This window comes from Streptomyces sp. NPDC001514 (assembly GCF_053597075.1).
The window spans coordinates 56,743-112,440 of record NZ_JBSFHO010000028.1 but is presented as its reverse complement, the minus strand read 5'-3'; the positions used below and the strand labels follow the sequence as shown (position 1 = coordinate 112,440).

Sequence of the window (55,698 nt, the reverse complement as noted above, 5' to 3'; positions counted from 1 at the left end):
CACTGCCTCCAGCACTGCAAGCCGTTCGACGAACACACCGCCTTTCCCACCGAACTCGCCGCTGCGGCTTGACGCGTTGGCATCGTGAGGTGTCTAAAGCCGTGGAGCCGACCGCCCCAGCCACAGCGGGCTACCGTCTCGCGCATCTGGCGTTGCTCGCTCAGCCGCGCGGCCGGCGTAGCCGGGCCCGGAGCGGGGCGAAGACAGGAGCGTCGGGCCCGGCGGCGAGCCGGCAGCTGCGCGCGCTCACCTGGGACCACGTCTTCCTGAAGGGCAAGCCGAACGCCGATCCGCCGCAGCCTCCGCACATCGCGGTGTGGCGCTCGGTCCGTCGTGGCGGGGACACGAAGACCCGGAAGCCCCGGCGAACGCTCGCTCTGCCGGCACGTTGCGTCGAAGTCCTCTGGCAGCAATTCGAAGACCAGGGCTGGGAGCGGCTCGCCGCTGGCGACAGCTGGGAGGAACACGGGCTCGTTTTCTCCTCGGCCGTTGGTAAGCCGCTCGACGCCACCAACGTTCGGCGCGCCTTCCGCCAGGCGCTCAAAGACGCCGAAGGAATCAGCGCTGACGAGTGGACGCCTCGGGAGCTCCGCCACAGCTTCGTGTCCCTGCTCTCCGACCGCGGCGTCCCCTTGGAGGAGATCTCCCGCCTCGTCGGCCACTCCGGCACGGCCGTGACCGAGGAGGTGTACCGGAAGCAGATCCGACCCGTGATCCAGACCGGCGCCGTGGTCATGGACGGCATCTTCAAGCGCGATCCGGAGCGCTAGTCACGCAGATAGACACGCAGCAATGCCAGAGGGCCCTCACCGATTCGGTAAGGGCCCTCTGACCTGCTACTTAGCTGTCGGGGTGGCGGGATTTGAACCCACGACCTCTTCGTCCCGAATAATGTGCGGAAAGATCGCTGGCCAGGGGCGCTTGGCTCCTGTGCAGGTCAGGGCATTGGTACGAGTTGGTTCCGATGAGTGGCGATCGGTGCAACTTCCTTGATCCACTCCCCGCTCACTCCCCAGGGCTGACCCGTCAGGACGACGCAGGCTGAGACGCATAGAACGGCCTCCGCGTGCGAACCGTGAGGCCATTCGACATCGTGCCCGGCGAAGCGCTGGTGGAGGATATGAGCCTCCAACTCGTGACCAGCTGCCCCGCGCTTTCCAAGTAGATGTCGTAGCTCACCGCGCGATCGTAGACACTCCTGTCGCTGGCCACAGTCGACCTGATCTCTCACGACGAGGGCTCACCAGTCCCGCCACCGGTCCGTGAGCTCGTGCCGACCGAGCCCCCGCCTGGCGGTCAGGGCCGCGACGTCGACTCCCTGCTCGGTGAGCGCCTCATCGACGTAGGCGCACAACTGCTCGCGTTCATCGGTTTCGAAGGCGCATTCGTCATGAGCCTCGTTCACGGCGTTCAGGGCCAAGACGACGCACTCCACAGCGGCGAAGATCCGTGCGTCGTCTCCTTCGGCGAGCGAGGGCAACTCGGCCTCGAACACGTCGAGGACGGCATCGGTCTCCAGCAAGAGCCTTTCGGGGAACAGCTCGACCATGCACGCGCAGTCGGGATCCAGGGTGCCGGCGGCAAGCTCCGCGGCCTCCTTGGCTATGCCTCTGCGCCAGTTCGTCGTCGGTCTCTCAGCCATGGAGCGGACCGTACAGCGCAGGTCAGACAGCAAGAACCCGCTTTCACGAGGGAACCTCGGCTTGGGAAGCTTGGGTTCCCTTTCGACGAGTGCGCCGCTGACCTGCAGTGGAACCGGATTAACGCCCGATCTGCTGCCAGCTCGTTGCCCGGCGTTCCCCGTGGTTCCCCGCACGATCTGGCACGCTCCTGGCACGGTCGTGGTCAATCTGGCTGCCTGGACAGGCGCTTAGAAGATGCGGGCACGCCGTGGTGAGCCGGTCCGATCGTCCTATGCCGTCACCTTGCCGGGCCGCCGTGTCGCCGAGTGCCGCTGGCGTCCGCCGTCGTTGCCGTCATCACTGCCGTCGGCGGCGCCGCCGTGTGACCACCGCATTAGGAGTTCGATCCCGCCCCTGGGCGGCGCGGTTCAGGTCGTGCGCGGGTGTCATCGCCGGGTGCTGACCGCCGCAGCTGTTCGTGGTCGTTGATGTCAGCGTTGGATGTCAGCGGAACAACTGCGGCACTGGGCAGACCTCCCATGGCGCGTCCGGCCGGTCCGCCCAGCGCCACCAGACGTGTCGGTCGGCGCACTTTCACAGCGACCGACAGGTCCGCAGGCCGTTGTCCTCCCGCACGGAGACCATGAGGCCACCGGACCGCATGGGCCGGTTGCACTCAGGGCAGACCGGAACGTCGTCGCTCATACGACGCGCCTTAGCGACGCGACTGCTTCATCCCGAATTGGGCCCTGGAGGATTTCTCCAGGGATGGGATTCGGAATGGATTTGAGCGTGCAGCAAGGACGCAAAGAGGAGTCAAGGCAAGGATAGGTAGTCCGCGGGAAGAAAAGCCGTCGTCCGCATCAGGACAAGAGCGCCAACTCCACATCACGTTTCCATACCGACGCACCCGGCAGCTCGCGGTCAAGTCCGACACCGACGACCGTCGGCCCTTTGCCGGAAATTGCCCCACATGCGCACGCGGGCAGCGCGACCATCGCGCGAACTCCGCTGCCGTCCCGGGCGCTTATGTGACCCATACCTGTGCAGGTCAAGCGACTGACAGGCAAGATGACGTAACGATTTCGAGGGCTCCGCCCGGAGTGACCGCATCGCTGGAGATCTTCACCGCTTCCCTACATTTACAATCACGCAGCCCATGGCGTATCAGGCGTCATGGCGTGATCACAGGAGTCGTGTTGAGATTCAGACAACGGGGAAGGGTGCGAGTCGCGGGCATATCGCCAAGACGCACCGCGCTCGCCGTCGCCGCCGTACTGGTCGCCGAGGCGGCGTTGGTGTCGCTGGGGAGCGGGCAGGCCTTCGCCGCCGCGGACTCCGCCACCACGCGGGCGACGGCCTCGGGCAAGTCCGCCAAGTCGGCGGCCTCTTCGGCCGATTCGACGGCCGCCGCGTTGCTGATGGCCCGGTTGCAGGGCCGCAGGATCGAGGTGTTGGCGAAACGTTCCGCCAGCTCGACGACGTACGCGCTGCCCAACGGACAGTTGCAGACATCCACGTACGCGGCGCCGATCCGGCAGAAGGTCGACGGCGTCTGGCGCAACATCGACACCGCTCTGGCCGACGAGGGCAGTGCGCTGGAGCCGGAGGTGGCCGCCGCCGACATCGCGGTCTCCGACGGCGGAGACACCGCGCTCGCCTCGGTCACCAAGGGCGCGAAGTCGTTCGGGATGGGCTGGGAGTCGAAGCTTCCGACGCCTTCGGTGAAGGACGACACCGCCTCCTACGATCTCGGTGACGGCGAGACCCTGACGGTCACCGCGCTGTCGCAGGGGTTCAGCCAGAACGTTGTCCTGGACAAGGCGCCCGAGGGTCCGCTGGAGTACCGGATACCCATGCGGCTCAAGGGACTTGAGCTGTCGGTGGCCGAATCCGGTCACCTGCTGCTGAAGGACGGCGCAGGGAAGCTGGTCGCCGAGGCGCCCGCGCCGATGATGTGGGACTCCTCCAAGGACCGTAAGTCCGGCGAGTCGAAGCACCAGGCCCCCGTCGCCACGAAGGTGGAGACGGCCGAGGACGGGTCGCAGACCCTGGTCCTCACCCCGGACGCGAGCTACTTCACCGACAACAAGCTGACCTACCCGGTCACCGTCGACCCCACCAGCACGCTCGCCGCCTCCGCGGACACCTGGGTCGCCACCAACTACCCCGACTCCCAGGTCTCCTCGGAGGAGCTGAAGTCGGGTACGTACGACGCGGGGACCACCAAGGCCCGCGCCTACCTGAAGTTCGACGTGTCGGCGTTCACGGGCAAGCACATCACCGACACCAACCTCGCCCTGTACTCGTACTACTCCTCGACCTGTGCCACCGCCGGCGCGGGCACGCAGGTGCGGCGAATCACCGGGGCGTGGACCACCTCGGACATCACCTGGGGCGACCAGCCCGCCACCACCACGACCGGCGCGGTCACCAGCACGGCGGCCAAGGGCTACAACGACTCCTGCCCGGCCGGCACCGTCAACTTCGACATCGACGCCATCGTGCAGGCCTGGGCCGACGGCTCCACCAACTACGGTGTCCGTATCGCGGGTGCCTCGGAGACCGACTCCACCACCTGGCGCCGCTACCGCTCCGCCAACTACGTCTCCGGCGACGGCTCCACCGAGCCGCACCTGACCGTGACGTACAACTCCTACCCGGCGGTGCCCAGTTCGACGGCGATCGCGCCCTCGCAGGTCAACGCCTACAGCGGCAAGCGCTACGTCACCTCGCTCACCCCGACCCTGTCGTCGAAGGTGACCGACCCGGACGGGGCCAACGTCCAGGCGCAGTACGAGATCACCGCCGACCCGGCGTACGCGGACACCACGTACTCCCTCACGGCGTACGGCAAGACCGTGGCCTCCGGCTCCACCTCGACCCTGGCCATCCCCTCCGCCTCCGCCTTCCCCTCCGGCAGCCATCTTCGCTACCGGGCGCGGGCGTACGACGGTACGGACTTCGGGTCGTGGTCGGGCTACACGACGTTCGTGCTGAACACGGCCAAGCCGGTCGCACCGACCGTCACCTGTGACACGTACACCCAGGACGGCTGGACCGCCAAGGCCTCCGCCGCCGTGAACTGCACCCTCGACACCTCCTCCACGGACGGTGCCGGCTACCAGTGGGGCCTGGACGACGCGTCCCTGCCGAACACGAAGCTGGACACCACCAACGGCAACGGCGGCGACGCGCAGACCATCAGCATCGACCCGGCGGGCGGCTGGCACACGCTGTACGCGCGCACCATCGACTCCGGCGGCAACCTCTCCACCGCCAGCACCGCCTACAGCTTCGGCGTCGGCGCCGACGGCGCGGCGATCCTCTCCCCGCAGGACGGCGACACCACCGCCCGCCGGGTCACCCTGGCGGCCAAGGGCCTCACCACCTACACCGGCGTGACCTGGCAGTACCGGCGCGGCGAGAGCGACATCTGGCACACCGTGCCCGTCGGTGACGTGACCGCCTCCGGCTCCGCCGTCTCCGCCTGGCCCGTCGCCGTCAGCGGCGGCACCGCGACCAAGCTGGTGTGGAACACCGTCTCCACCCTCGCCGAGGACGGCGTGATCCAGCTGCGGGCCGCGTTCACCAACGGCACCACCACCGGCTACTCGCAGACCGCCGAGGTCACCCTCGACCGGGACGCGGGCACCGCCCTCACCAATCAGATCGGCCCGGGCCAGGTCAACGAACTCACCGGTGACTTCACCCTGTCGGCCACCGACGCCTCCGCGTTCGCCGCGAGCGTGGACCGTACGTTCTCCTCGCGTACCAACAGCACCGACACCGAGGGCCAGGCGCAGATCTTCGGCCCCGGCTGGACGTCGGCCGTCTCCGCCGAGTCGAGCGACTACACGCAGATCCGCGAGACCTCCGGCTCCTCTGTCGAGGTACTGGCCGGTGACGGCAGCGCGATCGCGTTCACCGAGACGAGCAGCGGCGGCTGGCAGCCGGAGATCGGTGCCGAGTCCCTGACGCTGACCTACTCGACCACCACGAACATGTTCACGCTGACCGACACCGACGCCAACACGGTCGTGTTCGCGAAGGCGGACCCGGCCTCGACGACGTGGACGGTGTTCTCGTCGGCCTCGGCGGTCGACGACTCGACGGTCACGGTCTTCTCGACGACGGTGGACGTGGGCGGCAAGAAGCTGGCCCGTCCGAGGTACGTGGTCTCGCCGACGAGCGCGGCGACTGCGACGACCTGCCAGACGACGCCGTCCACGAAGGGCTGCCGGGTACTGGAGTACGTCTACGCGCCGGCCACCACGGCCACTTCCAGCACACTGGGCGACTATCTGAACCAGGTCTCGGCCGTCAAGCTGTGGGCCACCACCCCCGGTGCCTCCGCCTCGACCTCCGAGACGCTCGCCTCGTACGCCTACAACGCCTCCGGCCAGCTGCGCCAGGTGTGGGACCCGCGCATCAGCCCCTCGCTGAAGACGGAGTACACCTACGGCACCGACGGCCGCGTAGCCACGTACACCAAGCCGGGCGAGCTGCCCTGGACCTTCACCTACGGCACGGCCGGCTCGGCCCTGACCTCGGGGTCCGGCATGCTCCTCAAGGTTTCGCGTGCCGCGCTCGCCGCGGGCTCCGCGAGCACCACGTCCGGCACGGCGGCCACCACCGTCGTCTACGACGTCCCGGTCTCCGGCACCGCCGCCCCGTACCAGATGGACACCGCGACGGTCGCCACCTGGGGACAGGACGAGGCGCCCACCGACGCCACCGCGTTCTTCCCCGCCGACAGCGTTCCGGCCTCCAGCACCGGCGGCGACCTGACAGCCGACGCCTATGCCCGGGCCACGATCAGCTACATCAACGCGAACGGAGCGGAGACCAACACCGTGAGCCCGGGTGGTGCGATCACCACCACCGAGTACGACCTGCTCGGCAACGAGTCCTCCGACCTGACCGCCGGCAACCGGGAACTCGCCCTGGGCACCTCCGCCAACGCGGCGACAGAACTGGCCGCCCTGGGCCTGACCGATCTGTCCACCGCCGAGCGCGCCCAGCAGCTGGCCACCGTGCTGGAGTACTCCGCCGACGGCACCCGTGTGACGGACGAGTACGGTCCGCTGCACCAGATCACCCTGGCCGCGGAACTCACCGGCACCACCCCCGAGTCCACCCTGGCCGCCGGCACGGTGATCCCGGCCCGCGCCCACACCTCCTACGCCTACGACGAGGGAGCCCCGGCAAACGCGGCGGTCTCCGACCTGGTCACCTCCTCCACCACGGGCGCGGCCATAGCCGGCTACGCCACCGACGCGGAGGCCAAGACCACGACCACCACCTACGACTGGTCCACGGGCTCCGAACTGGCCACCACCGGCGGCGGCGAGTCCGCGGGCCAGGTGACCAGCTACGACAGCGCGGGCCGTGTGGCCACCACCCGCACCCCGAAATCGTCCGGCTCGGACGCGGGCACGCTGGTGTACACCTACTACGACGCGCACGCCACCGGCGCCTGCGCCTCGACCGAGTGGGACGGCCTGCTCTGCAGGACCGCCCCGGCCGCGGCCATCTCGGGTGGCGGGACCAACCCCGCCGAGGCCGTCACCACCGTCTACACCTACGGTCGGTGGGGCCAGGTCGTCACCAAGGCCGAGACCGCCAACGGCGTGACCCGTACGACCACCACCGCGCCCGACGCGGCGGGCCGTCCGACCGGCACGACCGTCACCGGCGGCACCGGAACAGGCACTCCGGCCACCAGCATCACCTACGACGGGGCCACCGGCCAGGTCGCCAGCACCACCGCCAACGGCAAGACGTCCACCTCGACGTACGACGCCCTGGGCCGGACACTCACCTACAGCGACGGGTCGGGCAGCACCAGCTCCTTCACCTACGACATCCTCGACCGCCCGGTGAGGGCGTCCGACTCGGTGCCGTCCACCACCACCTACACCTACGACGCCACCACCGGCCAGGCCCGGTCCATCACCGACTCGGTCGCCGGGACGTTCACGGCCGGTGCCCACGACGCCGACGGCGCTCTCACCGGTGAGACCCTCCCCGGTGGCTACACCCTGGCCACGACCTACGACACGACGGGCAACCAGACGTCGGTGACCTACGCGGACTCCTCAGGCACCACCGTGCTCTCCGACTCCGCGACCTACACCATCCACGGCAAGCAGACCGGTCACACCCAGACCGACGGCGGAACCCTGTCCACCGCCTACGGCTACGACGCCTCCGGGCGCCTGGCCCTGGCCACCGACGACGACGGCACGACGACGACCTCGCGTGCCTACGCCTTCGACACGGATGACAACCGCACCTCGCTGACCACCACGGTCACGGCCGCGGGCTCCACCCCCACCACCTCCAGCACGGCGTACGCGCACGACACCGCGGGTCGCCTCATCGCCGGGGGCTACACCTACGACGCCTTCGGGCGCACCACCCAGGTGGCGGGCAAGACCCTGGCCTACTACACCAACGACCTGGTGGCCAGTGAGACCGTGGGCTCCACCCGTACCACCTGGGGCCTGGACGGTTCCGGCCGCCTGGCGTCCTCGGCCACCGCGACCACCAGCGACAGCGGCGCGACCTGGTCGACCACGAGCACCACGGTGAACCACTACAACTGTGGCTGCGACACTCCGTCCTGGACGGTCACCACCGCGGGTTCCGCCTCCACTGTCAGCCGGAATGTCCCCGACCTCTCCGGCGGCCTGGCCGCCACCACCGATGCCACCGGCGGCGCGGTCCTCCAACTGGCCAATCTGCACGGTGACATTTCCGTCCGGCTGGACCTGGCGACGTCCGCCGCCACGGTCCAGCGCTACGACGAGTACGGCAACCCGCTGGACGCCACGGCCGCCGCGGCGAAGTACGGGTCCCTGGGCGCCTACCAGAAAGCCACCGACGGCCTGGCCGGATACACCCTCATGGGCGTCCGCGTCTACGATCCGACCACCGGCCGCTTCCTCCAGAGCGACCCGGTCTACGGCGGCAACACCAGCGCCTACATCTACCCCGCCGACCCGATCGGTCAGTCGGACACCAGCGGTGAGCTGAACTACCGCACTCAGACGAAGAAGACGAAGAACTACACCATCGGCATCAGCAGGAACTGCACCGGGAAGTCCAAGTGCAGCCTGACCTGGTACGTGAAGCTGAAGAGCATCTGGAAGAAGTACGGCGCTCTGAAGTTCGTGTACACCATCGTCCTTCCGCTGTACTACGCCAAGAGGAATCAGAGCTACGGCCACCTGGAGCCGGGCACCTACGTCTTCCACGGCTCCTGGGGTGTCCCGAACGGGAGAGGAAGACCGGAGTCGGACCGGGGGAAGTACAGGGCCATGGGCATGACCTTCTGGTTCGACTGGACGGACAACGTTGAATTCAGCGGGAAGTTCACCGTCATGAACATTTGCGTCAGGAACCCGACCCTGAACGTCTACGGCCTCTTCACCTGAGACCCTTCGGGTTGATCATCGCCGGGGGAGAAGTGGGCAGCCTCTTCTCCCCCGGCTTTCATTGCCATCGGAAGGCAGCGATGATGTCGAATTTCTCGGACTGGCAGGACCGGATGCTGAGAGCGGTCTGGCGGCACGGGGAGCAGCTCCCCGAGGAGGTGCTGACGTGGATGGCCGAGCTGTACGGCGAGCGTGGAGAAATTCCGGAATCGGAGTTCTGTGAATCCTGGACCGCGCGAACCTTCTCCATGGCGAGATCGGCCTTCGAGACGGTCACCAGGTCGGCGGAGCAGGACACCGGGAAAGCGGCCACCGGCGACGACTTCTGCTACATCGACTACGTGCGCGACCCGGACCTGGGACCGGTCGGCGTGGTCCACATCAAGTCGGCGGAGGTCTCCACACCCGATTCGGCAGAGGTTCTGGGTGCTGTGGCGGAAGGAGTGCAGGAATTCGTCATGAGCCACCATCGCGTGACCTGGCCCGTCTGCGGCGAGCACGACCGCGGTCTGCATGTGGGTTACTTCCATGAGACCGCGGTCTGGAAATGCGCGGGCGGGACCACGGATGGTCACGTGGTGAGAGCGATTGATCCCGCCGTTCAGCCGTAGATCACTGCGGGCCCTTTCGCTGGGTTAGCCACCATTTCACCATGATTTCCCGCTGTTCTCCGCGTGATCCGGTGCGGTTGTGGTGCGCCCGACCAACTGGTCAGGGATGACCTCCGGTTAGTACTCCAGTTGTAGATCGTGATCTTGCCGGTGGGGCGGGGCTACGGCCGTGGGCACGGTGGCTTTGTTCACCATTTTGACGGCATTGTGGTGCTTGCCAGGACAGCATGGGGATGCTCCTCGGTACAGGGGCTGGTCACGCGTCCCGTCGAGCGCAGGTTCTAATACCGGTCCAGGCGGTGCGCGTACGGAGTCGGCAGAGACTGCGTGCCGCCTCCGGGGAACCAAGCCGTACAAAGATCCCGGTACCGTTCGGGGATCGACATCCCGTGCACGTATGCGTCATCGGTCGACCAGTAGCCAAGAAGCAACCGGATGAGCGCCTTGTCATCGGGGAGCAGGTCGCCGCGTCGCAGCGCGTCGAACGCCTCGTCGTAGACCCTGTCCGGTTGCTGCACGGCAGCCCGGCGCCGCAGCTCGGGCTCGAGCTTCCGCACCAGAGACGACCGGTTCAAGACGGCGGCCATCATCCCGCCGCTCAGCGGAAATCTCTGCTGGTAGGTGCAGCCCATATGGCGAGCCACTTGGCCGGTGAGGCTGTCGGCCGGTTCCCGCACTGTGAATTCGCTCAGACGCCGTTGCCAGCAGAGTCGGGCGATGGCCCCGAGCAGCAGGCGTGCCGCGGTGGCATTCTCGGCCACCAGTTCGTCCACGGTCAGCGAACCCAGGGGGTCGCCGAAGGCTCGGCCCTCCAGCACGGCATAGCCGACGGCAGCACTGTCGGTCTGCAGCACCAGGGTCTGCGACCCAGGCTTCCACGTGGCCTGGGGGACGAGCCGGTTCCAGCCTGCGTGTCGTGCATGGGTCCAGGGCCGCTGAGCGTGCGCGGTGTTGTACAGACGGAATCCTCGGTCCCCTGTGCGTGCGCTCGATGCCTTGCTGAGAGCGCGCCAGGGGTGACGGTCGGGGAGTGGATTTCCTTGATCCACTCCCCGTTCACTCCCCAGAGGTCCCGAGGAACGAGTCAGGGCCGGTTTCCCGTGAAGGAAGACCGGCCCTGACCTGGTGTTTCAGCTGTCGGGGTGGCGGGATTTGAACCCACGACCTCTTCGTCCCGAACGAAGCGCGCTGCCAAGCTGCGCTACACCCCGATGTCATCCGCTCTCGCGGCGACGTCGTTTACTTTAGCCCACGCGCGCCCGGAGACGAAATCCGGTTTTCGGCGGCTCGCAGGCCCCGCCGCCGCAGGTCTCGCCGCTGCTGGGCCGCCACCCACCGCCAGTGGCGGCCGGCGCCCCGCGACCAGGGGCAGTCGGCCCCGCCACCGGGGGGCCGGTCTCAGTCCCGTGCCGTCAGCGTGAGCAGCGTCGCCTCCGGGGGGCAGGCGAAGCGCACCGGGGTGTAGCGGTTGGTGCCGCAGCCTGCCGAGACGTGGAGGTACGAGACGCGGCCGGCGGCCTCGTGGGTGGAGAGGCCCTTGACGCGGTCCGTGTCGAGGTCGCAGTTGGTGACCAGGGCGCCGTAGAAGGGGATGCACAGCTGGCCGCCGTGGGTGTGGCCCGCCAGGACGAGGGGGTAGCCCTCGGCCGTGAAGGCGTCCAGGGAGCGGATGTAGGGGGCGTGGACGACGGCCAGGGAGAAGTCGGCATCGCGGTCCGGGCCGCCCGCGATCGAGTCGTAGCGGTCGCGCTTGATGTGGGGGTCGTCCAGACCGGTGAAGGCCAGGTCGAGGTCGTCGAGCTTGAGCCGGCCGCGGGCGTTGCTGAGGCCCACCCAGCCCGCCGCGTCGAAGGCGTCGCGGAGTTCCTCCCACGGGTTGTGGACGACGCCGACCGCCGGGGCGTTGCCGTTGAGGCCGTGGCGGCCCTGGGCCTTTTCCAGTAGATAGCGGGCGGGGTTGCGCAGCTTCGGGCCGTAGTAGTCGTTGGAGCCGAAGACGTAGACACCGGGGAAGTCGAGGAGGGGGCCGAGCGCGTCGAGGACCTCGGGCACGCCCTCCGTGTCCGACAGGTTGTCGCCGGTGTTGACGACGAAGTCGGGACGCAGGCCAGCCAGCGACTGCAGCCAGGCGCGCTTCTTGCGCTGGCCGCAGACCATGTGGATGTCGGAGACCTGGAGCACGCGGAGCGGGCGCATGCCGCGCGGCAGGACGGGGACCGTTACCCGCCGGAGCCGGAACGAGCGGGCTTCGAATCCGGCGGCGTAGGCGAGGCCGACGGCGCCTACGGCTGCGATGCCGACACCGATTTTGAGGGGGGCTCCGTAGCGTGCGCGCATGCGCCCATCGTTGCAGACGGGCCCGCGAGGTCATACGGCCCGTCCCCGTCCCGTTCCTCCCGGACCCCGCGGAAGGGCAGCAGCAGAAGCAGCCCCAGCGAGATCCACACGTACGCGTTGCTGCCGAGGAAACCGGGCGCGCCCCCGTCGTTCCACCGCCACAGCCAGACGATGCTGCTGCACAGCAGGGCATAGCTCGTCCCGGCCCAGAACAGCAGCCGCTTGCGCCGCTGCCCGCCCGCTGCCGAGCGCAGTCCCGAGTCGGCGAGGACGGCGAGGGCGGGGATGAGCCAGACCAGGTGGTGCACCCAGGTGACGGGGCTCACCAGGCATGCGGTGATGCCGGTCAGGGCGAAGCCGGCCAGTTCGTCACCGGCGGCGACGGCGCGCCGTGCCCGCCAGGCCCAGACGCAGAGCAGCAGCAGGACGCCGATGGCCCACACCGCGCGGCTCGGCTCGGCGGCGGGCTCGGTGAGCCGGGCCAGCATGCCCTGCCAGGACTGGTTGGAGACGTAGGCGAGCGAGCCGACGCGGTCCGTGTTCCACATCGCCTCGGTCCAGTACGTACGCGACGCCTCCTGGTCGGCCCAGGCGGCGATCACGGTCGCACCGCCCGCGACCGCCGTGGCGACCGCGGCCGCCCGCCGCCGCCGGGTGACCAGCAGATAGACGATGAAGATCGCCGGAGTGAGCTTGATCGCGGCGGCGAGGCCGATTCCGAGGCCCGCGATCCGGTCCAGGCGTCTGGCCCGGGCGGTGTCCGACGTCAGCAGCCAGGCGTCGGCGAGGACCAGCGCCAGCAGCAGCAGATTGACCTGGCCGAAGCTCGCCGTGTCCCGTACCGGTTCCAGCCAGGCGAAGAGGCAGGCCAGCACGGCGTACGCGAACCAGCGGGTCCAGCCCTCCCGGCGGATCGTCGCATCGGTGCAGATATAGAGGATGGCCGCTGCCGCCACGATGTTCAGCAGCTGGCTGATCGCTATGGCGCTGTACCAGCCGACCACCGCCATCGGCATCATGACGAGCGCGGCGAAGGGCGGGTACGTGAAGCCGTAGTGGGTGCCCGGCTTGAGGTAGTCGTAGATCCGGCCGCCGTCCATCCAGTAGCCGATGGTGCCGTAGTACACGTGCAGGTCGAACCAGTGGCGGTGCAGCGGGACGAAGATCAGGAAGGCCGTGACGGCGATCGCGAGTCCCGTGGCCACGGCGACCCTGCCAAGGACCGTGGTCGGGGGCCTCACGCGGGGCTCCCGAGGGGTTCCGTGCGGCCGCGGCCCGAGGAGGAGCCGCGCGCGGTCAGCTGGTACGCACACCACAGTACGAGCACCGCGGCCGCACCTCCGCCCACCGCGAGCAGCAACTGTGTTCCGTCCGGGGCGAATCCGCTGGGCAGTACGGCCAGGGCGAGCACGCCGCTGGCCACGGCCGCGGCCCGGCGCAGCCGTATCGACCCGTTCGGCGCCGCGGCGGCGATCAGGAACAGGCCCCACAGGACGTACCAAGGACGTATCGCCGGTCCGAGGAGGGCGACTGCGCTCAGGCTCAGACCGAGCGCGTAGACCGGGCGGCGTAGATGGTGCCGCCGCCAAAAGGCGATCATGGCCAGCACGGTAGCCGCGATACCCGCCGTGTGCCAGGCCGGAAGCGCGAATTCTGCGAGGCTGCTGCCGAGGCTCGTCAGCGCGGCCCCCGTCATCCGGCCGAGTGATGACGTCAGCGACCAGTTCTGCGGCGAGACAGGAGTATCGAGCGCGGCTATCCAGCCGTAACCCGTGCCGGTGAGGGCGGTCGTCGCGGCCGTGGTGGCCGCCGAGACGCCGGCCACGGCAAGGGCGGCCCGAAGCAGCGGCAGCCGGCCGTCCAGCCGTCGGCCCCAGAGCAGCGCGACCGCGAGCAGACCCAGCGCGGCCGGGGCCTTCACCAGCGCGGCGAGGGTGACGAGCACGGCGCCGACGACGGGCCACCGCCCCAGCGCCGCGACCAGGCCCGCGGCCAGCAGCCCGAGCATCACCGCGTCGTTGTGGGCGCCCGCCACCAGGTGCAGCAGCAGGAGCGGGTTCAGCGCGCCGAGCCAGAGCGCGGTGAGCGGGTCCGCACCGCAGCGGCGTGCCAGCTTCGGCAGGCAGAACACCATCAGGGCGACACCGAGCAGCGCCACGATCCGCATGCCGAGGATGCCGGTGGACAGCTCTGCCCGGGCGAACCCGGCTATCGCGGCCGCGCAGGCCAGGAAGACCGGGCCGTACGGGGTCGGGGTGTGCTGCCAGACCGGTGCGACCTCGGAGGTCAGTGGGCCGCCGAGATGGGCCGGACCCTGCGCGTACACATCCATCTGGGCCTCGACCATCGCACCCTGCGCGAGATAGCTGTACACATCCCGGCTGAACAGCGGCGGCGCCGCCAGCAGCGGCGCCGCCCAGAGCGCGAGCGTGAGAAGCAGCGTGCGTGGTGCCGGTGGCTCGGGCCCGCGTATCGCCCGGCCGAGCAGCGCCCAGGCCGCGATGAGCAGGACGAGTCCGAAATACGCCCCGGCCAGCCCGAGCGCGGCCGCCCCGGAACGAGGCGCGAGCACCTCGCGTACGGGTACGGCCCCGACGGCCACCCCGCAAGCGGCGAGCACCGCCGAGCCGGTCAGCCCCAGGAGCTGAACATGGCGGGTGTCGACGGGAACGCGGATGGCCGGCATGCGGGCAGGCTGTCAACGGACGATGGCCGGGAGCCGACGTGGGCCCCACTCAGGAACGGCAACGATGTGTCCGGAGCGTTACGAGCGGAGGGACGCAGGGACTCGCGGGTGGGCAGGGTGGGTTCGGGCTGGGCCGCGGCGCGCCCCGGACGAAATGCGCGGGCGGCGCACGCCGCGTACCTGCCACAATCGGGGCATGACCACGCTCAAGTCCAAGCTGCAGGAAGACCTCACCGAGTCGATCAGGTCGCGCGACGAACTGCGCTCCTCGACGCTCCGGCTGACCCTCGCCGCGATCACCAAGGAGGAGGTCGCGGGCAAGGAGGCGCGCGAGCTTTCCGACGACGAGGTGCAGAAGGTGATCGCCAGGGAGGCGAAGAAGCGCCGCGAGGCGGCCGAGGCCTTCACCCAGGGCGGTCGCGCCGAGCAGGCCGACCGTGAGAAGGCGGAGGGCGAGATCCTCGACGCCTACCTGCCCCAGCAGCTGTCGGACGACGAGCTGAACGACGTCGTCGCGCAGGCCGTCGAGGAGGCCAGGGCGGCGGGCGCCGAGGGCCCGCGCGCGATGGGTGCGGTCATGAAGATCGTGAACCCGAAGGTGGCCGGTCGCGCCGAGGGCGGCCGGGTCGCGGCGGCGGTCAAGAAGCTGCTCGCGGGCTGAGGCCGACCGCCGGGCCGGGCCGGGGCTGGGCCGGGCTTGTCTGAGGCCGGGCCTGCCTGAGGCCGGGCCGGGAGACCGAGAGCCGGTGAGTGCCGGCCACCCGGATCGATCCGCGACCGATCCGGGTGGCCGGCATTCCTCACTTCACGGGCCTGCTCAATACCGAGGCCACCGAGGCCGCGGGGGCGGGCACCGGTCCCGCCCCCGGGAGGGCGAGGTCAGTTCCGACCGCCGCCGCCGTTGGTCCGCCCGCCGTCCGTTCCGCCGATGAAGCCCGGCGGGAGGGAGATGCCGGGGAACGGCTGACCGCCGTCGCCGCCGGTGTCGTTGCCGCCGTTGTCGTTACCGCGGTCGTTGCCGGGCTTGTCCCGGTCCTCGTCCTCCTTGTCGTCGTCCCCCTTCTCGCCGCGAGGCACGTCGACGGGGTTGAAGGAGTCCGTCGCAGAGGCGTCCAGGGCCCCGGTCATCGCGATCTTCCAGATGGGGCCCGGGAGACAGCCACCGCAGACCTTGTCGTAGTACTGACCGCCGATGGTGATGTCGTACATCGGAGTCTTCTCGCCGATGTCGTCGCCGACCCACACCGCCGTGGAGAGATTGGGCGTGTAGCCCACGAACCAGGCGTCCTTGCGGTCGTTCGTCGTACCCGTCTTGCCCGCGTTGTCCCGGTCGCTCAGGCCGGCCCTGGTGCCGGTGCCGTCCTCGACCACGCCCTTGAGCATCTGGTTGATCGTGTCCGCGGTCCGCTCGCTCATCGCCTGCGAGCATTCGGACCGGGGCACCTTGATGGTCGCGCCGTCCGCGGTGGTGATGGACGCGATCGCGACCGGCGTGCAGTACGTACCGCGGTTGGCGAAGGTGGCGTAGGCGGCGGCCATCGAGAGCGGGGTGCTCTCCTCACCGCCGAGCGTGATCGACGGATTCTCGCCGAGCTTCTTGCCGTCGCCTCGCTCGTAGCCCACCTTCTTCGCCATCTCGACCGTCTCGCACAGCCCGGTCATCTGCTCGAGCTTCGCGAAGTAGGTGTTGATGGACTTGCCGAGCGCGCTCGTCATGTCCCAGCTGCCGCTTTCGTCCTTCGTCTCGTTCTGCGGGTCCCAGATGCCGGAGCCGGCGGGGGATCCCGAGCAGTTGGTGAAGGAACTCATCGGGAGCACGATCTTGGAGCCGGTCGAGAAGGTCTGCGCCGGGCTGATGCCCTTCTCCAGGGCGGCCGCAGCCGTGATCGGCTTGAAGGTCGAGCCGACCTGGAAGCCGTACGTCGTGCCGCCCATCTTGTTGTCGACCGAGAGGTTGAGCACGGTCTCGTGGCGCTTCTGGTCCAGGCCGTACGGGCGCGACTGACCCATCGACAGGATCTTGCCGGTGCCCGGCTCGACCTGCACCACCGCCGCAGCGACCTTGTCGTCCTTGTTGACCTTCGAGGTGGCGGCCTCGTTGGCGGCCTCCTGGGCGCGCGGGTCGAGCGTGGTCCTGATCGTCAGACCGCCCAGGTTCCACAGCTTCTGGCGCTGCTCCGCCGTCTTGCCGAAGGTGGGGTCGGAGAGGACGGTCTTGCGTACGTAGTCGCAGAAGAAGCCCGCGCCGTCGACCGCCGTGATGCAGCCGTTCTTCGGCCTGCTGACGTTCAGCTTGATCGGCTTCGCCTTCGCCTCGGCCGCGGCCTCCTGCGAGATGTCACCGATGTCGGCCATCCGCTGCAGCACGGTGTTGCGCCGCTTCGTGGCCTCTTCCTTGTCGTTGACCGGGTCGTAGCGGCTGGGCGACTGGACGATGCCGGCCAGCAGCGCCGCCTCCTCCAGCTTCAGGTCCTTGGCGGACTTGGTGAAGTAGCGCTTGGACGCGGCCTCGATGCCGTACGCCTGCTGACCGAAGAAGGTGATGTTGAGGTAGTTCTCGAGGATCTTCTTCTTCCCGAGCTCCTCCTCCACCTGGATCGCGTACTTGAGCTCGCGGACCTTGCGGCCGAGCGTCTGCTGGGTGGCCTGGGCGACCTTGTCGGGGTCGTCGCCGGCCTCCTCCACGAAGACGTTCTTGACGTACTGCTGGGTGAGGGTCGACGCGCCCTGGGTGACACCGCCCTCCTGCGCGTTCCGGTTGAGCGCGCGCAGCACGCCCTTGAGGTCGACCGCCCCGTGCTCGTAGAAGCGCGCGTCCTCGATCGCGACGATCGCCTTCTGCATGTACGGCGAGATGTCCTTGAGCGGGACGACCGTACGGTCACGGGAGTAGACGGTCGCGATCTGGCCGCCCTCGGAGTCCAGGATCGTCGTGCGCTGACTGAGCGGAGGCGTCTTGAGGTTGGCCGGGATCTCGTCGAACCCCTCGACCGTGCCCTTGGCCGTGAGTCCCAGTGCACCGGCGGCGGGCAGGGCGATACCCGCCAGCACCACTCCCGCGAGCACACTGACACCGAGGAACTTGGCGGCCTGCTGGGTCCCGGTCAGACCTCCGCCCGAGCGCTTGTTTGGCATGGGGGCAGCCTAATCCGTTGTTGGCGGCGTTCCGCAGGGGCAGGGGTTCCTCGGAGCGTTCGAGTACCAGACCGTGACATCAGGTGCAGCCGGGTCCTCGAGGCCTCAACGTAGATCGGTGCGCGAGCCTGGTGCTCATGGTGGTGGCGGTCGACGAATCGCTCGCCTTCGGCGTCCCGCTCTACCACGGCTGTCCCGAGTGCTGCCTGAGCCGGTCAATTGGGGGTGAGGCAGCCGTCGAGAGCGGCCCGCTGCTGCTCGGGCAGGTGGTCGCCCAAGGGCACCTTGCGAGGGCTGTGATCCCCTTCGCAGATCCAGCTCCGCTCGTCGGCGTCGAACCACCATTCCTGGGCACCCCACATGGGCTGTCCTTGAAGCAGGCGCCTGGCCAACGGCTCGTTCGGCTCGGGAGCACCCTGCGCGACCAGGGCCCGGACGACGGCTGCCACGGCATCTGCCGGGACTGCGGCGTCGCCCAGAATCGGAAGAAGGAGAAGGAGTCTGGCGTGAGGGTCTGTGACGCCTGCGGCGTCCGCCGGCGCCTCGAGCAGTGCGGCGACCTCGGGCCAGCACAGCCCCGGGCCGATACGGTCCTGGTCGTCGCTGGCCAGCACGAGGTCCTGACTCCAGTCGGGGTGCGTGAGGAAGTAGTCCGCGGTGGTGAATGCTTCGCCGCTGTTGTAGTGCACGACGATCGAGAAGCCGCCTGTCAGGGGCACCGTGAACATCGGCCATGCCGACGGGTCGTGGAGCCTGTCCAACATGGCGTCTGCGTCGCCTGCGTCCGAGCCGAAGGCCTCCGGCGCGAAGCCCTCGGACAGGTCCGCCAAGTACGCCGGCCAGAAGCCCGGCTCGTCCAGGAGCGGATGCCCGTCCACGACGGGCGAGGAGGAGTACCGGTGTCGTGCCATCACCATGCCGGGATTCTCCCCTGGCCGGTCAGGACTGTTCGACTACCCCAGCTCTCGGGGCTGGGCGGCTTGACGGCATAGCAACGTGAGGTGTCTACGTTCTCATTCGCCGGACACGCGTATATGCCTTGGCCTAAGCTGCTCCCAACTGTCACAGCAGTGCGGTTGCGTATCAATACCCCGCCACATCCCCGCGACACCCTGAGACATTCCTGAGACGACCGAGGCGAAGACCTCCCCCTGTCGCCCGATTCCACTGCCCCTGATTTGTCGGAATTATTACGTATGCCCTCAGGTCACTCCCCTGGGTGATCTGCCGCGTACGCATAGTCCGTTCGGGCCATTCAAGATTGGGCCCGAAGGGGGTGTTGCGCTGTGCCCACCTTCCGTAACGTCCTCAACTGGCAGCGGTGAATATGCCGCTGCCGCCGTGGGGGAGCCTCGATTCGGGAGAGGACGGCGCCGGCATGGGCTGGGTAACCGACTGGAGTGCGCAGGCAGCCTGCCGCACTACCGATCCGGATGAACTGTTCGTACAAGGAGCGGCGCAGAACAGGGCCAAGGCGGTGTGCACCGGATGCCCGGTGCGGACCGAGTGCCTGGCCGACGCGCTCGACAATCGCGTCGAGTTCGGCGTATGGGGTGGCATGACCGAGCGGGAGCGGCGCGCATTGCTGCGCAGGCGACCCACCGTCACCTCCTGGCGTCGGCTGCTCGAGACCGCACGTACCGAGTACGAGCGGAGCGCGGGCATCCTGCCCGTGGGCTTGGAGGACGACGAGACGTACGAGACGTACGCGGCAGTGGGCTAGCGGCTAGCGGCTAGCGGTTAGGCGGTAGGCGGCGCGCGGTCGAAGTACGGGGCACGCGACGCGAAGTGCACGGTACGCGGTGCGGTCCCGGCTGCGTTCCTCGCGAGCGTCCCGCAGCCGTACGTCCTGCCCGCGCGTCCCGCGCGTCCCGCACGGGCCGTACGACCCGTACGTCTTACGCAGCTCCGACCGGGGAACCGCCGGTCGCGAGCCGGTCACCGATGGCCCGAAGTCCTGCGAGGTCGTGCACATCGCCCGGCAGGGCGGCCACTTCGGCCACCGCCACCTCGGGGTGGAGCGCGGTGAAGCGGTCGCGCGTGCGCTGTTCGCGCGCGAGCACCTGCATCCGTTCGGCATGCAGACGGAGCAGACCCGCAGTCAGCTGTGATGTGGGAGGCGGATGCGCCATGGAGGCGTCGGGTGCGTCAGGTGCGTCGGCGACGTCGGGCGCAGACTCCACGGCGGGAGAGTCGGGAGAGGAGCCCGTGGAGTCACGAGGACCAGCCTTCCCGGCCTCCTGATCCACAATGCGGCCCTCATCAAGATTTTCTGCGGCGGCGAGAGCCCGCTCGGCCGACAGCCGGGCGGCGCCGCTGCCATGGACCCGGTTGAGCACCAGCCCGGCCAGCGGCATCTCCTCCGCCGCCAGCCGCTCCACGAAGTACGCCGCCTCGCGCAGGGCGTCCCGCTCCGGGGCGGCGACCACGAGGAACGCCGTGCCGGGCGCCTGCAGCAGCCGGTACGTGGCGTCCGCGCGCGTACGGAACCCGCCGAACATCGTGTCCATCGCGGCCACAAACGTCTGTACGTCACGCAGCAACTGGCCGCCCAGCAGCTTCCCGAGCGTGCCGGTCATCATCGACATACCGACATTCAGGAACTTCATCCCGGCCCGGCCGCCCATCTTCGCCGGGGCCATCAGCAGCCTGATGAACTTGCCGTCCAGGAAGGACCCGAGCCGCTTCGGCGCGTCCAGGAAGTCCAGCGCCGACCGTGACGGCGGAGTGTCCACCACGATCAGGTCCCACTCGTCGCGCGCCCTCAGCTGCCCCAGCTTCTCCATCGCCATGTACTCCTGCGTGCCCGCGAAGCCGGCCGACAGGGACTGGTAGAAGGGGTTCTCCAGAATCGCGCGGGCCCGCGCGGGATCCGCGTGCGTCTCGACGATCTCGTCGAACGTGCGCTTCATGTCGAGCATCATGGCGTGCAGCTCGCCGTCGCCCTTGATGCCGTCCACCCGGCGTGGGGTGTTGTCGAGCAGATCGATGCCCATCGACTGGGCCAGCCTGCGCGCCGGATCGATGGTGAGGACGACCGCCTTGCGGCCGCGCTCCGCCGCGCGTACGCCCAGGGCAGCCGCGGTCGTCGTCTTGCCGACGCCGCCGGCGCCGCAGCAGACGATGATGCGGGTGCCCGGGTCGTCGAGCAGCGGATCGATGTCCAGCAGCGGTGTGTCCTGCAGCGCGATGCCCGCGATGCCTGCGATGCCCTGCGTCATGGACGGCGTCATGCGTTATCCGTTCTCCCCGTTCACACCGAGCTTCCGCAGTTCGGTCGCCAGCTGGTACAGCCCGGCCAGATCGACCCCCTCGCTCAGCAGGGGGAGTTCGTACGTCGGCAGATCGAGACCGGCGAGCACGGCGCGCTGCTCGCGCTCCAGCTCCACGCGCTGGGCATGCTCGGCGGCCTGCGACAGCAGCGGGCTCACCAGCCTGGCCGCGCCGCCCACGCCCGCCGCGGTCAGCGACTTGGCGATGTCCTTGCGGCGGCCGGCCGTCGCCGCGGTCCGCACCGCCTCCTCGTCGAGGATGTGCGGCCGCACCATGTTCACGATCACCTTGCCGGTGGGGAGATCCGCGTCGCGCAGCTCGGCGACGCCGTCGGCGGTCTCCTGGACCGGCATCTCCTCCAGCAGGGTCACCAGGTGGACCGCGGTCTCCGGAGACTTGAGGACCCGCATCACGGCCTGGGCCTGATTGTGTATCGGGCCGATCTTCGCCAGACCCGCCACCTCGTCGTTGACGTTCAGGAAGCGCGTGATCCGGCCGGTGGGCGGGGCGTCCATGACGACGTGGTCGTAGGCGTACTGCCCCTTTTTGTCACGGCGGCGCACGGCCTCGCAGGCCTTGCCGGTCAGCAGCACGTCCCGTACTCCGGGCGCGATCGTCGTCGCGAAGTCGATCGCGCCGAGCTTCTTGAGCGCCCGGCCCGCCGAACCCAGCTTGTAGAACATCTGGAGGTAGTCGAGAAGGGCCCGTTCCGCGTCGATGGCCAACGCGAAGACCTCGCCGCCGCCCGGGGCGACGGCGATCTTGCGTTCCTCGTACGGCAGCGCCTCCGTCTCGAAGAGCTGTGCGATTCCTTGCCTGCCCTCGACCTCGACGAGGAGAGTGCGCTTCCCCTCGGTCGCGAGGGCGAGCGCGAGGGCCGCGGCGACCGTCGTCTTACCGGTACCGCCCTTGCCGCTGACGACCTGAAGCCTGCTCACGTCTTCGAGCCTAACCAGTCGCCGCGCAGGCTACGCACGAGGCTGCCCCTGGGCAGGGTGTGAGGCTGCCCGTGGGCTACGCATGAGGCATCCGGTCCATGCGGCTACAGTCGGCTCCATGACCAAGTGGGAATACGCGACCGTGCCCCTTCTCGTGCACGCGACCAAGCAGATTCTGGACACCTGGGGCGAGGACGGCTGGGAGCTCGTCCAGGTCGTCCCCGGCCCGAACAACCCCGAGCAGCTCGTGGCATACCTGAAGCGGGAGAAGTCGTGAGTGGCGCCGTCGAGGCGAAGCTCGCCGAGCTCGGCCTGACGCTTCCGGAGGTCGTGCCGCCGCTGGCCGCGTACCAGCCGGCCGTGGAGTCCGGCCCGTACGTCTACACCGCGGGACAGCTCCCGATGGTGGAGGGCAAGCTTCCGGTCACCGGCAAGGTGGGCGGCGAGGTGACCGCCGAGGAGGCCAAGCAGCTCGCCGCCACGTGCGCACTGAACGCGCTGGCCGCCGTGAAGTCGGTCGCGGGCGATCTGGACCGTATTGCGCGTGTGGTGAAGGTTGTCGGCTTTGTCGCGTCGGCGTCCGACTTCACCGGCCAGCCGGGTGTCGTCAACGGTGCGAGCGAGCTGCTCGGCGCCGTGCTCGGCGACAAGGGTGTGCACGCGCGCAGCGCGGTGGGCGTCACGGTGCTGCCGCTGGACGCTCCGGTCGAGGTCGAGATCCAGGTGGAGCTCGTCCAGGACTGAGTCTCCGGTCGGCTGAACAGCCGGTCAGTACGAACACGGCCCCGAGTCCACCCTTTCCGGGCGGGCTCGGGGCCGTACTCATGTCTTCGGCCATCCCTCGGCGCTCTCTCGGCGCCCTTCCGGTAATCCTCTGCCGGCTCTCTTGACGTGATCATGTCCACGGGTGTGACCTGTTCACAGTTAGGAACCTTTCCTATCCATCTGAATCGGGAGGGACCCCGTGGCACCAATCCCCCACAGGCCGCGCCGAGCGGTCGGTGCCCTCATGGCTGCGGCCACCGCGGCGTTAACCGTGGCGCTGCCGAGCCCAAGCCCGAGCTCGACCGGGCAGCCCGCGGCCGCCACCGCCGCCGTCCGGTACGAGGCCGAGGCCGCCACCGTTTCGCAGGGCGCCGTCGAGTCCAACCACACCGGCTTCTCCGGCACCGGCTTCGTCAACTTCGCGGCCGTCAGAGGCGCGTACGTCGAGTTCACCGTCGACTCGGCGCAGGCCGCCAACGCCAGGCTCGACTTCCGCTACGCCGCCGCCACCGCCGACCGCCCGCTGGACATTGCCGTGGGCGGCGTCACCGTCGCCGACGACCGGTCCTTCCCGGCCACCGGCGCCTGGACGACCTGGCGGAACGTCACCGTGAACGCCGCACTGAAGGCGGGCAGCAACAAGATCCGCGCGACCACGTCGGGCGTCGACGGACCGAACCTCGACAACCTGTCCGTCACCGCGACCGGCCCCGCCGACACCGAGCGCCCCACCGCGCCGACCGATCTGCGCAAGGACAAGGAGCCGACGGCCACCACCGTGTCGCTCGCCTGGGACGCGGCCACCGACAACGTGGGCGTCACCGCCTACGACATCTACCAGCACGGCCAGCTGATGAAGAAGGTCGGCGGCACGACGTCGGCGGCGACCGTCGAGAACCTCGACCCCGAGACGTCGTACGACTGGACCGTCTTCGCGCGTGACGCGGCCGGCAACGCCTCGGTGGCCAGCAACGCCGTCACCATCGCCACCCTGCCCGCCCCGCCGGACGACGAGGCGCCGACCGCGCCCGCGAACCTGCGCTCCCCGGCGAAGACCGCGACCACCATCGACCTCGACTGGGACGCGTCGACCGACAACGTGAAGGTCGCGGGGTACGAGATCCACCGCGACGGGGTCCTGTCGGGAACCTCCGACACCAACACGACGAGTGTCGCGGGCCTGACCCCCGACACCGCGTACACGTTCAAGGTCAGGGCCTACGACGCCAAGGGCAACAAGTCCGGCTTCAGTCCCGAGATCACGGTTACGACGTCCGGCAGCCGGCCGGGCGGCACCCCCGACCCGGGGGCGGTCTCCACGCTCGCGAGCGGAGTGGACGTGGCCTGGGGCCTCGGCTTCCTTCCCGACGGCACGGGCATCTACACCGAGCGCAACACCTTCAATGTCTACAAGCTGACCAAGTCCGGGACGAAGACGCTGGTCGGCAAGGTGCCCAACTCCCAGACCACGGGCGGCGAAGGCGGTCTCATGGGCATCGAGATCAGCCCGACCTTCGCCACCGACCACCATCTGTACTTCCTCCACACGTCGAGCGAAGGCAATCGCATCGCCCGGATGACCCTCGACGGCAACACGCTCAGCGGCTACAAGGTGCTGCTCCAGGGCATGGAGAAGAGCAGGTTCCACAACGGCGGCCGGCTCCGCTTCGGCCCCGACGGCAAGCTGTACGCCTCCATGGGCGACGCCCAGACCGAGTCCCGGGCGCAGGACAAGAACTCGCTCAACGGCAAGATCCTGCGGATCAACCCCGACGGCTCGATCCCGTCCGACAACCCGTACGGCAACGCGGTCTGGTCGCTCGGCCACCGCAACCCGCAGGGACTCGACTTCGACTCCAAGGGCCGGCTGTGGCAGGCGGAGTTCGGCAACAGCGTCATGGACGAGGTCAACCTGATCCAGAAGGGCGGCAACTACGGCTGGCCCCACTGCGAGGGCACGAGCGGCAGCTGCTCCGGCTACATCGCCCCCAAGAAGACCTGGCCGACGTCCGCGGCCTCGCCCAGCGGTCTGACGATCATCAACGACCATGTCTTCGTGGCCACGACGCGCGGCGAGCGGGTCTACCGGATGCGGATCGACTCCTCCTCGAACCTGGTCGAGCAGAAGACGTACTTCCAGGGGACGTACGACCGGCTGCGCACGGTCGAGGTCGACCACGACGGTGACATCTGGCTGACCACGTCGACCGACAAGGACGGCACCGCCGGGAACGACCGGATCCTGCGGATCGACATCGTCTACTCGGGCGGCACGACCCCTGGTGAGTTCAAGCTGACCAGCTCCGCCTTCAGCGACAACGCGACCGTCCCGGCGAAGTACACCTGCGCCGGGGACGGCACGGCGGGCCAGGACCCGTCTCCGCCGCTGGCCTGGGGCGCGGGTTCGACGGGCGCCAAGGCGTACGCCATCGTCTTCGCCGACGTCGCGAGCGGCGGCAACAAGCTGCACTGGGCGATCTGGGACATCCCGGCGGCCAGGCTCTCGCTCCCGGAGGGCCTCGGTTCGGGGTACGGCGTCCCGGGCCAGAGCCCTGCGAAGCAGAAGGCCATGGGCAGCGGCGGCAACTCCCTGAAGTACTTCGGGCCCTGCCCGGGCGGCTCGACGCACCCGTACACCTTCACGCTGTACGCGCTGGACACGACCACCGTGCCGGGGGTGACGTCGGGATCGGCCATGGACCGGATCGAAACGGCGATCAAGAACGCGAGCACGGCGAACGTGAAGCTCCGCGGCAACTCGAACGCGGCCACCTGAGCCTGACGAGGGGTGGCCGGTGCCCTGACCCGGGACCGGCCGCCCCTCGAACATCCGGGCGTGAACGCATAGCATCCGCCCATGTCCAATGGTCAGTGGTACCCACCGGAATGGCCCGACCGGATCCGGGCGCTCGCCGCCGGGGAGCTCACCGCCGTCACCCCCAAGCGGGCGGCGACCGTGATGCTGCTCAAGGACACCCCGCAGGGTCCCGCGGTGCACATGCTGCGCCGCCGCGCCTCCATGGCCTTCGCCGGAGGCGCGTACGTCTATCCCGGTGGCGGCGTGGACGAGCGGGACTCCCGGCCGGTCCGGTGGTCGGGCCCGCCGCTGGCCGAGTGGACGGCACGACTCGGGGTCGAGGACGAGGCATCCGCGCAGGCCGTCGTGTGTGCGGCGGTCCGTGAGACGTACGAGGAGGCGGGCGTCCTGCTCGCAGGCGAGACCGCGGACTCGGTGGTCGGGGACACGACGGGCGACGACTGGGAGGCGGACCGGGCGGCCCTGGTCGACCGGGAGCTCTCGTTCGCCGAGTTCCTGGACCGTCGGGGTCTGGTGCTGCGTTCGGACCTGCTGGGCGCGTGGGCCCGCTGGATCACCCCTGAGTTCGAGCCGCGCCGCTTCGACACCTGGTTCTTCGTCGCCGCGCTCCCGGAGGGGCAGCGGACGAGGAACGCGTCGACGGAGGCCGACCGCACGGTGTGGATCAGGCCCGAGGAGGCGGCCGCCGGGTACGACAAGGGCGAGCTGCTGATGATGCCGCCGACGATCGCCACCCTCCGGGCGCTCGGGCGCTACGAGGCCGCCGCGGACGCCCTCGCCGCGGCAGTGGAACAGGACCTCGCCCCGATCCTCGCTCAGGCACGCTTGGAGGAGGGTGAGCTGGTGCTCAGCTGGCCCGGCCACGACGAGTTCACCAAGCACATCCCGACGGGACCGACGGGAGGCCCCCGATGAGCTACGCCTCAGCCCTCCCCGGGCAGCCGCGCGGTGCCGTCGAGTCCGGGCCCGCCACGGCGCGGGCGGTCAACGTCCTGGCGCCCAATCCGTCCGCGATGACCCTGGACGGCACCAACACCTGGATCGTGTCCGAGCCGGACTCCGAGCTCGCCGTCGTCATCGACCCTGGCCCCCTCGACGACATACACCTCCGGAATGTCGTCGCGACCGCCGAGAAGGCCGGGAAACGGGTCGCCCTGACCCTGCTCACGCACGGCCACCCGGACCACGCGGAGGGCGCGGGCCGCTTCGCGGAGCTGACCGGCACCAAGGTCCGCGCCCTCGACCCGGCGCTGCGCCTCGGCGACGAGGGCCTCGCGGCCGGTGACGTGATCCGGGTGGGCGGCCTGGAGCTGCGGGTCGTCCCCACCCCCGGCCATACCGCGGACTCCCTCTGCTTCCATCTGCCCGCCGACCGCGCCGTACTGACCGGCGACACCATCCTCGGCCGCGGCACGACGGTCGTCGCCCACCCCGACGGCCGCCTCGGCGACTACCTCGACTCGCTGCGCCGCCTGCGCTCGCTCACCGTCGACGACGGCGTCCACGTGGTGCTCCCGGGCCACGGCCCGGTCCTGGAGGACGCCCAGGGCGCCGTCGAGTACTACCTCGCCCACCGTGCCACCCGCCTCGCCCAGGTCGAGACCGCCGTCGAGAACGGCCACGGCACGGCGGCCGAGGTCGTGGCGCATGTGTACGCGGACGTGGACAGGTCGCTGTGGCCGGCGGCGGAGCTGTCGGTACGGGCGCAGCTGGAGTACCTGCGGGAGCACGGCCTGATCTAGGACCACGGCCGGATGCCGGCGGCGACGACCCCCGCCCCGGGAGGCGCGTTCCTCGTGCTTTACGCTCCGCTTACTTTCAGCGTTTCGCACTTGGGGGGAAGCCGTGTTCGTCCTGTCCATCCTGCTCGTCATCGCCGCCGTGGTGATGTTCCTCGTCGCCCGCCGCGGCGGCAGGCGCGGTCTCGTGATCGGCGCCGGGGCGGCGCTGATCGCCGGCCTCTTCGCGGGCCTCGCCAGCATGATCTACGTCGTGAGCGCGTACGAGGTCGGCGTCCCGGTCGCCTTCGGCAAGGTCGGCTCGCCCATGACCTCCGGCATGCACGTGAAGTCGCCCTTCACGAACGTCACGACCTTCTCGACCCGTCCGGTCGACCTCAACCTCTCCGACAAGGACGTCGTCGAGGTGCGCTCCAGCCAGGGCGGCGTCATGTACGTGGAGGTCACGGTCAAGTGGGCGGTGACCCCGTCGAAGGCGGTGGAGCTCTACAAGCTGGCGGGCAGTGAGGACGCCATTCAGCAGCGGCTGGTCTACCCGGACAGCCGGGAGATCATCCGCAACGTCTTCGCCCGCTACACGAGCGAGGAGGGCTACGCCTCGGCCCGCGAGCGGATCAACACCGAGATCGGTCGGCTCATCAAGGAGCGGCTGGCCCCGCGCGGTATCGATGTGACCACCGTGAACCTGCGCAATGTGAAGCCGTCCGACCGGCTGCAGGACCAGATCGACCGCAAGATCCAGCAGCAGCAGTCGACGGAGCGGGCGACGGAGGCGGCGCGCACCGCGAAGGCCGAGGCCGAGCGGCGGCGTATCGAGGCGGAGGGCATCGCCAGGGCGAACAAGATCCTCAGTGAGTCGCTGACGGACAAGGTCCTCATGAACCAGTGCATCGACGCCTACAAGGAGGCGGCGGCGAAGAACCCGGTGTACGCCGTGCCGTGCGGCGGCGGCAACGGGAACCCGCTGATCGTGGACGGCAGCAAGCGCTGATCGTACGTACGCGAAGGGGCCGCCCGGCGAACTGCCGGGCGGCCCCTTCGTGCGTATCCGTGTGTATTCATGTGTATTCGTGCGGGCTTGTGCGTGTCCGTACGTGCCGGTACGCGCTCGTACCCGCTCGTTCGCGCTTGTGCGCGTGGCGACGACTAGCGGGAGCGCTTCGCGAGCCGCTCCACGTCCAGAAGGATCACCGCGCGGGCCTCCAGACGGAGCCAGCCGCGCTGCGCGAAGTCCGCCAGCGCCTTGTTGACGGTCTCGCGGGAGGCGCCGACGAGCTGGGCCAGCTCCTCCTGGGTGAGGTCGTGCACCACGTGGATGCCCTCCTCCGACTGCACGCCGAAGCGGCGCGACAGATCGAGGAGCGCGCGGGCGACACGGCCGGGCACGTCGGAGAAGACCAGGTCGGACATCTGGTCGTTGGTCTTGCGCAGCCGGCGGGCGACGGCGCGCAGCAGGGCCGTGGCCACCTCGGGGCGCGCGTTCAGCCAGGGCTGGAGGTCGCCATGGCCGAGGCCGAGGAGCTTGACCTCGGTGAGCGCGGTCGCGGTGGCCGTACGCGGGCCCGGGTCGAACAGCGACAGCTCGCCGATCAGCTCACCGGGGCCGAGAACCGCCAGCATGTTCTCGCGGCCGTCGGGGGAGGTGCGGTGGAGCTTGACCTTGCCTTCGGTGACCACGTAAAGGCGGTCGCCGGGGTCGCCCTCGTGGAAGAGAGCGTCGCCGCGGGCGAGCGTCACTTCACTCATCGAGGCGCGGAGCTCCGCGGCCTGCTCATCATCGAGCGCCGCGAAGAGCGGGGCGCGCCGCAGAACGTCGTCCACGAGTTCTCTCCTTGTCGACCTGCTCAGGGGACGGTGGTCCCCATGATGCCGCACAGGAAAACAGTGCGATCGATCACAAGGGTCCAACACAAGTTTGACGCACCGGCGTGTCCGGTTGTGCGTCAGGGCCTGAATCGGGTGGCGATCGGCCAGGCCCGGGGCGGATGTCGGTGGTGGCCCTTAGGCTGGCCGGGTGTCCAATTCGCCGGTGGGAGTGCAGGCCAAGGGGGCCGGAAGAGTGTCAGGGGAGCAGAATTCCGCTGTGGGCGAACAGGTTTCGCCTGCACCAGCAAAGGCCGCAAAAGGGGCAAAAGGGGCGTCTGTGAAGCCCTTGAAGCCCTCTGCGAAGTCCGCGTCGAAGCCCTCTTCGAAGTCCGCGTCGAAGTCCGCGTCGAAGTCTGCGGCGGCCAGGCCGAAGTCCGCGGTGAAGCCGGAATCGCGTCTGGCGATGGTGCGCCGCGCCCGCCGGATCAACCGCGAGCTGGCCGATGTCTATCCGTATGCCCACCCCGAGCTCGACTTCCGGAACCCCTTCCAGCTGCTCGTGGCGACGGTCCTGTCCGCCCAGACGACCGATCTGCGGGTCAATCAGACGACGCCCGCTCTCTTCGCGAAGTACCCGACCCCCGAGGACATGGCCGCGGCCGTCCCCGAGGAGCTGGAGGAGGTCATCCGGCCCACCGGCTTCTTCCGTGCCAAGGCGAAGTCCCTGATCGGCCTCTCCACGGCCCTCAGGGACAACTTCGGCGGCGAGGTCCCGGGCCGCCTGGAGGACCTGGTGACGCTCCCGGGCGTGGGCCGCAAGACGGCGTTCGTGGTCCTGGGGAATGCGTTCGGGGTCCCCGGCATCACCGTCGACACCCACTTCATGCGGCTCGCCCGCCGCTGGAAATGGACCGACCAGGACGACCCGGTCAAGATCGAAGCCGAGATCGCCGCGATCTTCCCCAAGAGCGAGTGGACGATGCTCTCCCACCGGGTGATCTTCCACGGCCGCCGCATCTGCCACGCCCGCAGACCCGCCTGCGGCGCCTGCCCGATCGCCCACCTGTGCCCGTCCTACGGTGAGGGCGAGACCGACCCGGATAAGGCGAAGAAGCTCCTCAAGTACGAGATGGGCGGCTATCCGGGCCAGCGCCTGAACCCCCCGCCGGACTACCCGGGCAAGCCGGCGCCGCCCCTGGGGGCCTTGTGACGGCGTGTCCCGGAGGCTTCGGACCGGTGTGTGACCGGACGGGATGGAACGATCCCGGTCACCGAACGCGTTGCACACGACGGGGGTGCCCATGACACGCACGGATGAGATGTACGACGGCGAGCTGGCCGTGACGAGCGACGGTCTGCCCGACTGGCTGGAGCCGGTCGAGCGTGCCGCCAGGACCGTGGCTCCGGAGCAGCTCAGCCGGTTCCTGCCGCCCGAGAGCGGCGGCGGCCGGCAGTCCGCCGTGCTCATCCTCTTCGGGGACGGCCCCCACGGCCCGGACCTGCTGCTCATGGAGCGTGCGAGCAGCCTCCGCTCGCACGCCGGCCAGCCGTCGTTCCCCGGCGGCGCCCTCGACCCCGAGGACGGCGACCCCGCCACCACCGGCCCGCTCCGCGCCGCCCTCCGTGAGGCCGAGGAGGAGACCGGCCTGGATCCGTCCGGGGTCCAGATCTTCGGCGTGCTGCCCCGCCTCTACATCCCGGTGAGCGGCTTCGTCGTGACCCCCGTCCTCGGCTGGTGGCGCGACCGCAGCCCGGTCGTCGCGGTCGACCCGGCCGAGACCGCCCGGGTCTTCACGGTCCCCGTGGCGGATCTCACGGACCCGGCGAACCGTGCGATGACCATCCACCCGAGCGGCCACCGCGGCCCCGCGTTCCTGGTGGCATCCGCGCTGGTCTGGGGTTTTACCGCCGGTGTGATCGACCGCATCCTCCACTTCGCCGGCTGGGAGCGGCCGTGGGACCGTGCGAAGCAGGTCCCGCTCGACTGGCGGTCATGAGACGGTTGACCACGTGTCACCCCGGGGACTGCGACACTGGCGGCTCCGCCGCGTAGCCCCGGGATCCCCGACCCCCGACCCCCGGGGACACGACTCCCGCCGGACGGAGTGCCGGACGACGAAACTGCGAGGCTAGTGACGGTGAACGTGCTGGACATCCTGTTGCTGGTCGCGGCCGTATGGTTCGCGATCATCGGATACCGCCAGGGCTTCGTCGTCGGCATCCTGTCGGTGATCGGTTTCCTCGGCGGCGGACTCGTCGCCGTATATCTGCTCCCGCTGATCTGGGACCAGCTGACCGACGAGGCCGAGGTCTCCACGACCGCCGCGATCGTCGCCGTAGTGATCGTGATCGTCTTCGCGTCCGTCGGCCAGGCCTTCACCACGCACCTGGGCAACAAGCTCCGCCGTTACATCACCTGGTCACCCGCCCGCGCTCTCGACGCCACGGGCGGCGCGCTCGTGAACGTCGTCGCGATGCTCCTCGTCGCCTGGCTGATCGGCTCCGCCCTCGCGGGCACCTCCCTGCCGACGCTCGGCAAGGAGGTCCGTAACTCCAAGGTCCTCCTCGGCGTCTCCCGGGTGATGCCCACTCAGGCGTCCACCTGGTTCACCGACTTCTCCTCGGCGCTCGCGCAGAACGGCCTGCCGCAGGTCTTCAGCCCGTTCGCCAACGAGCCCATCACCGAGGTCCGCGCCCCCGACCCGGCGCTCGTCAACAGCCCGGTCACGACGCGCGCCCAGCGCTCCATCGTCAAGGTGGTCGGTACGGCCCCGAGCTGCAACAAGGTCCTCGAGGGCACGGGCTTCGTCTTCGCCCCCCGCCGCGTGATGACCAACGCGCACGTCGTCGGAGGAGTCGACGAGCCCACCGTCCAGATAGGCGGTGAGGGCCGGCGGTACGACGCGACGGTCGTCCTCTACGACTGGCAGCGCGACATCGCCGTCCTGGACGTCCCGGACCTCGACGCGCCGCCGCTGCGGTTCACCGACGCCGACGCCCGCACGGGCGACAGCGCGATCGTCGCGGGCTTCCCGGAGAACGGCTCGTACGACGTACGCTCCGCGCGCGTCCGCGGCCGTATCGACGCCAACGGCCCCGACATCTACCGCCGCGGCGAGGTGCGCCGCGATGTCTACTCGCTGTTCGCGACGGTCCGCCAGGGCAACTCGGGCGGACCGCTGCTCACCCCTGACGGCGAGGTGTACGGAGTGATCTTCGCCCGTTCGCTCGACGACGCGAACACCGGCTATGCGCTGACGGCCGATGAGATCCGCGACGACATCACGTTCGGCGCCACCGCCAACCAGCAGGTCGACAGTCAGGCCTGCGCGCTGTGACGCGGTAGCTACGCCGTGAGGCGGTAGGCCCGTACGCGAGGCGGCGGTGCGCGGCGCGGCCGAGGCCCGTACGTGAGGCGGCCGGTACGCGGCCGAGGCCCGTCAGCCGCGTGTATGGCGCAGCCGCGCCGAGACCCAGCGCGCCCTGCGGCGGAGGATACGGGGAATCCCGAGCCGGGGATCGTGGCCCTGTGCCTGTGGGCCGCCCCTCTCGTGGCTGATCGGCGCGGAGGCCGAGCGGGAGTTGCGTGCTGTGTCACCGTAGTCGTGCGTCCAGCCCATACCCCGACGTGTGCCCGTGCCCCAAGGTCGGTAACCGCATCGGGGCCCGCCAATTGGCCTATGCGCGAGGCAATGCCCGTTCGCAGAACGGACGTTCCATGACTTCCCGGGGTACGGCCCCCGAGCCCCGGCGGCCGGCCCCGGTAGGCCGCGGGCGCGACGTCCGGGCGGTCCGGCCGGCAGGGGGTTCCGGGTCAGCGGTCGGGTTCGGGGTCTTTGAGCCAGTTGATGAGTTCCGTCGAGAAGGCGACGGGGTCCTCCTCATGAGGGAAGTGGCCGAGTCCGTCGAAGAGGCGCCAGCGGTAGGGCGCTTCGACGTATTCGCCCGAACCCGCCGCGCTGCGTGTGCGCATCGCCGGGTCGAGCGAGCCGTGCAGATGCAGCGTCGGCACCCGCACCGGGCGCTTCATACGGCGGTTGAACTGGATGCCGTCCGGACGGGCCATCGATCGCACCATCCACCGGTACGGCTCGATCGAGCAGTGCGCGGTCGACGGGATGCACATCGCCCGGCGGTACACGTCGACCGCGTCGTCCTCGGGCGCCCGCGGACCGGACCACTCCCGGATCAGCTTGCCCACCAGCGCCGCGTCGTCCGCGACGAGCTGACGCTCCGGCAGCCACGGCCGCTGGAAGCCCCAGACGTACGAACCGGCGCGGCTCTGCGCGTAGTCGCCCAGCATTGACGAGCGCCAGCGGCGCGGATGCGGCATCGACGAGACCGCGAGCCGGCGCACCAGCTTGGGCCGCATCACGGCCGCCGTCCAGGCGAGGTACCCGCCCAGGTCATGGCCGACCAGCGCCGCGTCCGGCTCACCGAGGGAGCGGACGACGCCGGTGATGTCGAGCGCGAGGTTCGCGGGGTCGTAACCCCGCGGCGTCCGGTCGCTGCCGCCCACACCGCGCAGATCCATCGCCACCGCCCGGAACCCCGCGTCGGCGAGCGCGGTCAGCTGATGCCGCCACGTCCACCAGAACTGCGGGAAGCCATGCAGCAGCAACACCAGTGGCCCGTCGCCGAGCTCCGCGATATGGAAGCGCGCACCATTGGCCGCCACGTCGCGGTGGGTCCAGGGACCATCGATGCGTACGGGGCTGCCGTTGCTGGCGCCGGTGCCATTGCCGGTGTGAGGGCCGTTTCCGTTGGCGCCGGGGCTCGTATCAGGGGCCGTCATGCAGATGAGCGTGCCACAGCGGCGGACGAGTCCTGGCCCTGACGGGGATGCGGCTTGACGTTCTGCAGCACTGCCGCGGTCTGCTTGGCCGAGGCGATGGACCGCTCCGGCGGCTTGACCTTCTTGAACTTGGCGGCGGCGAGCAGCGCCGCCAGTGCCGCCAGCAGCAGAAACGCCGCACCCACGATCAGGAACGACCAGGCGAGTCCGAGTCCCAGATTGTGGATCCCGTACGCGGCGGCGAAGCTCAGCACGGGCAGTGAGAACAGCGCGAGGACACCCGCGACCGTACCGGACACGCCGCCCGTCACACCGCGCTTGACGTCCTGCCGGATCTCCGCCTTGGCCAGCGCGATCTCGTCGTGCACCAGCGCGGACATCTCCGCGGTCGCCAATGCGACCAGCTGGCCGATGCTCCGGTCCGTGTCGGCCAGCCGGACCGGTCCGACCGTGTCGCCTGCGGCTTCGACGGCGTCGCCGGCGCGGGCCGGGCTCCTGCCGGGGTCGCTCATCGCTGACTCCCTCATCTCTGCGTCATCTCTGCGTCGGATCAGAAGTCAGATCATGCCGGACTGTCGAGCATTTTGCGTTGCCTGGGGCCTTATGGCTCTGCCTGCTCCTGGAGTGCCGCGGGGTGGTGAACGTTGGTCGTCGCCGGTCACCCTTGGCGGCCCTCAGACGGCCCACAGACGGCCCGGCTTGCTCCCGAAGTCCGCTCAACGAATGGACGGCATCCCCTCAGCAACAGCGGTTTCATCCACAAATCCGTGACCTGCCGGGCGGGCGGCGCGCTGTGTGAGCCACCGGTCAGGACATGCGGACCGATCTTGGACGGTAGCGGTCTCGGGCAAGCGCCCCGGTCTGCTCCAACCGACGGAGCTGGTATAGCACGGAGCTGCTGCTGCTCAGTCCTACGGCCGCACCGATCTCGCGCAGGGTGGGGCCTCGCCCGTCTCTGTGATGTGGTCGCGGATGGCGGCGAGGATGCGGCGCTGGCGGTCGGTGAGGTTGTTCACATAGCAATGGGCGCACACGTTCGATTTTGAGCGCAAGGCCCTCAGGCCGGTGGACTGTAACAGCCTCGGCGCAATAGGTCCGTGCCGAATGGGTATGAGCGGGACTAAAGGGAACAAGCAGTCGCCGATGCCCGGGGAGGGCGGGCCAACGGCGACAAAGGGATCTGGTCAGTGATGGATTGCTACGAGTGTCACTCTCTCAAACGTTCCACCACAGCGGTGGCTGTATGCCGCGAATGCGGAGTGGCTCTCTGTTCAAGCCACATGCATGTCGAGACGCATCAGATGCAGAGAGAGGCGGGAATGGGCAAGTCGATCAGGGAGATGCCCGCCCGGCGCGTCGTGTGTCCCGCTTGCCGTCGGTCGGAACTCAGCGTCTGAGACATGAGACCGCGTTTGAGATCTCGGTGGGGACGGCGCGGACTGTGGGCCTTCGCCGAGCAAGGCCTGCCGAAGAATCCTTGCCGAGCTGAGTCCGTCAAGGCCCCCAAGCCGTCGCCGACCCGGGTCAAGCCGTGGCCTGCCGGGTGGGTGTTCGCCGTGCGCGCCGGTCTCCCCGGCCGGTACCGGGAGATCTTCGGACTTCCCACCGACGAAGCTGACTTCCTCGGTGGCTGGCTGCACGTGGCCTATCAGGTGAAGCTCGTAAGGGGCCGGTCTTCGCATCCCCCAAGGGTGCAAAGGAGCGGGACGTCCAGCTCCCCGGGGCGGTAGGCGAAGCTCTGGCGATCCACATGACGACCTATCCGCCTGTGGAGATCACCCTCCCGTGGCGCGAGCCCGACGGACCGCCCGTGACCAAGACGCTGTTCTTCACGAAGAGCGAGGGGCAAGCCATCCGGCGCAACGCCTTCAACCTGCGAGCCTGGAAACCTGCTCTGGCAAGCGCTGGAGTCATCCTCACCCAGGCGGCAGGCGTGAATTACGAGAAGGCTCCCGAGCACGGCATGCACGCACTGCGCCACTTCTACGCATCCGTGCTGCTGGACGCGGGGGAGAACATCAAGGCTCTGAGTCAGTACCTCGGGCACAGCGACCCGGGGTTCACGCTCCGGACGTACACGCACCTCATGCCCAGCAGTGAGGGACGCACCCGGAAGGCGGTGGACAGCGTCTACGGACGGGCAGTGAGGCGAACGACGGCCCCGAGACGGCCCAGGCGGCATGACCGAGCCCCCTACTGGCGGGAAATCCGCTGGTAGGGGGCTTTCTTATGGTCTGTTGCACTCAGATCATGCCGGACTGTCGCCGTCGCCGCGCGACGCACCCGCGAGTTCCGCCTTGCGCCGGTGCTCCGCGGCCTTCGCCTCGTAGATCGCGGCCATCCGAAGGTGGTACTCCGGATTGTCCTGCTCGTAGATGTCGGGGATGCCGTCCCGGTCCTCGTCGCGCTCCTCCTCCTCGTACAGGGCCTGGTACTTGCGTACGCGCAGCTTGAGCAGCACACCGGCGAACACGGCTGCGATCAGCGAGCCCATCAGGACCGCGGCCTTGACCTCGCCCATCAGGGTGACGTTCTCCTCGAAGGCCAGTTCGCCGATGAGGAGGGAGACGGTGAAGCCGATCCCCGCGAGCGCGGCGACGGCGAACACGTCCGGCCAGGCCAGATCGTCGTTGAGCTCGGCCCTGGTGAAGCGTGCGGCGAGCCAGGTGCCGCCGAAGATGCCGATGGTCTTGCCGACGACCAGGCCGAGGACGACGCCCAGTGGCTCGGGCCTGCTGAAGACATCGTGGAGCGAGTCGGCGGAGACGCTCACCCCGGCCGAGAGCAGCGCGAACAGCGGCACGGCGAGCCCGGCCGAGATGGGCCGTACGAGGTGCTCGATGTGCTCACCGGGGGAGTGCTCCTCGCCCTTCTCGTGGTGGCAGCGCAGCATCAGGCCCATCGCGACACCGGCGATGGTGGCGTGGACGCCGCTGTTGTACATCAGGCCCCAGATGACGAGGGCCAGCGGGATGTACACGTACCAGCCGCGGACGCGCTTGTGCAGCAGCAGCCAGAAGACGCCCAGGCCGACGACCGCGCCGCCGAGCGCGGCGAAGTTCAGGTCGTCGGTGAAGAAGATCGCGATGATCAGGATCGCGAAGAGGTCGTCGACGACCGCGAGGGTGAGCAGGAAGGCCCGGATCGCGGACGGCAGCGAGGTGCCGATGACCGCGAGGACGGCGAGCGCGAAGGCGATGTCGGTGGCGGTGGGCACCGCCCAGCCGTCCATGGAGCCGCCGCCCGTGGCGTTGACCAGGGCATACACGAGCGCCGGTGCGGCCATGCCGCAGACCGCGGCGATGACGGGGAGCGCCGCGGCCTTGGGGTCGCGCAGCTCGCCGGCGACCAGCTCACGCTTGAGCTCGATACCGGCGACGAAGAAGAAGATGGCGAGCAGTCCGTCGGCGGCCCAGTGCTGGAGGGAGAGATCGAGGCCGAGTGCGGCCGGGCCTATGTGGAAGTCGCTCACGGCGTCGTAGCTGTCGCCCAGCGGGGTGTTCGCCCAGATGAGGGCGATGATCGCGGCGCCCAGGAGCAGTACGCCACCGACGGTCTCGGTGCGCAGTGCATCCGTCACGAAGGTCCGCTCGGGGAGCGACAGACGGCCGAGGAACTTACGGGTCGGGGGAGTGGGCGCGGCCACGGGTGAGAACCTCCGGTCGTTCGGGCAGGGCACAGCACATGCCGACCAGACTTCCCGGCTCACCTGAGTTCTTCTTGTCGCGCTCTTGATGCGGTCCTTAGCTTACCTAAGGGCGCAAGGCGACCCGGCGATCTTCACTTTAGAGGCAAAGGTGACAAACAGGGCACCCGGCGTATTGCCGGGTGCCCTGCTGACGGTCTGTCTCTTTTCGGGGGTGGCTCTTCTCGGGGCCCGGTCCCGGGCCAGGTCCGGGGCCCTGTCCGGGTTCGGGTCCGGTCCCTCGGGGCCGGTCAGTCCTCCGAGGCCGCGGTCGGCAGCTTGGACTGGATGAGGTCCATCACCGAGGAGTCGGTGAGGGTGGTGACATCGCCGAGTTGACGGTTCTCCGCGATATCGCGCAGCAGTCGGCGCATGATCTTGCCGGAACGGGTCTTCGGCAGCTCGGCCACCGGCAGGATCCGCTTGGGCTTGGCGATCGGGCCGAGCGTGGCGCCCACGTGGTTGCGCAGCTCCGCAACGAGGCCCTCGTCCTCGCTCGCCGTACCGCGCAGGATCACGAACGCCACGATCGCCTGGCCGGTCGTCTCGTCCGCAGCGCCGACGACCGCAGCCTCGGCGACCTTCGGGTGGGAGACGAGCGCGGACTCGACCTCGGTCGTCGAGATGTTGTGTCCGGAGACGAGCATGACGTCGTCGACCCGGCCCAGCAGCCAGATGTCGCCGTCGTCGTCCTTCTTGGCTCCGTCGCCCGCGAAGTACTTCCCCTCGAAGCGGGACCAGTACGTGTCGATGAACCGCTGGTCGTCGCCCCAGATGGTGCGGAGCATCGACGGCCACGGCTCGGTCAGGACCAGATAGCCACCGCCGCCGTTCGGCACCTCGTGCGCCTCGTCGTCGACGACGGTCGCGGAGATACCGGGCAGCGCGCGCTGGGCGGAGCCCGGCTTGGTCTCGGTGACGCCCGGCAGCGGAGAGATCATCATCGCGCCGGTCTCGGTCTGCCACCAGGTGTCGACGATCGGGGTCTTTCCGGCGCCGATGTGCTCCCGGTACCAGATCCAGGCCTCGGGGTTGATCGGCTCGCCGACCGAGCCGAGGATGCGCAGGCTGGAGAGGTCGAACTTGGCGGGGATGTCGTCTCCCCACTTCATGAACGTACGGATCGCGGTCGGCGCGGTGTAGAGGATCGTGACGCCGTACTTCTGCACGATCTCCCAGAACCGGCCCTGGTGCGGGGTGTCGGGCGTGCCCTCGTACATCACCTGCGTCGCACCGTTGGCCAGTGGTCCGTACGTGATGTACGAGTGGCCGGTCACCCAGCCGATGTCGGCGGTGCACCAGTAGACATCGGTCTCGGGCTTGAGGTCGAAGACGGCGTGGTGGGTGTAGGCCGCCTGGGTGAGATAGCCGCCCGAGGTGTGGAGGATGCCCTTCGGCTTACCCGTCGTACCGGACGTGTAGAGGATGAAGAGCGGGTGCTCCGCGTCGAACGCCTCCGGCGTGTGCTCGGCCGACTGGCGGGAGACGATGTCGTCCCACCACACGTCACGGCCCTCGGTCCAGGCCACGTCCTGGCCGGTGCGGCGTACGACGAGCACGTGCTGCACGCGGTCCACGCGGTTGATGGCCTCGTCGACGGCGGGCTTGAGCGCGGAGGGCTTGCCGCGCCGGTAGCCGCCGTCGGCGGTGATGACGAGCTTGGCGTCGGCGTCCTCGATGCGGGTGGCGATGGCGTCGGCGGAGAAGCCGCCGAACACCACCGAGTGCGCGGCGCCGATCCGCGCGCAGGCGAGCATCGAGATGACGGCCTCGGGGATCATGGGCAGATAGACGGCCACCCGGTCGCCCTTGGTGACACCCAGCTCGGTCAGGGCGTGGGCCGCCTTGGAGACCTCGTCCTTGAGCTCGGCGTAGGTGAGGGCCCGGTGGTCGCCCGGCTCGCCCTCGAAGTGAATCGCGACGCGGTCACCGTGGCCGGCCTCGACGTGGCGGTCCACGCAGTTGTACGCCACGTTGAGCTTGCCGTCGGCGAACCACTTGGCGAAGGGCGGGTTCGACCAGTCGAGGGTCTCGGTCGGCTCGGTGGCCCAGGTGAGCCGCCGGGCCTGCTCGGCCCAGAAGCCAAGCCTGTCCGCCTTGGCCTGCTCGTACGCCTCGGCCGTGACGTTGGCGTTCGCGGCCAGCTCGGCCGGCGGCGCGAACCGCCGCTCTTCCTTGAGCAGGTTGGCCAGGCTTTCGTTGCTCACGACATCTCCCTTTCCCAGGGCGTCCTATGTGCCTATGTGTCCCAGGCCATAGCTCATCAGCCAGATGCCCGGGTGACAAGAGCCTGCCGGGAATTGGTTTAGACCTGTCTGGAACGGGTGGCCCCTCATCCCCGGGCGGTGGGGAGGAGGGGCCATACGTTCTCACGTATGGCGCACCTGAATGGTTCAGGGCGCACGAACGGTCAGGCGGGAGTGTCCTCCAGCGCCGGCGGTACGGCGGTGATCCGGTCGAAGACCTCGTCGATACGGTCCGTCTCCTCGCCGCCCGCCAGCAGATAGGCCTGGGCCTCTCCGACGTGGAAGTACATCCCGTGCAGCTCCAGCGTGCCCTCGGCGAGCCGCCGCGCCACGGCCTCGTGCGCGCGCAGATGCTCCAATTGCTGGACCACATTGGTGAGACACAGCTGCTCCACCGCATCGGCGGGCAGCCGCCCGGAGATCCTGGCCCAGGAGTGGTGCCGCGACGCCATCCGCTTGAGGCTGGGCCGCCCGTGGCGCAACCAGCGCCACAGCGGGGTCTGGGCGTCCGCGCCGGCCGGCGGGCCGGCCATCAGGGCCTGCATCGCCCCGCAGCCGGAGTGGCCGCAGACGGTGATCGAGTCCACCTGCAGCACATCCACGGCGTACTCGATCGCCGCCGCGACCGAGTTGTCCCCGCGCTCCTCACCGGGCCGGGGCACCAGATTGCCCACATTCCGCACGGTGAACAGATCGCCCGGACCGCTTGCCGTGATCATGCTCGTGACGAGGCGGGAGTCGGCGCAGGTCAGAAAAAGCTGGGACGGGCGCTGGCCCTCGCGCGCCAGCCGCGCGAGCTCGTCCCGTACCAGCGGCGCCGTATTGCGCTGGAAGGAACTGAGCCCGCTGGCCAGTTGGTGCTTGGGCGGCACCGGCCACTGCTCGGGTGCGGCGACGGGGTGTTCGCCGCAGTGGTGGTTCCGCCAGGGCGTCCAGGGCCGGCAGCAGGCGTGCGACGCGGAGGCGGGCTCGGCGATCCGGCCCCCGGAGCGACCGGTGAACGCGACCGTCCCGCCCTGCGCCTCATGGGCCGCCTGCCAGTCGTGGAGTGCCTCGAAGGCCGCGTGGTCCATGAAGGAGCCGTCCAGCTCCACGACGGCGTCGGCATCATGGGGAACCTGCCCCAGCACCCGGCTCAGCCGTGGCACGGCAAGAAACGTCAACTGGCCGCGCACCCGGACCCGGTGGACCCCTTCGCGCTCCTCCGTGGTGATCCGGGTCCTGGTCAGCCGGTGCAGCGCGACCGCGACCGCCACCGCGATCCCGATGGCAACGCCCTCCAGCACCCCGGTGAGGACAACGGCGCTCATGGTCGCCGCGTACACCAGCATTTCGCGGTTCCGCCGCACGCTGCGCAGATGCGTGATGTTGACCATCTGGACGCCGACGACCATCACGAGGGCGGCCAGGGCGGCCAGCGGGATCAGATCGAGGACGGACACCAGCAGCAGTGCGGCGACCGCGATCCACACCCCGTGCAGCATCGTCGAGCGGCGGCTCACAGCCCCCGCCGAGACATTGGCGGCGCTGCGCACGGCGACACCGGTGATCGGCAGCCCGCCGAGCGCGCCCGACACCACGTTCGCCGCGCCCTGCCCGGTCAGTTCCCGGTCGAGGTCGGCGCGCGGGATGCGGACCGCGGGCTGCTTGCGGCCGGCGATCAGCTTGTCGACGGCGACCGCGGAGAGCAGGGACTCGACGCTGCCGACCAGGGTGATGGTGAGGACGGCGGCGGCGATGCCGAGCACCGGCCCCTCGGGCAGCTCGGGCAGGGCGTGGCTGCGCCAGGACGGGAGATCGACCCGGGGCAGGCTGAGCCCGGCGGCCACGGCCAGGGCGGTCGCCGCGCCAACGGCCGCGAGCGCGGCCGGGACCTTCCGTACGGCCCGGCCGGTGCGCCCCGGGATACGCGGCCAGGCGAGCAGCATGGCGACGGTCAGGATGCTGACGGAGAGCGCGGGGGGATGGAGAGCGGCGAACTGGCTCGGCAGTCCGAGGGCATTGTCGACCGCCGAGCTCTGCGGGGTGCCGCCGAGGACGATGTGGAGTTGTGCGAGGGCGATCGTGACGCCGATACCGGCCAGCATGCCGTGCACGATCGCCGGGCTGACGGCCAGGGCGGACCGGGCCACCCGCAGTGTGGACAGCGCGAGTTGGGTGAGGCCGGCGAGGACGGTGATGGCGCAGGTGGTGCGCCAGCCGTAGCGCTGGATCAGGTCGGCCGTCACCACGGTGAGTCCCGCCGCGGGCCCACTGACCTGCAGCGGGGATCCGCCGAGCAGCCCGGCGACGACACCGCCGACGGCGGCGGCCACGAGGCCCGCCTGGAGGGGCGCACCGGTGGCGAGGGCGATGCCGAGGGACAGCGGCAGCGCGATCAGGAAGACGCTGATCGAGGCGGACAGATCGGCGCCGGAGATCCGGAAGCCGGAACGGTGCCCCTTGGGGCGCCGACCCCCGGGCCGGCGGTCCTCAGGCTGTTGCGCCTCGGGAGCCTGCTCAGGCGCCTGCCCCGGCGGACTGTGCGGGCGCTGGAAGCGGGGGGTGCCGGCAGAGGTGGGGGTGGCCGGTGTGGGGGTGGACTTGGCGGAGGCCGTACCGCGATCTTCGGGCTTGTCGCGGTCGTGGCCGTTCGCACGAAAGGGGACGCAGGCAGACATGGTTCCCGTCTCCTCCGGGGCAGCGCGGTCGCGGAACGTGGGGGTCGCGGCCGTGGGTCACGGCGTACAGCGGCGGGATGGTCGAACCCGGAGTCTCGATGCGCCGCACCCGTCCCGGCGTCGGTGCAATCTCAACTCTCGGTAAATGGATCGTAATGCAGAGTAAAGACTGCGGCATGATTTCCGGGGCAAATAGGGCAATGGTTCACCCGTTTCGGTGATTAATCATTTCGGCTCGGCCTGTCGCCATCCCCTCTCTCTCGAGCGGTGTGAATTTGGCATTTGCAGTCAGATCGGCTGATAAGCAGACGATCGCTGCAAATGAGAGAAGAGGGTGGACGGATGCTGCCCGCCACGAGGAAGTTCGCCTTCGGTGCCGCTGCCGCCACGGCGCTGGCCGTCGGCTTCGCAGGCTGCTCCGCCGACGGTTCCGGATACGGCCTACTGGGAGCGAAGGGAGCCGCCGCCCCTGGTGGCGTGATCCGCCTCATCGGCGACGGCTCGACCGCCTACACGGGAATCCAGCCCGGAGTGCCCGAGCCGAAGCGCCTGAAGTCCGGTCAGAAGCCCCCGCAGTTCGTGGTGTTCTCCTGGGACGGTGCCAGTGAGGACAGCCAGAAGCTCTTCTCCCGCTTCCGTGCGGTGGGCAGGAAGTACGACGCGACAATGACCTACTTCCTCAGCGGCGTGTACCTGCTGCCCGAGAAGAAGGCCACGATGTACGACCCGCCCCAGCACTCGCGGGGCAGCTCCGAAATCGGCTTCAACGACACCCGGGGAATCAGGGACACCGTGCGCGAACTACGCGGCGCCTGGCTGGAGGGCAACGAGATCGGCACCCACTTCAACGGCCACTTCTGCGGCCCGGAGGCCGGCGTCGGCACCTGGTCGGTCGAGGAGTGGGAGAGCGAGATCAGCCAGGCCAAGTCCTTTGTGAAGAACTGGAAGACGAACGCCGGACTGGCGAAGGAGCCGCCCCTGCCCTTCGACTACGAGAAGGAGCTCATCGGCGCCCGCACCCCCTGCCTGGAGGGGCGCGAGAACTTCATGAAGGCCGCGAGCCGGCTGGGCTTCCGCTACGACGCCAGCGGCGTCAGCGACCAGGTCTGGCCCAGGAAGGAGCGCGGCCTGTGGGACCTCTCGCTCCAGACGATCCCCGTCCCGGGCCGCGCCTTCGAGGCGCTCTCCATGGACTACAACTTCATGATCAATCAGTCGGGGACGAGCAAGGGCGCCACCCTTATGCACAGGTACTGGGGCGACCAGATGCGCGACGGCTTGATCCGGGCCTTCGACCGAGCGTACGAAGGCAATCGCGCCCCGCTGATCATCGGCAACCACTTCGAGTCCTGGAACGGCGGCACGTACATGCGCGCCATCGAGGAGACCATCGCGACGGTCTGTGTGAAGCGGGAGGTCCGGTGCGTCTCGTTCCGGCAGCTCGCCGACTGGCTCGACGCACAGGACCCGCAGGTCCTGGCGAAGTTGCGCACCCTCAAGGTCGGCCAGCCGCCGAAGCGGGGCTGGGAGGCCTTCATGACCCCCCAGCCCGCGAAGCCCGCCAAGTCGCTCAAGTCGCCCAGGTCGGCCAGGTCGGCCACGTCCGCCGGATCGGCGGTGGTCGCGAATCCGCTCTGCGGGGTGCCGTTGCGGGAATGCCCGGGCTGACACGGCCCGGCCTGATGTGGCTGCTTCAGAGCGGGTCGGTCGGGCCGGCCGGGGAGCGGGTCAGGCCGGCTGGGGAGCGCTGACCTCCGCGGCCGGCTCCCCGAGGACGAAGGCGGGGTCGACCTGCGCGGCCAGGTCGGCTCCCGTCTTTGCGTTGCCCCAGCTCTCCGCGTTCTTCAGATGGAAGTGCACCATCTGGCGCGTGTAACGCCCCCAGTCCCGCCGGCTGTACGACGCGTCGGCCTCGGCCTGCAGCGCGCGCAGCGCCGCCCGGGTCTGCTCCTCCAACTGCCCGAAGCGGGCCGGACGGCCCTTCTCCATCGCCCGCACCCACTCCGAGTGCCCGACAGCGACGAGCAGGTCGTCGCCCACCTGCTCGTGCAGGAAGTCCAGATCGTCCTGCCCCTGCACCTTGTTGCCGACGACCTTGAGCGAGACGCCGAAGTCCCGTGCGTACTCCTTGTACTGCCGGTAGACGGAGACGCCCTTCCGGGTCGGCTCTGCGACGAGGAACGTCATGTCGAAGCGGGTGAACATCCCGGAGGCGAAGGAGTCCGAACCGGCGGTCATGTCGACCACGAGGTACTCGTCCGGGCCGTCGACGAGATGGTTGAGGCACAGCTCGACCGCCCCGACCTTGGAGTGGTAACAGGCCACCCCGAGATCGGCCTCGGTGAACGGGCCGGTCGCCATCAGTCGGATCTCCCCGTCGTCCAGTCGGACGGTTCGTGCGCAGGCCTCGTAGACCGGGTTGTCCTCACGTACGCGCAGCAGCCGTGAACCCTCGCCCGGAGGCGTGGTCTTGATCATCGTCGCGGCGGACGCGATCCGCGGATTCGTGCCGCGCAGATAGTCCTTGATGAGCATGAGGTGCGCGCCCAGCGCGGGAAGCGCCGAGGCCTCGTCGTCGTCGAGTCCGAGCGCCGCGCCCAGGTGCTGATTGATGTCGGCGTCCACCGCGACGACGTGGGCCTGCTGTGCGGCAAGGTGGCGGATGAAGAGCGAGGACAGCGTGGTTTTGCCGCTGCCGCCCTTCCCTACGAAAGCGATCTTCATGTTCACCTACGGTAGCGGTTCGAATGCGCCTCGTGGTCGGAGTGGGTGAAGAAGACCACTCCAACGTGGGGTCGGCCCTCGGGGCGCGTAGCCTCGCTACTTATGAGTACGAACGCCTCTGACCCTCTCGCCGCACTGGGTGCCCTGCCCGGGGTCGCGGATGCCGTGGACTCTGTACGCAAGGCCGTCGACCGGGTCTACGGCCACCGGGTCATGCGCCGCCGCAGCAACGAGGTCGCGTCGGAGGCGGCTCTGCGCGGAGCCCGCGCCTCCGCGGCGCTCTCGGGTGCCGACTGGGCGCTGGAAGAGGTGCGCCGGCGCAGCGACTTCGGCGGCGAGGACGAGGCCCGTACCGTCGGTGCGGCCCTGAGGCTGACCGCCGAGTCCGGCCAGCTGCTGTCCATCTGGCGGCAGTCGCCGCTGCGGGTGCTGGCCCGGCTGCATCTGGTGGCCGCAGGCGGCGCGGCGCCGGACGAGACGGTCGGCCGTCCCCGGCTCGCGGGCGAGAAGGTCGACGAGCCGCTGATCGAAGCGCCGCTGCCGGACGCGGACGAGGTGGCCGGGCGGCTGGAAGGGCTCTCGGAGCTGATCATCGCGGGCAGTTCGGCTCCGGCGCTGGTGATGGCCTCGGTCGTACACGGTGAACTGCTCGCCCTGCGCCCGTTCTCCTCGTCCAACGGACTGGTGGCCCGGGCCGCCGAACGCATCGTCCTGGTGGGCAGTGGACTCGACCCCAAGTCGATCTGCCCGGCCGAGGTCGGCCATGCGGAGCTCGGCCGCGCGGCGTACGTCTCCGCCTTCGACGGCTACTTGTCGGGAACCCCGGAGGGGATGGCGGCCTGGATCGCGCACTGCGGCCGCGCGGTCGAACTCGGCGTACGGGAATCGACCGCCGTCTGCGAGGCCTTGCAGCGGGGTGCGGCGTAGGTTTCAGGGCTCAGGCGTCCGGGCCGGGTCGATACGAGGCCTGCACGAAACAGGCCCTACGACGGACGAGGCCTTACGACGAGACGAGGTCCTACGACGAGACAGGCCCGCACAAAGGGTTGCGGCGGTACCAGAATTGGTACCGCCGCTGGCATGTCCGCCCAGTTACCAAGCGTCCTCGATATGTTGCCCATCAGGTCGGGAACTTTGCCCGTCACCTGGTGCGGCTGGCCCGTAATCGACGGGTCGACGTCGCGTGGGTGCTCGGCGTCCATACTTCGGTCCGTGGGCCTTTACTGCGTGATTGGTGATCCTCTCGGATGTCCCAGGTCTCGCGGGCCGTAAGTCCTTTGTACTCCAGCGGCCCGGCGAGCGGAACCCCTGGCTGCACTTCTTTACTTATAACCTCAAATATGGGCAAAGTTCGCGCTGCGGCGGCGGCTCGCGTACCAGACCAGCCCGGCGGTGGCGACTGCTGCTCCCACCGCGACCGCCGCGACCAGCGCAGGACGTGCCGGCATCGTGAACGCGGGGATCCGCTGCTTCAGTCGTACCGGGCGGTTGAAGACGAGAATCGGCCAATCGCGTGATGCCGCCTCGCGGCGCAGCGCACGGTCCGGGTTGACCGCGTACGGATGACCGACGGACTGGAGCATGGGGACATCGGTGATGGAGTCGCTGTACGCGTAACAGCGCGACAGGTCGTACCCCTCGGACTCCGCGAGCCCCTTGATCGCCTCGGCCTTGGTCGGCCCGTAGGCGTAGTACTCGACCTCTCCCGTGTAACAGCCGTCGTCGCCGACGACCATGCGGGTCGCGACGACACGGTCCGCGCCGAGCAACTCGCCGATCGGTTCGACGACCTCCGCGCCGGAGGTGGAGACGATCACGACGTCGCGCCCGGCCGCGTGGTGCTCCTCGATGAGGGACGCGGCCTCGTCGTAGATGATCGGGTCGATCAGATCGTGGAGGGTCTCGGCGACGATCTCTTTGACCTGGCGAACGTTCCAGCCTTTGCAGAGGGCGGACAGGTAGTGGCGCATCCGCTCCATCTGGTCGTGGTCCGCGCCTCCCGCGAGGAAGACGAACTGTGAGTACGCGGTGCGCAGTACGGCGCGGCGGTTGATCAGTCCCCCTTGGTAGAAGGACTTGCTGAAGGTCAGCGTCGACGACTTCGCAATGACCGTCTTGTCCAGGTCAAAGAAGGCTGCTGTGCGCGGCAAGGAGTGGTTTTCCACGACGCCGAGCATAGGCGCCCACCATTCGGCGTAAGCTGGGGCGCGTGGGTTTGCCTGAGAAGGCTCTCGGGTACACCATGGAAGTCACGGATCGTTCGCGACCGTGCTAACCCGGCCCGACTCCTCCCCCCCCGAGTCGGCCGTGGGGACGACCCCCGCTCTCCCCCCCGGCGGGGGTCGTCGCATGTCCGGACGCATTTTCGTCCCTCGCGGCTCATCGTTTTCCTCTCCTTCGGGTCCATGTGGCGTGTCTGTGGACGGCAGAGGATCGTCACGCTGTGTATCCGATGGGCTGCGCTCCGGAAGTGGTGCGGTAAGTCACCGGTATGGGCTACCGCGATATTCACAACTCGCGAGTTGTCCACAGTTTTGGAGCAAGATCCGCACGATTTCCGGGCGCGCTGCACGGTGATTCCGTCCGCGAACTTCGCGGGCCTAAGGAATCACGGATCCGGGCCGGTGCGCCGGCCTCGTGGCACCCACTGCGGCAGTGGGGTGAGAGGGGGAGAAATCGTGTCGGGTTTCATCACATCTGATACGTCGGGCACATCCGGAGGGTTCGGCTCCTCCGGGGTGCCTGACGTCTCTGGTGCCTCTGGTGTCTCTGGTGTCTCTGGTGCGTCTGGCTCGTCTGGTGCCGGCGTGTCCGGTGCCGGTGCGTCCGGCGTCCCCAGCGTCTCCAGCGGGCGGCCGTCCGTCGGTGAGCGGCGGGGCGGACCTCTGATCGTCACGGAGGACCTGGAGCTGCTCGACGATCTGCTGCGGCTGTGCGCCGCGGCGGGCGCCGATCCACAGGTCCACCACGCGGTGCCCGAGGACAGAGCGAGCTGGGAGAGTGCGCCGCTGGTCCTGGTCGGGGATGACGCCGCCGCCCGCTGCCGAGGGGCCACCCGCAGGCCCGGTGTGCTGCTCGTCGGCCGGGACCAGGACGATCCGCAGGTGTGGCGGCGGGCGGTGGAGATCGGCGCCGACTGCGTGCTGCGACTGCCCGACGCCGAGAGCTGGCTCGTCGACCGGATCGCCGATGTGGCCGAAGGCGTCGGCCGGCCCGCGCTGACGGTCGGCGTGATCGGTGGCAGGGGCGGCGCAGGTGCGTCCACGCTGGCCGGGGCGCTCGCCGTGACGGCTGCCCGCGCGGGGCGGCGCACGATGCTCGTGGACGGCGATCCGCTGGGCGGTGGGCTCGATGTGCTTCTCGGCGGGGAGCAGGCCGAGGGCAGACGCTGGCCGGACTTCGCGGCATCGAAGGGCAGGGTGGCGGGTGGCGCCCTTGAGGAGTCGCTGCCGTCGGTGCATGGACTGCGCGTGCTGAGCTGGGACCGCGGCGATTCGGTGGTGGTGCCTCCCGAGTCCATGCGCTCGGTGCTGGCCGCGGCCCGCAGACGTGGCGGAGTGGTGGTCGTGGATCTGCCCCGCCGGGTCGACGAAGGGGTTGCGGAGGCGCTGGCCCAGCTGGACCTCGGGCTGCTGGTGGTGCCCGGAGAGCTGCGCGCGGTGGCCGCGGCGAGGCGCGTCGCGTCGACGGTGGGCATGGTGCTCGGCGATCTGCGGGTCGTGGTGCGCGGACCGTACGCGTCGGGGCTGGACGAGCAGTGGGTGGCCGACGCACTCGGGCTGCCGCTGGCGGGCGAACTGCCTGTGGACACGGGACTGTCCGCCGACCTGGACGGGGGTATCCCACCGGGTGCGGGCGCGCGGGGGCCACTGGCCCGATTCTGTTCGGCGTTCTGGGAGCGGGTGCTCGCGGGCGGTGGCGTCTCATGACCGCGGCACTCCTCGAAGCCGTACGGCAGCGACTCGCCGAGAGCGGGGCCGAGCCGACCCCGGCCAGGGTGGCGGCCGCGTTGCGCGCGCAGGGGCGGCTGCTCGGGGACGCGGAAGTGCTGGGCGCCGCGGAGGAATTGCGGTGCGAGCTGGTGGGGACGGGGCCGCTGCAGTCGCTCCTCGCCGACCCCGAGGTGACGGATGTCCTGGTGTCGGCGCCGGACCGGGTGTGGGTGGACCGGGGCGGCGGGCTCCAGCTCACCGATGTCACCTTCTCCGACGCGGCGGCGGTGCGCAGGCTGGCGCAGCGCCTCGCGGCGGTCGCGGGGCGGCGGCTGGACGACGCCCGCCCCTGGGTGGACGCCAGGCTCCCGGACGGCACCCGCATGCATGCGGTGCTGCCCCCGGTCGCGGTCGGCTCGACCTGTCTGTCGCTGCGGGTGGTGCGGCCAAGGGCCTTCTCGCTGAGCGAGCTCGTCGCTGCGGGGACGATCCCGCCGGGCGGGGACCAGCTGCTCGGGGCGCTGATCGAGGCCAGGGTCTCGTATCTGGTCAGCGGTGGTACGGGCTCGGGCAAGACGACGCTGTTGTCGACGCTGCTGGGGCTCGTCGGTGAGCGCGAGCGGATCGTGCTGGCCGAGGACTCGGCGGAGCTGCGGCCCGACCATCCGCATGTGGTGCGGCTGGAGTCCCGCCCGGCGAACCAGGAGGGCGCGGGCCGGGTCACACTGCGGGACCTGGTGCGCCAGGCCCTGCGGATGCGGCCCGACCGGCTGGTGGTGGGCGAGGTGCGCGGCGCCGAAGTCACCGATCTGCTGGCCGCGTTGAACACGGGCCATGACGGCGGCTGCGGCACCGTCCACGCCAACACGGCCACCGATGTGCCGGCCCGGCTGGAGGCCCTGGGTACGGCGGCCGGGCTCGACCGGGCCGCGCTGCACAGCCAGTTGGCGGCCGCGCTGTCGGTGGTGGTCCATCTCGTCCGGGACCGGGACGGGCGGCGCCGGATCGCAGAGGTGCATGTGCTGGAGCGGGACGTGGCGGGGCTGGTGATGACCGTACCGGCGCTGCGGTGGGGCGCGGCGGGCTTCGCGCGGGAGCGGGGCTGGGAGCGGCTGCGGCTGCTGATCGGGGGTGCGTGGTGACGACGGTGGCGATGTGTGCGGCGGTCTGTGCGGGCGCCGCGGCATGGATGAGGGCCGGCGGGGACCAGGGGGCGCGGCGGGCGAGGCTCGTGCTTGCGGGAGGGGGCGCCGTGGACCTGGCCCCCCGGTGGGACTGGGAGCGGCGGTTGCGGGCGGTGCGGCGGCTGCGACGGGAGTGGCTGTGTCTGCCGGTGGCGTTGGTGCTCGCTGTGCTCGGGGCGTCGGTGCTGCCGCTGGTCGTGGGCGTGATCGCGGTGCCCCTGGTGGGGCGGCGGTTGCGGGACGGGGAGCGGAGACGGGCGAAGGAACGCAGAGCCGATGCGGTGATCGCGCTTTGCGGCGGGATCGCGGGCGAGCTGCGGGCAGGTCGCCAGCCCGGGCAGGCGCTGCTGACCGCAGGCCGGGACACCGGGGCGCTCGGCGGGGCGGAGGCCGCGGTGCTGGCGGCCGCACGGTTCGGCGGCGATGTGCCCGCGGAGCTGCGGCGGGCGGCCCGTGAGCCGGGCGCGGACGGGCTGGCCGGACTCGCGGCCTGCTGGCGGGTGTCGGTGGACAGCGGGGCGGGGCTGGCCTCCGGTCTCGACCGGCTGGAGGCGGCGCTCCGGGCCGAGCGGGATCAACGGGAGGGGCTGCGCGCCCAGTTGGCCGGAGCGTGGTCGACGGTCGTCGTGCTGGCGCTGCTCCCGGTGGTCGGACTGGGCCTGGGCTGGGCGCTGGGAGCCGATCCGCTGCGGGTGCTGCTGCACAGCCCTGTCGGCGTGGGGTGCCTGCTGGTGGGCGGGCTGCTGGAGGCCGCAGGGCTGTGCTGGGCGGCGCGGATCGTGCGGGCGGGGGAGCGGCCATGAGCGGTGAGTTCGTTCACGGGCTGGGGGCGGCGGTCCCGGTGGCGGCCGCCCTGGTTTGGCTGTGCTGCCTGGCGGCGGGATGGCGGCGCGAGAGGCGGGTGCGCGGGCGGATCGCGGCTCTGCTGGCAGTGGAGTACGGGCAGCAGCGTCGGAGGCAGCTGCCCGGGGTCGAGGTCGGGGCCGTGGTCATGGCGGGAGCCCGGGTGCGGGAGTGGGCCCTTCCGGCGGTGGCCGTGATCATCGGCTGGGTCCTCGCGGGTGGCGTGACGGGATTCCTGCTGGGAGCGGCGGGGGCGTACGCCCTGAAGAAGTGGCAGCAGGGGCGCGCACGGGACAGGGCCGTGGGCGAGGACCCCTCGGCGGAGCAACTGCCGCTCGCCGCCGATCTGCTGGCCGCCTGTGTCTCGGCCGGGGCCGGGCCAGGTGAGGCGGCAGAAGCGGTCGGGGAGTCGTTGGGCGGTCCGGTCGGCGGGCGCCTGACGAAGACCGCAGCGGAACTGCGCCTCGGCAGCGAACCGGCGCAGGCGTGGGGGCGGTTCGGTGAGATACCGGGCGCGGCCGGGCTGGCCCGCTGTCTGGAGCGGTCCGGTTCCTCGGGGGCGCCGGCGGCGGAGCCGGTCTCCCGGCTGGCCGCAGGTCTCCGCGCGGAGCGGGCCAGGAGCGCCGCGGCGCGGGCCCAGCGCGCCCAGGTCCTGATCACGGCACCGGTGGGGCTCTGCTTCCTGCCCGCGTTCCTGGCGATCGGGGTGGCCCCGATGGTGATCGGCCTGGCGAGCGGACTGCTGCACGGCGACTGACACGACGACCGACACAGCAACTGATCAACGGATTCAGGGGGTTGAGATGAGGTTCATGATGCGGATGAAGGACCGGGCGACTCATGCGGAGGCGAATGCGCGGGCCTGGCTGGGCAGGACACGGGCGCGTCGCGACGCGGGGATGACGACGTCGGAGTACGCGATGGGAACGATCGCGGCCTGTGCCTTTGCCGCGGTCCTCTACAAGGTGGTGACGAGCGGGACGGTGTCGACTGCGCTCGAGTCGGTCATCGGGAAGGCGCTCAGTGCCCAGTTCTGACACCGTCGCCGCGGCGGCCGCGGCGGCGGACACGTCGACGCCCGTGGACCGGGGGTCCGTGACGGCGGAGGCGGCCGTGGCCGTTCCGGCGCTGGTGGTGTTCACGATGGCGCTGGTGTGGGCTCTGGTGGCGGCGTCCGCGCAGATCCAGTGCGTGGACGCGGCCCGGGCCGGGGCGCGGGCGGCCGCGCGATCGGAGCCGGAGGCCGCGGCGCTCGCCGCCGCCCGGTCGGCCGCCCCGCGCGACGCCCGGGTCTCGCTGGACCGGGAAGGCGACCTGTGGCGGGTCCGGGTGGAGGCCCCGACACCCGGCCCGGGAGGGCTGGCGCTGACCCTGACCGCGGAAGCCGCCGCGCTCGCGGAGGAGACGGTGGGGAGCGGCGCGCCATGAGCAGGAGCCGCGACCAGGGCTCGGCGACCGTGTGGGTGGCCATGGCGGCGTGCGCGATATGTGCGGTTTTCGCCGCGGTGCTCGCCATGGGCCAGGCGGTCGTCGCACGCCACCGCGCGGGCGCCGCGGCCGACCTGGCGGCGCTCGCCGCAGCGGACCGGGCTCTGGACGGTGCGGGGCAGGCGTGCGATGCGGCGGCGCGGGTGGCCCGCGCCCAGGGGACGGCCGTGGTGCGGTGCGCGGTGACCGGAGAGATCGCCGATGTGACGGCCAGGGCCGCCCTCGGGCCGTACCGGCCGGAGGTCAGATCCCGGGCGGGTCCTCCGGATGGCCCAGTGCCCCCTCAGGAGTTTCTGGCGGTGCACCCGCAGGTGTCTCCGGGCTCCCGGGTGCCTCCGGGCCCGACGGGGTGGTCCCAGGCGGCGGGGCGCCCTGGGACGGGGCGGCCGGGGCAGGGACCGGTGCCTCCCTGAGGAGGACCGTCAGCAGGCGGACGGCGGCGCGCTTGTGCAGAGGTTCGTTGCCGTTGCCGCACTTGGGGGACTGAATACAGGACGGGCAGCCCGCCTCGCACTCGCAGGAGGCGATGGCCTCGCGGGTCGCGGTCAGCCAGTCACGGGCGGTGTGGAAGGCCCGCTCGGCGAAGCCCGCGCCGCCCGGGTGGCCGTCGTACACGAAGACGGTGGGCAGCAGGGTGTCCGGGTGCAGCGGGACAGATACCCCGCCGATGTCCCAGCGGTCGCAGGTGGCGAAGAGCGGGAGCATCCCGATGGAGGCGTGCTCGGCGGCGTGCAGAGCCCCGCCCAGCTGCTCCGGATTCACCCGTGCGGCCTCCAGCTGGTCCTCGGTGACCGTCCACCACACGGCCCGGGTCCGCAGGGTGCGCGGCGGTAGATCGAGCTTGGTCTCGCCGAGCACCTCCCCGGTGATCAGCTTCCTGCGGAGGAAGGAGACGACCTGGTTGGTGACCTCGACGGACCCGTAGCAGAGGCGGCCGGCGCCCCATGGGATCTCGGTGTCGGTGTCCAGGATGGAGATGGAGGTGGTGTCGCGGGCGGTGGTGGAGTACGGCGGGTTCGCCTCCTCGACGAGGGCGACGGAGTCCTCCAGGTCCAGCTGCTTCACCAGATACGTACGGCCCTGGTGGAGGTGGACGGCGCCTTCGTGGACGGCGGCGTGCGAGGCGGGTTCGTCGACCGTGCCGAGCAGCCGGCCGGTCGCGGCCTCGACGATCTGCACCGGCCGGCCGCCCTCGCCCCGGATGTCGGTGAGGTCGGCGGCCCGCTCGCGGCGGGTCCAGTACCAGCCTGTGGTGCGCCTGCGCAGCAGCCCGGCGTTCTCCAGTTGGGGCAGCAGCTCCGGTACGGCGGGACCGAAGAGGTCCAGGTCGTCCTCCGACAGTGGCAGCTCCGCGGCGGCCGCGCACAGGTGCGGGGCGAGGACGTACGGGTTGTCGGGGTCGAGGACGGTGGACTCGACCGGCTGCTGGAAGAGCGCCTCGGGGTGGTGGACGAGGAACGTGTCCAGCGGGTCGTCGCGGGCGACCAGGACGGCGAGGGCGCCCTGCCCTGAGCGTCCGGCCCGGCCTGCCTGCTGCCACAGCGAAGCCCGGGTGCCCGGATAGCCGGCGATCACAACCGCGTCCAGGCCGGAGACGTCGACCCCCAGCTCCAGGGCCGTGGTGGCGGCCAGGCCGAGCAGCTCGCCGGAGTGCAGGGCCTGCTCCAGGGCGCGGCGCTCCTCCGGCAGGTAGCCGCCCCGGTAGGCGGCGACCCTGCGGGCCAGGGTGCGGTCCACCTCGGCCAGACGTTCCTGGGCGATGACGGAGATCAGCTCGGCGCCGCGCCGGGAGCGTACGAACGCGACCGTGCGGACGCCCTGGATGGTCAGGTCGGTGAGGAGGTCGGCGGTCTCGGCCGTAGCGGTGCGGCGTACGGGGGCGCCCTTCTCACCGTGCAGCTCGGTGAGCGGCGGCTCCCAGAGGGCGAAGACGAGCTCGCCGCGGGGCGAGGCGTCGTCGGAGACCTCCGTGACGGGCAGGCCGGTGAGGCGGCGGGCGGCGACGGCGGGTTCCGCGGCGGTGGCGGAGGCGAGGAGGAAGACAGGGTTCGCCCCGTAGCGGGCGCATACGCGGCGGAGGCGGCGCAGGACCTGGGCGACATGCGAGCCGAATACGCCCCGGTAGGTGTGGCACTCGTCGATGACGACATAGCGCAGCGTGCGCAGGAAGGAGGACCAGCGGGGGTGCGAGGGAAGTATCCCACGGTGGAGCATGTCCGGATTGGTGAGCACGTAGTTCGCGTACTGGCGGACCCATTCCCGCTCCTCCACGGGGGTGTCCCCGTCGTACACGGCCGGTCGCACCCGGTTGCCCAACGGAGCGGCGAGCTCCTTCACGGCGCGTCGCTGGTCGGCGGCGAGGGCCTTGGTCGGGGCGAGGTAGAGGGCCGTGGCGCCGCGCCCGTTGGCGGCCTCGGCACCGTCGAGCAGCGTGCTGAGGACCGGAGCGAGATACGCAAGCGACTTGCCGGAGGCCGTCCCTGTGGCGATCACGACCGATTCGCCGTCCAGGGCGTGCTCGGCGGCGGCTGCCTGGTGGGCCCAGGGGTGCTCGATGCCCGCCTGCTGGATGGCGTTGATCACTTCCGCGCGGATGCGGTGGGGCCAGACTGCATGGCGGCCCGGCCTGGGGGGCAAGTGCTCCGTATGAGTGATGCGCGCAGCCCGGCCCGCCCCCGCGGTGAGCCGGTCGAGGACCGTACCGGGGGAGGGGCGGGTTTCCCCGCTCTCGGGCGGTCGTCTGGGACGGTAATTCATGGCCATCGGCACCGAGTGTGTCACTGGGCTGACGGACAATGGTCCCAAGGCGTCGTGCATGGCTGCTGGTAAGTGATTGAATGCCATCGCGGCTGGAGATCCGTCCCCTGGCTCCGTCGGGGAGACCCGAGGGGCGACCGCTCGATAGCAAGGTGCTGGAGGATCCGTGGACCTGTCCCTGTCGACTCGCAATGTGTCCGGCCCTGGTGGCG

42 protein-coding genes, 1 tRNA gene and 4 pseudogenes (1 of these 47 only partly in view) are annotated in these 55,698 nt (G+C 70.0%); 26 read left to right on the top strand and 21 right to left on the bottom strand.

All coding sequences use genetic code 11. The features are described from left to right. Nucleotides 1–221 precede the first annotated feature (221 nt). A pseudogene (locus tag ACWCXB_RS26235) lies at nucleotides 222–770 on the top strand (tyrosine-type recombinase/integrase); the annotation flags it as partial. Between the two features lie 470 nt (nucleotides 771–1,240). Here the strand turns inward: ACWCXB_RS26235 and ACWCXB_RS26230 are convergent. Beyond that, the gene (locus ACWCXB_RS26230) at nucleotides 1,241–1,642 is read right to left on the bottom strand and encodes a hypothetical protein (protein ID WP_450726043.1); all 402 of its coding nucleotides are present in this window, start codon (nucleotides 1,640–1,642) and stop codon (nucleotides 1,241–1,243) included. A 1,179-nt stretch (nucleotides 1,643–2,821) separates the two neighbouring features. On the opposite strand from ACWCXB_RS26230, the gene ACWCXB_RS26225 reads away from it, so the two are divergent. Both ACWCXB_RS26225 and ACWCXB_RS26220 read left to right on the top strand, forming a co-directional pair. Beyond that, nucleotides 2,822–9,064 carry a DNRLRE domain-containing protein gene (locus tag ACWCXB_RS26225; protein ID WP_450726041.1) on the top strand — a complete coding sequence of 2,081 codons (6,243 nt, stop codon included), beginning with the start codon at nucleotides 2,822–2,824 and terminating at the stop codon, nucleotides 9,062–9,064. A 32-nt stretch (nucleotides 9,065–9,096) separates the two neighbouring features. Beyond that, nucleotides 9,097–9,675 carry a hypothetical protein gene (locus ACWCXB_RS26220; protein ID WP_450726040.1) on the top strand — a complete coding sequence of 193 codons (579 nt, stop codon included), beginning with the start codon at nucleotides 9,097–9,099 and terminating at the stop codon, nucleotides 9,673–9,675. A gap of 281 nt (nucleotides 9,676–9,956) precedes the next feature. Here ACWCXB_RS26220 and ACWCXB_RS26215 read toward each other — a convergent pair whose 3' ends face one another. The 5 genes from ACWCXB_RS26215 to mptB all read right to left on the bottom strand — a co-directional run bounded on the left by ACWCXB_RS26215 (nucleotide 9,957) and on the right by mptB (nucleotide 14,698). Beyond that, nucleotides 9,957–10,529 carry a hypothetical protein gene (locus tag ACWCXB_RS26215; protein WP_450726038.1) on the bottom strand — a complete coding sequence of 191 codons (573 nt, stop codon included), beginning with the start codon at nucleotides 10,527–10,529 and terminating at the stop codon, nucleotides 9,957–9,959. A 283-nt stretch (nucleotides 10,530–10,812) separates the two neighbouring features. Further along, nucleotides 10,813–10,886: transfer RNA gene (locus tag ACWCXB_RS26210), tRNA-Pro, on the bottom strand. 187 nt (nucleotides 10,887–11,073) lie between these two features. After that, complete coding sequence (locus tag ACWCXB_RS26205) at nucleotides 11,074–12,012, bottom strand: metallophosphoesterase (protein WP_450726037.1); 939 nt, start codon at nucleotides 12,010–12,012, stop codon at nucleotides 11,074–11,076. Beyond that, nucleotides 11,958–13,253 (bottom strand): glycosyltransferase 87 family protein, encoded by a 1,296-nt coding sequence (locus ACWCXB_RS26200; RefSeq protein ID WP_450726035.1) that lies wholly within the window; start codon nucleotides 13,251–13,253, stop codon nucleotides 11,958–11,960. The genes ACWCXB_RS26205 and ACWCXB_RS26200 overlap by 55 nt, the downstream gene beginning before the upstream one ends. Then, nucleotides 13,250–14,698, bottom strand: a complete 1,449-nt coding sequence (gene mptB / locus ACWCXB_RS26195; protein WP_450726034.1) for a polyprenol phosphomannose-dependent alpha 1,6 mannosyltransferase MptB — start codon at nucleotides 14,696–14,698, stop codon at nucleotides 13,250–13,252. Before mptB ends, ACWCXB_RS26200 begins: the two co-directional genes overlap by 4 nt. A gap of 196 nt (nucleotides 14,699–14,894) precedes the next feature. Here mptB and ACWCXB_RS26190 point away from each other — a divergent pair, with 196 nt between their 5' ends. Further along, a complete protein-coding gene (locus ACWCXB_RS26190; protein WP_450726033.1) occupies nucleotides 14,895–15,359 on the top strand; it encodes a GatB/YqeY domain-containing protein in 465 nt (154 codons plus the stop codon). A gap of 218 nt (nucleotides 15,360–15,577) precedes the next feature. Here the strand turns inward: ACWCXB_RS26190 and ACWCXB_RS26185 are convergent, their stop codons facing one another. Further along, nucleotides 15,578–17,833, bottom strand: a complete 2,256-nt coding sequence (locus ACWCXB_RS26185; RefSeq protein ID WP_450726031.1) for a transglycosylase domain-containing protein — start codon at nucleotides 17,831–17,833, stop codon at nucleotides 15,578–15,580. A 215-nt stretch (nucleotides 17,834–18,048) separates the two neighbouring features. Then, entirely contained in the window at nucleotides 18,049–18,750 is a 702-nt protein-coding gene (locus ACWCXB_RS26180; protein WP_450726029.1) for a hypothetical protein, read from the bottom strand. A gap of 461 nt (nucleotides 18,751–19,211) precedes the next feature. On the opposite strand from ACWCXB_RS26180, the gene ACWCXB_RS26175 reads away from it, so the two are divergent. Then, the gene (locus ACWCXB_RS26175; protein WP_266381103.1) at nucleotides 19,212–19,556 is read left to right on the top strand and encodes a WhiB family transcriptional regulator; all 345 of its coding nucleotides are present in this window, start codon (nucleotides 19,212–19,214) and stop codon (nucleotides 19,554–19,556) included. Nucleotides 19,557–19,731: 175 nt separating this feature from the next. Here ACWCXB_RS26175 and ACWCXB_RS26170 read toward each other — a convergent pair whose 3' ends face one another. Together ACWCXB_RS26170 and ACWCXB_RS26165 are read right to left on the bottom strand one after the other, a co-directional pair. Beyond that, nucleotides 19,732–21,066 carry an ArsA family ATPase gene (locus ACWCXB_RS26170; protein ID WP_450726027.1) on the bottom strand — a complete coding sequence of 445 codons (1,335 nt, stop codon included), beginning with the start codon at nucleotides 21,064–21,066 and terminating at the stop codon, nucleotides 19,732–19,734. 3 nt (nucleotides 21,067–21,069) lie between these two features. Continuing rightward, on the bottom strand, nucleotides 21,070–22,044 hold the full coding sequence (locus ACWCXB_RS26165; protein ID WP_450726025.1) for an ArsA family ATPase: 975 nt from the start codon (nucleotides 22,042–22,044) through the stop codon (nucleotides 21,070–21,072). A 118-nt stretch (nucleotides 22,045–22,162) separates the two neighbouring features. Here ACWCXB_RS26165 and ACWCXB_RS26160 point away from each other — a divergent pair, with 118 nt between their 5' ends. The 6 genes from ACWCXB_RS26160 (at nucleotide 22,163) to ACWCXB_RS26135 (ending at nucleotide 28,357) form a co-directional block, all read left to right on the top strand. Beyond that, nucleotides 22,163–22,321: a DUF4177 domain-containing protein gene (locus ACWCXB_RS26160; RefSeq protein WP_017947820.1), complete on the top strand. Its 159-nt coding sequence runs from the start codon at nucleotides 22,163–22,165 to the stop codon at nucleotides 22,319–22,321. Beyond that, on the top strand, nucleotides 22,318–22,788 hold the full coding sequence (locus ACWCXB_RS26155) for a RidA family protein (protein ID WP_450726023.1): 471 nt from the start codon (nucleotides 22,318–22,320) through the stop codon (nucleotides 22,786–22,788). The genes ACWCXB_RS26160 and ACWCXB_RS26155 overlap by 4 nt, the downstream gene beginning before the upstream one ends. A 265-nt stretch (nucleotides 22,789–23,053) precedes the next feature. Continuing rightward, on the top strand, nucleotides 23,054–25,585 hold the full coding sequence (locus ACWCXB_RS26150) for a PQQ-dependent sugar dehydrogenase (RefSeq protein ID WP_450726022.1): 2,532 nt from the start codon (nucleotides 23,054–23,056) through the stop codon (nucleotides 25,583–25,585). A gap of 81 nt (nucleotides 25,586–25,666) precedes the next feature. Further along, complete coding sequence (locus ACWCXB_RS26145) at nucleotides 25,667–26,542, top strand: NUDIX hydrolase (protein ID WP_450726021.1); 876 nt, start codon at nucleotides 25,667–25,669, stop codon at nucleotides 26,540–26,542. Then, nucleotides 26,539–27,369 (top strand): MBL fold metallo-hydrolase, encoded by an 831-nt coding sequence (locus ACWCXB_RS26140; protein ID WP_450726020.1) that lies wholly within the window; start codon nucleotides 26,539–26,541, stop codon nucleotides 27,367–27,369. Before ACWCXB_RS26145 ends, ACWCXB_RS26140 begins: the two co-directional genes overlap by 4 nt. A 103-nt stretch (nucleotides 27,370–27,472) precedes the next feature. Next, complete coding sequence (locus ACWCXB_RS26135) at nucleotides 27,473–28,357, top strand: prohibitin family protein (protein ID WP_450726018.1); 885 nt, start codon at nucleotides 27,473–27,475, stop codon at nucleotides 28,355–28,357. 155 nt (nucleotides 28,358–28,512) lie between these two features. Here the strand turns inward: ACWCXB_RS26135 and ACWCXB_RS26130 are convergent, their stop codons facing one another. Further along, nucleotides 28,513–29,187 carry a Crp/Fnr family transcriptional regulator gene (locus ACWCXB_RS26130; protein ID WP_017947815.1) on the bottom strand — a complete coding sequence of 225 codons (675 nt, stop codon included), beginning with the start codon at nucleotides 29,185–29,187 and terminating at the stop codon, nucleotides 28,513–28,515. Between the two features lie 322 nt (nucleotides 29,188–29,509). On the opposite strand from ACWCXB_RS26130, the gene nth reads away from it, so the two are divergent. The 3 genes from nth (at nucleotide 29,510) to ACWCXB_RS26115 (ending at nucleotide 32,510) form a co-directional block, all read left to right on the top strand. Further along, a complete protein-coding gene (nth, locus tag ACWCXB_RS26125; protein WP_450726016.1) occupies nucleotides 29,510–30,382 on the top strand; it encodes an endonuclease III in 873 nt (290 codons plus the stop codon). Nucleotides 30,383–30,473: 91 nt separating this feature from the next. Further along, nucleotides 30,474–31,169, top strand: a complete 696-nt coding sequence (locus ACWCXB_RS26120; protein WP_450726015.1) for an NUDIX hydrolase — start codon at nucleotides 30,474–30,476, stop codon at nucleotides 31,167–31,169. A 141-nt stretch (nucleotides 31,170–31,310) separates the two neighbouring features. Beyond that, nucleotides 31,311–32,510, top strand: a complete 1,200-nt coding sequence (locus ACWCXB_RS26115) for a MarP family serine protease (RefSeq protein WP_450726013.1) — start codon at nucleotides 31,311–31,313, stop codon at nucleotides 32,508–32,510. Nucleotides 32,511–32,612: 102 nt separating this feature from the next. Here ACWCXB_RS26115 and ACWCXB_RS26110 read toward each other — a convergent pair whose 3' ends face one another. The 4 genes and pseudogenes from ACWCXB_RS26110 to ACWCXB_RS26095 form a co-directional block, all read right to left on the bottom strand. Further along, nucleotides 32,613–32,792: a hypothetical protein gene (locus tag ACWCXB_RS26110; protein ID WP_351229644.1), complete on the bottom strand. Its 180-nt coding sequence runs from the start codon at nucleotides 32,790–32,792 to the stop codon at nucleotides 32,613–32,615. A 194-nt stretch (nucleotides 32,793–32,986) separates the two neighbouring features. Beyond that, on the bottom strand, nucleotides 32,987–33,967 hold the full coding sequence (locus ACWCXB_RS26105; protein WP_450726011.1) for an alpha/beta fold hydrolase: 981 nt from the start codon (nucleotides 33,965–33,967) through the stop codon (nucleotides 32,987–32,989). Next, nucleotides 33,964–34,479, bottom strand: a complete 516-nt coding sequence (locus tag ACWCXB_RS26100) for a phage holin family protein (protein WP_450726009.1) — start codon at nucleotides 34,477–34,479, stop codon at nucleotides 33,964–33,966. The genes ACWCXB_RS26105 and ACWCXB_RS26100 overlap by 4 nt, the downstream gene beginning before the upstream one ends. A 295-nt stretch (nucleotides 34,480–34,774) precedes the next feature. After that, nucleotides 34,775–34,983, bottom strand: a pseudogene (locus ACWCXB_RS26095) (LexA family protein). Nucleotides 34,984–35,157: 174 nt separating this feature from the next. On the opposite strand from ACWCXB_RS26095, the gene ACWCXB_RS26090 reads away from it, so the two are divergent. Further along, the gene (locus ACWCXB_RS26090) at nucleotides 35,158–35,364 is read left to right on the top strand and encodes a DUF2180 family protein (protein ID WP_450726007.1); all 207 of its coding nucleotides are present in this window, start codon (nucleotides 35,158–35,160) and stop codon (nucleotides 35,362–35,364) included. 66 nt (nucleotides 35,365–35,430) lie between these two features. Then, nucleotides 35,431–36,151 (top strand): annotated as a pseudogene (locus ACWCXB_RS26085) (tyrosine-type recombinase/integrase); the annotation flags it as partial. A 64-nt stretch (nucleotides 36,152–36,215) separates the two neighbouring features. Here the strand turns inward: ACWCXB_RS26085 and nhaA are convergent. From nhaA to ACWCXB_RS26070, 3 genes are all read right to left on the bottom strand, one after another. After that, on the bottom strand, nucleotides 36,216–37,613 hold the full coding sequence (gene nhaA, locus ACWCXB_RS26080; RefSeq protein ID WP_450726006.1) for a Na+/H+ antiporter NhaA: 1,398 nt from the start codon (nucleotides 37,611–37,613) through the stop codon (nucleotides 36,216–36,218). A gap of 290 nt (nucleotides 37,614–37,903) precedes the next feature. Then, a complete protein-coding gene (acs, locus tag ACWCXB_RS26075; protein WP_450726004.1) occupies nucleotides 37,904–39,859 on the bottom strand; it encodes an acetate--CoA ligase in 1,956 nt (651 codons plus the stop codon). A 203-nt stretch (nucleotides 39,860–40,062) separates the two neighbouring features. Beyond that, nucleotides 40,063–42,558, bottom strand: coding sequence for a bifunctional SulP family inorganic anion transporter/carbonic anhydrase (locus ACWCXB_RS26070; RefSeq protein WP_450726003.1), 2,496 nt, complete (start codon nucleotides 42,556–42,558; stop codon nucleotides 40,063–40,065). 321 nt (nucleotides 42,559–42,879) lie between these two features. Between ACWCXB_RS26070 and ACWCXB_RS26065 the strand changes: the two genes are divergently transcribed. After that, entirely contained in the window at nucleotides 42,880–44,226 is a 1,347-nt protein-coding gene (locus ACWCXB_RS26065) for a hypothetical protein (RefSeq protein WP_450726002.1), read from the top strand. A 60-nt stretch (nucleotides 44,227–44,286) separates the two neighbouring features. On the opposite strand, the gene ACWCXB_RS26060 is transcribed toward ACWCXB_RS26065, so the two are convergent. After that, nucleotides 44,287–45,282, bottom strand: a complete 996-nt coding sequence (locus ACWCXB_RS26060; RefSeq protein ID WP_450726001.1) for an ATP-binding protein — start codon at nucleotides 45,280–45,282, stop codon at nucleotides 44,287–44,289. 102 nt (nucleotides 45,283–45,384) lie between these two features. On the opposite strand from ACWCXB_RS26060, the gene ACWCXB_RS26055 reads away from it, so the two are divergent. Further along, on the top strand, nucleotides 45,385–46,209 hold the full coding sequence (locus ACWCXB_RS26055; RefSeq protein WP_450725999.1) for an oxidoreductase: 825 nt from the start codon (nucleotides 45,385–45,387) through the stop codon (nucleotides 46,207–46,209). A gap of 407 nt (nucleotides 46,210–46,616) precedes the next feature. On the opposite strand, the gene ACWCXB_RS26050 is transcribed toward ACWCXB_RS26055, so the two are convergent. After that, nucleotides 46,617–47,459, bottom strand: a complete 843-nt coding sequence (locus ACWCXB_RS26050; protein WP_450725997.1) for an HAD family hydrolase — start codon at nucleotides 47,457–47,459, stop codon at nucleotides 46,617–46,619. A 630-nt stretch (nucleotides 47,460–48,089) separates the two neighbouring features. Here ACWCXB_RS26050 and ssd point away from each other — a divergent pair. From ssd to ACWCXB_RS26015, 7 genes and pseudogenes are all read left to right on the top strand, one after another. Next, nucleotides 48,090–49,211 carry a septum site-determining protein Ssd gene (gene ssd / locus ACWCXB_RS26045; RefSeq protein WP_450725995.1) on the top strand — a complete coding sequence of 374 codons (1,122 nt, stop codon included), beginning with the start codon at nucleotides 48,090–48,092 and terminating at the stop codon, nucleotides 49,209–49,211. Then, complete coding sequence (locus ACWCXB_RS26040; protein WP_450725994.1) at nucleotides 49,208–50,356, top strand: TadA family conjugal transfer-associated ATPase; 1,149 nt, start codon at nucleotides 49,208–49,210, stop codon at nucleotides 50,354–50,356. The genes ssd and ACWCXB_RS26040 overlap by 4 nt, the downstream gene beginning before the upstream one ends. Nucleotides 50,357–50,367: 11 nt before the next feature. After that, entirely contained in the window at nucleotides 50,368–51,201 is an 834-nt protein-coding gene (locus ACWCXB_RS26035; protein ID WP_450726055.1) for a type II secretion system F family protein, read from the top strand. After that, nucleotides 51,198–51,998 (top strand): type II secretion system F family protein, encoded by an 801-nt coding sequence (locus ACWCXB_RS26030; RefSeq protein WP_450725993.1) that lies wholly within the window; start codon nucleotides 51,198–51,200, stop codon nucleotides 51,996–51,998. The genes ACWCXB_RS26035 and ACWCXB_RS26030 overlap by 4 nt, the downstream gene beginning before the upstream one ends. A gap of 46 nt (nucleotides 51,999–52,044) precedes the next feature. Then, entirely contained in the window at nucleotides 52,045–52,278 is a 234-nt protein-coding gene (locus ACWCXB_RS26025; protein ID WP_450725991.1) for a DUF4244 domain-containing protein, read from the top strand. Next, a complete protein-coding gene (locus ACWCXB_RS26020; protein ID WP_450725990.1) occupies nucleotides 52,265–52,669 on the top strand; it encodes a TadE family type IV pilus minor pilin in 405 nt (134 codons plus the stop codon). The genes ACWCXB_RS26025 and ACWCXB_RS26020 overlap by 14 nt, the downstream gene beginning before the upstream one ends. Continuing rightward, nucleotides 52,666–52,932 (top strand): annotated as a pseudogene (locus ACWCXB_RS26015) (Rv3654c family TadE-like protein); the annotation flags it as partial. The gene ACWCXB_RS26020 and the pseudogene ACWCXB_RS26015, both read left to right, overlap by 4 nt. Nucleotides 52,933–52,972: 40 nt before the next feature. On the opposite strand, the gene ACWCXB_RS26010 reads toward ACWCXB_RS26015, so the two are convergent. After that, a complete protein-coding gene (locus ACWCXB_RS26010) occupies nucleotides 52,973–55,573 on the bottom strand; it encodes a DEAD/DEAH box helicase (protein WP_450725988.1) in 2,601 nt (866 codons plus the stop codon). Between the two features lie 79 nt (nucleotides 55,574–55,652). Between ACWCXB_RS26010 and ACWCXB_RS26005 the strand changes: the two genes are divergently transcribed. Next, nucleotides 55,653–55,698 carry the beginning of an STAS domain-containing protein gene (locus ACWCXB_RS26005; RefSeq protein WP_003967428.1) on the top strand. It continues 308 nt past the right edge of the window, so only the first 46 of its 354 coding nucleotides appear in the window; its start codon is at nucleotides 55,653–55,655; its stop codon lies beyond the right edge, outside the window.

Coding starts and splice junctions, on each gene's coding strand:
- ACWCXB_RS26230 (WP_450726043.1), bottom strand. CDS start 1,642: ATGGCTGAGAGACCGACGACGAACTGGCGCAGAGGCATAGCCAAGGAG.
- ACWCXB_RS26205 (WP_450726037.1), bottom strand. CDS start 12,012: ATGCGCGCACGCTACGGAGCCCCCCTCAAAATCGGTGTCGGCATCGCA.
- mptB (WP_450726034.1), bottom strand. CDS start 14,698: ATGCCGGCCATCCGCGTTCCCGTCGACACCCGCCATGTTCAGCTCCTG.
- ACWCXB_RS26190 (WP_450726033.1), top strand. CDS start 14,895: ATGACCACGCTCAAGTCCAAGCTGCAGGAAGACCTCACCGAGTCGATC.
- ACWCXB_RS26185 (WP_450726031.1), bottom strand. CDS start 17,833: ATGCCAAACAAGCGCTCGGGCGGAGGTCTGACCGGGACCCAGCAGGCC.
- ACWCXB_RS26180 (WP_450726029.1), bottom strand. CDS start 18,750: ATGGTGATGGCACGACACCGGTACTCCTCCTCGCCCGTCGTGGACGGG.
- ACWCXB_RS26175 (WP_266381103.1), top strand. CDS start 19,212: ATGGGCTGGGTAACCGACTGGAGTGCGCAGGCAGCCTGCCGCACTACC.
- ACWCXB_RS26170 (WP_450726027.1), bottom strand. CDS start 21,066: ATGACGCCGTCCATGACGCAGGGCATCGCAGGCATCGCGGGCATCGCG.
- ACWCXB_RS26160 (WP_017947820.1), top strand. CDS start 22,163: ATGACCAAGTGGGAATACGCGACCGTGCCCCTTCTCGTGCACGCGACC.
- ACWCXB_RS26150 (WP_450726022.1), top strand. CDS start 23,054: ATGGCTGCGGCCACCGCGGCGTTAACCGTGGCGCTGCCGAGCCCAAGC.
- ACWCXB_RS26145 (WP_450726021.1), top strand. CDS start 25,667: ATGTCCAATGGTCAGTGGTACCCACCGGAATGGCCCGACCGGATCCGG.
- ACWCXB_RS26140 (WP_450726020.1), top strand. CDS start 26,539: ATGAGCTACGCCTCAGCCCTCCCCGGGCAGCCGCGCGGTGCCGTCGAG.
- ACWCXB_RS26120 (WP_450726015.1), top strand. CDS start 30,474: ATGACACGCACGGATGAGATGTACGACGGCGAGCTGGCCGTGACGAGC.
- ACWCXB_RS26110 (WP_351229644.1), bottom strand. CDS start 32,792: ATGGGCTGGACGCACGACTACGGTGACACAGCACGCAACTCCCGCTCG.
- ACWCXB_RS26105 (WP_450726011.1), bottom strand. CDS start 33,967: ATGACGGCCCCTGATACGAGCCCCGGCGCCAACGGAAACGGCCCTCAC.
- ACWCXB_RS26100 (WP_450726009.1), bottom strand. CDS start 34,479: ATGAGCGACCCCGGCAGGAGCCCGGCCCGCGCCGGCGACGCCGTCGAA.
- ACWCXB_RS26090 (WP_450726007.1), top strand. CDS start 35,158: ATGGATTGCTACGAGTGTCACTCTCTCAAACGTTCCACCACAGCGGTG.
- ACWCXB_RS26070 (WP_450726003.1), bottom strand. CDS start 42,558: ATGTCTGCCTGCGTCCCCTTTCGTGCGAACGGCCACGACCGCGACAAG.
- ACWCXB_RS26065 (WP_450726002.1), top strand. CDS start 42,880: ATGAGAGAAGAGGGTGGACGGATGCTGCCCGCCACGAGGAAGTTCGCC.
- ACWCXB_RS26060 (WP_450726001.1), bottom strand. CDS start 45,282: ATGAAGATCGCTTTCGTAGGGAAGGGCGGCAGCGGCAAAACCACGCTG.
- ACWCXB_RS26055 (WP_450725999.1), top strand. CDS start 45,385: ATGAGTACGAACGCCTCTGACCCTCTCGCCGCACTGGGTGCCCTGCCC.
- ACWCXB_RS26050 (WP_450725997.1), bottom strand. CDS start 47,459: ATGCTCGGCGTCGTGGAAAACCACTCCTTGCCGCGCACAGCAGCCTTC.
- ACWCXB_RS26040 (WP_450725994.1), top strand. CDS start 49,208: ATGACCGCGGCACTCCTCGAAGCCGTACGGCAGCGACTCGCCGAGAGC.
- ACWCXB_RS26035 (WP_450726055.1), top strand. CDS start 50,368: ATGTGTGCGGCGGTCTGTGCGGGCGCCGCGGCATGGATGAGGGCCGGC.
- ACWCXB_RS26030 (WP_450725993.1), top strand. CDS start 51,198: ATGAGCGGTGAGTTCGTTCACGGGCTGGGGGCGGCGGTCCCGGTGGCG.
- ACWCXB_RS26025 (WP_450725991.1), top strand. CDS start 52,045: ATGAGGTTCATGATGCGGATGAAGGACCGGGCGACTCATGCGGAGGCG.
- ACWCXB_RS26010 (WP_450725988.1), bottom strand. CDS start 55,573: ATGGCATTCAATCACTTACCAGCAGCCATGCACGACGCCTTGGGACCA.